The sequence below is a fragment of the Bacillus sp. FJAT-49711 genome (assembly GCF_018343715.1).
In the GTDB taxonomy this organism is placed as follows: domain Bacteria; phylum Bacillota; class Bacilli; order Bacillales; family Bacillaceae_C; genus Lederbergia.
In genome coordinates this window covers 24,299-81,969 of record NZ_JAGYPL010000005.1, presented here as the reverse complement: position 1 = coordinate 81,969, position 57,671 = coordinate 24,299, and the positions used below count along the sequence as shown (strand labels likewise).

At 37.4% G+C, this 57,671-nt stretch carries 63 protein-coding genes and 1 riboswitch (1 of these 64 cut by a window edge); of the genes, 49 read left to right on the top strand and 14 right to left on the bottom strand.

All coding sequences use genetic code 11. The features are described 5' to 3' along the window. Together KHA96_RS20505 and KHA96_RS20500 are read left to right on the top strand one after the other, a co-directional pair. On the top strand, positions 1 to 337 hold the 3' portion of the coding sequence (locus KHA96_RS20505) for an ABC transporter ATP-binding protein (RefSeq protein WP_213131209.1). It extends 512 nt beyond the left edge of the window; the window shows 337 of its 849 coding nt (coding positions 513–849); its start codon lies beyond the left edge, outside the window; its stop codon occupies positions 335 to 337. Further along, positions 334 to 1,041, top strand: coding sequence for an ABC transporter permease (locus KHA96_RS20500; protein ID WP_213131208.1), 708 nt, complete (start codon positions 334 to 336; stop codon positions 1,039 to 1,041). The genes KHA96_RS20505 and KHA96_RS20500 overlap by 4 nt, the downstream gene beginning before the upstream one ends. A gap of 97 nt (positions 1,042 to 1,138) precedes the next feature. Here the strand turns inward: KHA96_RS20500 and serC are convergent, their stop codons facing one another. Beyond that, a complete protein-coding gene (serC, locus tag KHA96_RS20495) occupies positions 1,139 to 2,233 on the bottom strand; it encodes a 3-phosphoserine/phosphohydroxythreonine transaminase (protein ID WP_213131207.1) in 1,095 nt (364 codons plus the stop codon). Positions 2,234 to 2,430: 197 nt separating this feature from the next. On the opposite strand from serC, the gene KHA96_RS20490 reads away from it, so the two are divergent. Further along, entirely contained in the window at positions 2,431 to 3,114 is a 684-nt protein-coding gene (locus KHA96_RS20490; RefSeq protein ID WP_213131206.1) for a DNA alkylation repair protein, read from the top strand. On the opposite strand, the gene KHA96_RS20485 is transcribed toward KHA96_RS20490, so the two are convergent. Continuing rightward, positions 3,101 to 3,376 carry a YqhV family protein gene (locus KHA96_RS20485; RefSeq protein ID WP_213131205.1) on the bottom strand — a complete coding sequence of 92 codons (276 nt, stop codon included), beginning with the start codon at positions 3,374 to 3,376 and terminating at the stop codon, positions 3,101 to 3,103. The two genes, KHA96_RS20490 and KHA96_RS20485, sit on opposite strands and share 14 nt — an antisense overlap. 151 nt (positions 3,377 to 3,527) lie before the next feature. On the opposite strand from KHA96_RS20485, the gene KHA96_RS20480 reads away from it, so the two are divergent. Beyond that, positions 3,528 to 4,145, top strand: a complete 618-nt coding sequence (locus KHA96_RS20480) for a YitT family protein (protein WP_213131204.1) — start codon at positions 3,528 to 3,530, stop codon at positions 4,143 to 4,145. Between the two features lie 235 nt (positions 4,146 to 4,380). Here KHA96_RS20480 and cysC read toward each other — a convergent pair whose 3' ends face one another. Genes cysC through KHA96_RS20460 form a run of 4 tightly spaced genes read right to left on the bottom strand, consistent with a single transcriptional unit; the run spans position 4,381 to position 7,648 of the window. Continuing rightward, entirely contained in the window at positions 4,381 to 4,989 is a 609-nt protein-coding gene (gene cysC, locus KHA96_RS20475) for an adenylyl-sulfate kinase (protein WP_213131203.1), read from the bottom strand. 10 nt (positions 4,990 to 4,999) lie between these two features. Further along, a complete protein-coding gene (sat, locus tag KHA96_RS20470; RefSeq protein ID WP_481748258.1) occupies positions 5,000 to 6,145 on the bottom strand; it encodes a sulfate adenylyltransferase in 1,146 nt (381 codons plus the stop codon). Positions 6,146 to 6,162: 17 nt separating this feature from the next. Next, a complete protein-coding gene (locus KHA96_RS20465) occupies positions 6,163 to 6,864 on the bottom strand; it encodes a phosphoadenylyl-sulfate reductase (RefSeq protein ID WP_481748259.1) in 702 nt (233 codons plus the stop codon). Position 6,865: 1 nt separating this feature from the next. Then, positions 6,866 to 7,648 carry a phosphosulfolactate synthase gene (locus KHA96_RS20460; RefSeq protein WP_213131200.1) on the bottom strand — a complete coding sequence of 261 codons (783 nt, stop codon included), beginning with the start codon at positions 7,646 to 7,648 and terminating at the stop codon, positions 6,866 to 6,868. Positions 7,649 to 7,807: 159 nt separating this feature from the next. Between KHA96_RS20460 and KHA96_RS20455 the strand changes: the two genes are divergently transcribed. The 4 genes from KHA96_RS20455 (at position 7,808) to KHA96_RS20440 (ending at position 11,078) form a co-directional block, all read left to right on the top strand. Then, positions 7,808 to 9,052, top strand: a complete 1,245-nt coding sequence (locus KHA96_RS20455) for an MFS transporter (protein ID WP_213131199.1) — start codon at positions 7,808 to 7,810, stop codon at positions 9,050 to 9,052. A 15-nt stretch (positions 9,053 to 9,067) separates the two neighbouring features. Beyond that, the gene (locus KHA96_RS20450) at positions 9,068 to 9,355 is read left to right on the top strand and encodes a hypothetical protein (protein WP_213131198.1); all 288 of its coding nucleotides are present in this window, start codon (positions 9,068 to 9,070) and stop codon (positions 9,353 to 9,355) included. 482 nt (positions 9,356 to 9,837) lie between these two features. Further along, complete coding sequence (locus KHA96_RS20445; RefSeq protein WP_213131197.1) at positions 9,838 to 10,599, top strand: sulfite exporter TauE/SafE family protein; 762 nt, start codon at positions 9,838 to 9,840, stop codon at positions 10,597 to 10,599. A gap of 44 nt (positions 10,600 to 10,643) precedes the next feature. Further along, entirely contained in the window at positions 10,644 to 11,078 is a 435-nt protein-coding gene (locus tag KHA96_RS20440) for a hypothetical protein (RefSeq protein ID WP_213131196.1), read from the top strand. Between the two features lie 128 nt (positions 11,079 to 11,206). On the opposite strand, the gene KHA96_RS20435 is transcribed toward KHA96_RS20440, so the two are convergent. Together KHA96_RS20435 and KHA96_RS20430 are read right to left on the bottom strand one after the other, a co-directional pair. Further along, positions 11,207 to 11,989 carry a DUF2935 domain-containing protein gene (locus tag KHA96_RS20435; protein WP_349305818.1) on the bottom strand — a complete coding sequence of 261 codons (783 nt, stop codon included), beginning with the start codon at positions 11,987 to 11,989 and terminating at the stop codon, positions 11,207 to 11,209. Between the two features lie 112 nt (positions 11,990 to 12,101). Beyond that, positions 12,102 to 12,722 (bottom strand): protein kinase family protein, encoded by a 621-nt coding sequence (locus KHA96_RS20430; protein WP_213131194.1) that lies wholly within the window; start codon positions 12,720 to 12,722, stop codon positions 12,102 to 12,104. A gap of 93 nt (positions 12,723 to 12,815) precedes the next feature. Between KHA96_RS20430 and KHA96_RS20425 the strand changes: the two genes are divergently transcribed. The 4 genes from KHA96_RS20425 (at position 12,816) to KHA96_RS20410 (ending at position 16,372) form a co-directional block, all read left to right on the top strand. After that, positions 12,816 to 12,986, top strand: coding sequence for a hypothetical protein (locus tag KHA96_RS20425; protein ID WP_213131193.1), 171 nt, complete (start codon positions 12,816 to 12,818; stop codon positions 12,984 to 12,986). Between the two features lie 340 nt (positions 12,987 to 13,326). Then, a riboswitch (SAM riboswitch) is annotated at positions 13,327 to 13,429 on the top strand. Between the two features lie 160 nt (positions 13,430 to 13,589). Beyond that, positions 13,590 to 14,312, top strand: a complete 723-nt coding sequence (locus tag KHA96_RS20420) for a cysteine hydrolase family protein (protein WP_213131192.1) — start codon at positions 13,590 to 13,592, stop codon at positions 14,310 to 14,312. A 36-nt stretch (positions 14,313 to 14,348) separates the two neighbouring features. Continuing rightward, positions 14,349 to 14,975: an AmiS/UreI family transporter gene (locus KHA96_RS20415; protein ID WP_213131191.1), complete on the top strand. Its 627-nt coding sequence runs from the start codon at positions 14,349 to 14,351 to the stop codon at positions 14,973 to 14,975. 362 nt (positions 14,976 to 15,337) lie between these two features. Beyond that, positions 15,338 to 16,372, top strand: coding sequence for a family 16 glycosylhydrolase (locus KHA96_RS20410; RefSeq protein WP_213131190.1), 1,035 nt, complete (start codon positions 15,338 to 15,340; stop codon positions 16,370 to 16,372). A 217-nt stretch (positions 16,373 to 16,589) separates the two neighbouring features. On the opposite strand, the gene KHA96_RS20405 is transcribed toward KHA96_RS20410, so the two are convergent. Beyond that, positions 16,590 to 18,329, bottom strand: a complete 1,740-nt coding sequence (locus KHA96_RS20405) for an ABC transporter ATP-binding protein (protein ID WP_213131189.1) — start codon at positions 18,327 to 18,329, stop codon at positions 16,590 to 16,592. Positions 18,330 to 18,511: 182 nt separating this feature from the next. Between KHA96_RS20405 and KHA96_RS20400 the strand changes: the two genes are divergently transcribed. From KHA96_RS20400 to KHA96_RS20340, 13 genes are all read left to right on the top strand, one after another. Then, complete coding sequence (locus KHA96_RS20400) at positions 18,512 to 19,957, top strand: ABC transporter permease (RefSeq protein WP_213131296.1); 1,446 nt, start codon at positions 18,512 to 18,514, stop codon at positions 19,955 to 19,957. A 13-nt stretch (positions 19,958 to 19,970) separates the two neighbouring features. Further along, on the top strand, positions 19,971 to 21,479 hold the full coding sequence (locus KHA96_RS20395) for an ABC transporter permease (protein ID WP_213131188.1): 1,509 nt from the start codon (positions 19,971 to 19,973) through the stop codon (positions 21,477 to 21,479). Between the two features lie 1,326 nt (positions 21,480 to 22,805). Continuing rightward, positions 22,806 to 24,626, top strand: coding sequence for an ABC transporter substrate-binding protein (locus KHA96_RS20390; RefSeq protein WP_213131187.1), 1,821 nt, complete (start codon positions 22,806 to 22,808; stop codon positions 24,624 to 24,626). Between the two features lie 116 nt (positions 24,627 to 24,742). After that, a complete protein-coding gene (locus KHA96_RS20385; protein ID WP_213131186.1) occupies positions 24,743 to 25,759 on the top strand; it encodes an AI-2E family transporter in 1,017 nt (338 codons plus the stop codon). A 2-nt stretch (positions 25,760 to 25,761) separates the two neighbouring features. Further along, positions 25,762 to 26,130 (top strand): CidA/LrgA family protein, encoded by a 369-nt coding sequence (locus tag KHA96_RS20380; RefSeq protein WP_349305817.1) that lies wholly within the window; start codon positions 25,762 to 25,764, stop codon positions 26,128 to 26,130. Further along, a complete protein-coding gene (locus KHA96_RS20375) occupies positions 26,123 to 26,812 on the top strand; it encodes an LrgB family protein (protein WP_213131185.1) in 690 nt (229 codons plus the stop codon). Before KHA96_RS20380 ends, KHA96_RS20375 begins: the two co-directional genes overlap by 8 nt. Positions 26,813 to 27,355: 543 nt before the next feature. Continuing rightward, positions 27,356 to 27,694 (top strand): DMT family transporter, encoded by a 339-nt coding sequence (locus KHA96_RS20370; protein WP_213131184.1) that lies wholly within the window; start codon positions 27,356 to 27,358, stop codon positions 27,692 to 27,694. A gap of 1 nt (position 27,695) precedes the next feature. Next, a complete protein-coding gene (locus KHA96_RS20365; protein ID WP_213131183.1) occupies positions 27,696 to 28,010 on the top strand; it encodes a DMT family transporter in 315 nt (104 codons plus the stop codon). A 77-nt stretch (positions 28,011 to 28,087) separates the two neighbouring features. Next, complete coding sequence (locus tag KHA96_RS20360; RefSeq protein ID WP_213131182.1) at positions 28,088 to 28,768, top strand: PspA/IM30 family protein; 681 nt, start codon at positions 28,088 to 28,090, stop codon at positions 28,766 to 28,768. Positions 28,769 to 28,836: 68 nt separating this feature from the next. After that, entirely contained in the window at positions 28,837 to 29,865 is a 1,029-nt protein-coding gene (locus KHA96_RS20355; RefSeq protein ID WP_213131181.1) for a TFIIB-type zinc ribbon-containing protein, read from the top strand. After that, on the top strand, positions 29,859 to 30,632 hold the full coding sequence (locus KHA96_RS20350; protein ID WP_213131180.1) for a TPM domain-containing protein: 774 nt from the start codon (positions 29,859 to 29,861) through the stop codon (positions 30,630 to 30,632). Before KHA96_RS20355 ends, KHA96_RS20350 begins: the two co-directional genes overlap by 7 nt. Before the next feature lie 28 nt (positions 30,633 to 30,660). Beyond that, positions 30,661 to 31,629, top strand: a complete 969-nt coding sequence (locus KHA96_RS20345; protein WP_213131179.1) for an SPFH domain-containing protein — start codon at positions 30,661 to 30,663, stop codon at positions 31,627 to 31,629. 137 nt (positions 31,630 to 31,766) lie between these two features. Then, positions 31,767 to 32,111, top strand: a complete 345-nt coding sequence (locus tag KHA96_RS20340) for a hypothetical protein (RefSeq protein WP_213131178.1) — start codon at positions 31,767 to 31,769, stop codon at positions 32,109 to 32,111. Positions 32,112 to 32,147: 36 nt separating this feature from the next. Here KHA96_RS20340 and KHA96_RS20335 read toward each other — a convergent pair whose 3' ends face one another. Both KHA96_RS20335 and blaOXA read right to left on the bottom strand, forming a co-directional pair. Continuing rightward, positions 32,148 to 32,534, bottom strand: a complete 387-nt coding sequence (locus KHA96_RS20335; RefSeq protein ID WP_213131177.1) for a hypothetical protein — start codon at positions 32,532 to 32,534, stop codon at positions 32,148 to 32,150. A 16-nt stretch (positions 32,535 to 32,550) separates the two neighbouring features. Further along, positions 32,551 to 33,357, bottom strand: coding sequence for a class D beta-lactamase (gene blaOXA / locus KHA96_RS20330; protein WP_213131176.1), 807 nt, complete (start codon positions 33,355 to 33,357; stop codon positions 32,551 to 32,553). Between the two features lie 161 nt (positions 33,358 to 33,518). Between blaOXA and KHA96_RS20325 the strand changes: the two genes are divergently transcribed. Together KHA96_RS20325 and KHA96_RS20320 are read left to right on the top strand one after the other, a co-directional pair. Further along, positions 33,519 to 34,847, top strand: a complete 1,329-nt coding sequence (locus tag KHA96_RS20325; protein WP_249315828.1) for an aminotransferase-like domain-containing protein — start codon at positions 33,519 to 33,521, stop codon at positions 34,845 to 34,847. A gap of 90 nt (positions 34,848 to 34,937) precedes the next feature. Continuing rightward, a complete protein-coding gene (locus KHA96_RS20320; RefSeq protein WP_213131174.1) occupies positions 34,938 to 35,318 on the top strand; it encodes a GNAT family N-acetyltransferase in 381 nt (126 codons plus the stop codon). A gap of 90 nt (positions 35,319 to 35,408) precedes the next feature. On the opposite strand, the gene KHA96_RS20315 is transcribed toward KHA96_RS20320, so the two are convergent. Continuing rightward, a complete protein-coding gene (locus tag KHA96_RS20315; protein ID WP_213131173.1) occupies positions 35,409 to 35,825 on the bottom strand; it encodes a hypothetical protein in 417 nt (138 codons plus the stop codon). Positions 35,826 to 36,049: 224 nt separating this feature from the next. On the opposite strand from KHA96_RS20315, the gene KHA96_RS20310 reads away from it, so the two are divergent. The 6 genes from KHA96_RS20310 to KHA96_RS20285 all read left to right on the top strand — a co-directional run bounded on the left by KHA96_RS20310 (position 36,050) and on the right by KHA96_RS20285 (position 42,319). After that, entirely contained in the window at positions 36,050 to 36,868 is an 819-nt protein-coding gene (locus KHA96_RS20310) for a histidinol-phosphatase (RefSeq protein WP_213131172.1), read from the top strand. 22 nt (positions 36,869 to 36,890) lie between these two features. Further along, a complete protein-coding gene (locus KHA96_RS20305; protein ID WP_249315818.1) occupies positions 36,891 to 37,754 on the top strand; it encodes an aldose epimerase family protein in 864 nt (287 codons plus the stop codon). An 81-nt stretch (positions 37,755 to 37,835) separates the two neighbouring features. Further along, entirely contained in the window at positions 37,836 to 39,107 is a 1,272-nt protein-coding gene (locus KHA96_RS20300) for an alkaline phosphatase (protein WP_213131170.1), read from the top strand. A 27-nt stretch (positions 39,108 to 39,134) separates the two neighbouring features. Next, the gene (locus KHA96_RS20295; protein WP_213131169.1) at positions 39,135 to 40,055 is read left to right on the top strand and encodes an alpha/beta hydrolase; all 921 of its coding nucleotides are present in this window, start codon (positions 39,135 to 39,137) and stop codon (positions 40,053 to 40,055) included. 117 nt (positions 40,056 to 40,172) lie between these two features. Continuing rightward, a complete protein-coding gene (locus tag KHA96_RS20290) occupies positions 40,173 to 42,128 on the top strand; it encodes an aconitate hydratase (protein ID WP_213131168.1) in 1,956 nt (651 codons plus the stop codon). 14 nt (positions 42,129 to 42,142) lie between these two features. After that, positions 42,143 to 42,319, top strand: coding sequence for a hypothetical protein (locus KHA96_RS20285; protein ID WP_213131167.1), 177 nt, complete (start codon positions 42,143 to 42,145; stop codon positions 42,317 to 42,319). A gap of 39 nt (positions 42,320 to 42,358) precedes the next feature. Here the strand turns inward: KHA96_RS20285 and KHA96_RS20280 are convergent, their stop codons facing one another. Continuing rightward, a complete protein-coding gene (locus KHA96_RS20280; RefSeq protein ID WP_213131166.1) occupies positions 42,359 to 42,958 on the bottom strand; it encodes a DUF421 domain-containing protein in 600 nt (199 codons plus the stop codon). Positions 42,959 to 43,083: 125 nt separating this feature from the next. On the opposite strand from KHA96_RS20280, the gene KHA96_RS20275 reads away from it, so the two are divergent. Continuing rightward, positions 43,084 to 43,227, top strand: coding sequence for a hypothetical protein (locus KHA96_RS20275; protein ID WP_213131165.1), 144 nt, complete (start codon positions 43,084 to 43,086; stop codon positions 43,225 to 43,227). Between the two features lie 20 nt (positions 43,228 to 43,247). Further along, positions 43,248 to 43,826, top strand: coding sequence for a uracil-DNA glycosylase (locus KHA96_RS20270; RefSeq protein WP_213131164.1), 579 nt, complete (start codon positions 43,248 to 43,250; stop codon positions 43,824 to 43,826). Between the two features lie 181 nt (positions 43,827 to 44,007). Here KHA96_RS20270 and KHA96_RS20265 read toward each other — a convergent pair whose 3' ends face one another. Next, positions 44,008 to 44,124, bottom strand: a complete 117-nt coding sequence (locus KHA96_RS20265) for a YjcZ family sporulation protein (protein ID WP_213131163.1) — start codon at positions 44,122 to 44,124, stop codon at positions 44,008 to 44,010. 172 nt (positions 44,125 to 44,296) lie between these two features. Between KHA96_RS20265 and KHA96_RS20260 the strand changes: the two genes are divergently transcribed. The 14 genes from KHA96_RS20260 (at position 44,297) to KHA96_RS20195 (ending at position 57,522) form a co-directional block, all read left to right on the top strand. Then, positions 44,297 to 45,136 carry a glycoside hydrolase domain-containing protein gene (locus KHA96_RS20260; protein WP_213131162.1) on the top strand — a complete coding sequence of 280 codons (840 nt, stop codon included), beginning with the start codon at positions 44,297 to 44,299 and terminating at the stop codon, positions 45,134 to 45,136. 331 nt (positions 45,137 to 45,467) lie between these two features. Next, positions 45,468 to 46,217, top strand: coding sequence for a hypothetical protein (locus KHA96_RS20255; protein WP_213131161.1), 750 nt, complete (start codon positions 45,468 to 45,470; stop codon positions 46,215 to 46,217). A gap of 35 nt (positions 46,218 to 46,252) precedes the next feature. After that, positions 46,253 to 47,113: a Flp pilus assembly protein CpaB gene (cpaB, locus tag KHA96_RS20250; RefSeq protein ID WP_213131160.1), complete on the top strand. Its 861-nt coding sequence runs from the start codon at positions 46,253 to 46,255 to the stop codon at positions 47,111 to 47,113. Between the two features lie 37 nt (positions 47,114 to 47,150). Further along, positions 47,151 to 48,278 (top strand): CpaE/TadZ family protein, encoded by a 1,128-nt coding sequence (locus tag KHA96_RS20245; RefSeq protein WP_213131159.1) that lies wholly within the window; start codon positions 47,151 to 47,153, stop codon positions 48,276 to 48,278. Between the two features lie 7 nt (positions 48,279 to 48,285). Next, on the top strand, positions 48,286 to 49,617 hold the full coding sequence (locus KHA96_RS20240) for a TadA family conjugal transfer-associated ATPase (RefSeq protein ID WP_213131158.1): 1,332 nt from the start codon (positions 48,286 to 48,288) through the stop codon (positions 49,615 to 49,617). Further along, entirely contained in the window at positions 49,614 to 50,546 is a 933-nt protein-coding gene (locus KHA96_RS23420) for a type II secretion system F family protein (RefSeq protein WP_213131157.1), read from the top strand. Before KHA96_RS20240 ends, KHA96_RS23420 begins: the two co-directional genes overlap by 4 nt. Before the next feature lie 4 nt (positions 50,547 to 50,550). Further along, positions 50,551 to 51,486 (top strand): type II secretion system F family protein, encoded by a 936-nt coding sequence (locus KHA96_RS20230; protein WP_213131156.1) that lies wholly within the window; start codon positions 50,551 to 50,553, stop codon positions 51,484 to 51,486. Positions 51,487 to 52,073: 587 nt separating this feature from the next. After that, positions 52,074 to 52,286, top strand: coding sequence for a hypothetical protein (locus tag KHA96_RS20225; RefSeq protein WP_213131155.1), 213 nt, complete (start codon positions 52,074 to 52,076; stop codon positions 52,284 to 52,286). A 20-nt stretch (positions 52,287 to 52,306) separates the two neighbouring features. After that, entirely contained in the window at positions 52,307 to 52,690 is a 384-nt protein-coding gene (locus KHA96_RS20220) for a TadE/TadG family type IV pilus assembly protein (protein WP_213131154.1), read from the top strand. After that, positions 52,690 to 53,466, top strand: a complete 777-nt coding sequence (locus tag KHA96_RS20215; protein WP_213131153.1) for a pilus assembly protein TadG-related protein — start codon at positions 52,690 to 52,692, stop codon at positions 53,464 to 53,466. Before KHA96_RS20220 ends, KHA96_RS20215 begins: the two co-directional genes overlap by 1 nt. A gap of 23 nt (positions 53,467 to 53,489) precedes the next feature. Further along, positions 53,490 to 54,872, top strand: a complete 1,383-nt coding sequence (locus KHA96_RS20210) for a vWA domain-containing protein (protein ID WP_213131152.1) — start codon at positions 53,490 to 53,492, stop codon at positions 54,870 to 54,872. A gap of 37 nt (positions 54,873 to 54,909) precedes the next feature. Beyond that, complete coding sequence (locus tag KHA96_RS20205; protein WP_213131151.1) at positions 54,910 to 56,274, top strand: hypothetical protein; 1,365 nt, start codon at positions 54,910 to 54,912, stop codon at positions 56,272 to 56,274. Positions 56,275 to 56,300: 26 nt separating this feature from the next. Continuing rightward, the gene (locus tag KHA96_RS20200) at positions 56,301 to 56,582 is read left to right on the top strand and encodes a hypothetical protein (RefSeq protein ID WP_213131150.1); all 282 of its coding nucleotides are present in this window, start codon (positions 56,301 to 56,303) and stop codon (positions 56,580 to 56,582) included. Positions 56,583 to 56,601: 19 nt separating this feature from the next. After that, positions 56,602 to 57,522 carry a hypothetical protein gene (locus KHA96_RS20195; RefSeq protein WP_213131149.1) on the top strand — a complete coding sequence of 307 codons (921 nt, stop codon included), beginning with the start codon at positions 56,602 to 56,604 and terminating at the stop codon, positions 57,520 to 57,522. Positions 57,523 to 57,671: the final 149 nt, after the last annotated feature.

Here is a 57,671-nt window from a genome sequence, read left to right as displayed (position 1 = left end):
TTATGAAGGCTTGAGATTGCTAAATGCTAAAGGAACAACCATCTTTTTGACAACACATGATATGTATGAGGCGGATACGCTATGTGATCGTGTTGCTTTTTTAAATAAAGGTAAAATCCAACTTTTGGATACACCAGACAATTTAAAGAAAGCACACTCAGATTCTACTATTACAGTTGAATTGACAAATGCTGAAAAAGTTATTATTCCGGCAGGTGCTGAAGGCGCAGAACAACTTTTTCATTTTATGAATGAAAATCAAATAGCGGCCATCCATTCAAACGAGCCAACATTAGGAGATATATTCGTACAAGTGACAGGGAGGAAATTAACATGACATTTTCATTTAAGCGAGTAAATGCTATTTTACAAAAGGATTATAAAGATTTTTCACGAAATTTTGCTGTTTCGATTGTAATTATTATTCCACCTATTACTGCAGCAATCTATGGACGAATGGGTATAGAAAGCATTGATTCCTTTTATATGCTTATTAATATGGCGTTTTCGATGGTCGCAGCTTTTGTACAATGCTGTTTGATTGCGGAGGAAAAAGAGAAAAACACATTGCGAGGCTTAATGCTATCGCCGGCAAGTACTAGTGAGATTTTAACTGGCAAAAGCTTGTTGTCATTTATCCTAACTATAGGCGTAATAATATTTACAGTTATTTTGGCTGAATATCGTCCTCAAAATATTGGATTAGTCACTATTGCTATAATCTTATCATCTTTTTTTTATATAGGATTAGGTACGCTTCTTGGTCTCTTTTCCAAATCTGTAATGGAAGCATCTGTTATAGTTTTGCCAGTCATTATCATATTTTCGATTGGTTCATTTATCACTGGACTAGCTAGTCAATATCCGATTTTAAAGCTAGCAAACTACTTGCCAAATATTCAGCTTATTGAGTTGGCAAAGCAAGTGGAAATAGGAGCAGGATTCGGAGATGTTATGCCAAACTTAGGGATCATTCTTGTATGGGTAATGCTAATTGTGGTTTTAACTACGATTACTTACAGAAAACGAATGGTTAACTGACCGGACATGGATCATTATGTCATTTGCAGTGATTAATATTATTTAAGCATAAAAAGGGAAGCTGCTTGTTCAAACCATTAAGCAGCTTCCCTTTTTATTAATTATTTTTATGAAATTCAATCATAAACTCTCTTAAAGCCATGCAAGCTTCAACTGGTACGGCATTATATGCTGAGGCACGGCAGCCTCCTACAGTACGATAACCATTCACTCCTACAAACCCTGCTTGTTTAGCTTCTGTCAAAAATTTCTTTTCTAAATGTTCATCAGCCAGTTTGAATGTAATATTCATAAGTGACCTGCTTTCTGACTCAGCATGCCCAACATAAAACCCATTGCTCTCATCAATCGCGTCGTAAATAAGCTTTGCTTTTTCCTCATTTTGTTTTGCTAATATTTCTAATCCACCTTTTTCTTCTATCCATCCAAGTACTTCGCCAAGCATATAAATACCAAACGTTGGAGGTGTATTAAACAATGAGTTGCTTTTCGAATGAGTGCTATATTTTAAAATTGTCGGGACATTCTGATTCGCTTTTTCAATCATGTCTTTGCGAATAATAACAACCGTTACGCCTGATGGTCCAAGATTTTTTTGTGCTCCCGCATAAATCATGGCAAATTTACTTACATCTACAGGTTTAGACATTATATCGCTGGACATATCCGCAATCAGTGGAACATTCCCTGTATCGGGGAAGTCCTTCCATTGTGTACCATAAATGGTATTGTTAGAAGTTAGATGAATATAAGCATCATCTTTATGATATTTAAGGTTACTCTTATTAGGGATGAAACGATGATTACTCTCTTTACTACTTGCTGCCTCGTAAGGATCGCCAAATGATTTTGCCTCGGCAAATGCTTTTTCTGACCAAACTCCCGTATTCACATATGCGGCTTTTTGATTTTCTTGTAAAAAGTTCATTGGAATCATGGAAAATTGAAGACTTGCTCCACCTTGTAAGAAAAGCACTTCGTAATTTTCAGGAATGGAAAATAGATTTTTCAATCGAGAAATTGCTTGAGTATGTACTTCTTCATATGTAGTGCTTCGATGGCTTAGTTCCATTACGGACATGCCAGTCCCACGGAAATTAAGTAATTCTTTTTGAGCTTTTTCGAGAACTGCAGCAGGAAGTGCCGATGGTCCAGCGTTAAAGTTATATACAGATTGAATTGCTTTGTTCAAAATACTCACTCCAATTTTATATTTTCATTATTGCCGCTAAGTAGATTAAACGGAATAAACATGAAGGAATTGCGATAATTTGCCTTCTTTTTAATATAACTAATCATAATGAATAATTGGTGTAATTTAAAGTACTATTTTGTACAATTAAAGATATTCTGCATGAATGCGGTTTTATCTTATAGGAGGTGTATTTATTGGATAAGTCAATTGAACTTTTGACTGAAATATTTGAAAAGCATCAAAATCGTGAAAATGCGATACTAATGGCAAAATATATGAAGGATCTATTTCCGTTTCTGGGGATTCGTTCTCCAGACAGAAAGACCATTACTTCAGACTGGTTTAAAAGTATTAGCTTAAGTCCTAACGAATCATTGTTCCCTTTTATTAAAGAATTATGGATAAAGCCAGAAAGAGAATACCAGTATGTAGCAATAGATTATCTTATTAAAAAGAAAAAATATCTATTAGAAACAGATATTGATTTATTGGAGTATGTAATTGTAACGAAAGCTTGGTGGGATACGGTTGATTTGATTTCCAGTCATTTGGTAGGAGCGCTTTTTTTAAAACATCCCCATTTAATAAAAAAACATGGAGAAAAATGGCTCCTGTCAGGGAATATGTGGCTGCAGCGAACAATGCTGTTGTTTCAACTTAAATATAAAAATCAGACGGATGAACAGTTATTATTTTCGATTATAAAACGCACTTCTCATATTAATGAATTTTTTATCCAAAAAGCAATTGGATGGTCATTAAGGGAGTATTCAAAAACATCCCCAGATGCGGTTGCTCAATTTACAGAAACAAATGAATTATCAAATTTAGCTAAAAGAGAAGGGTTAAAGTATATAAAATCCGTCAACCACTCTTAACACCATAAATAATATAAGCAACACCAAGGAATATCCAGACAAATTTTCCAAATGCAATTTTATCGGCAAGCCCTACTAAACCAATCATGGTTGTAATGATAAGTATGGTTGGCCCGATTAATGCTAGTGAACTATTGACGATTAACGCCTTTTCTATATCATTAAACTTAATCATCAAAAATGCGGCGAAAATTTCTATGCTGCCTGATAATATGCGTAGTAGCGCCATCCCAATAACGGCTTTTTCCAGCAAACTAATCATACTTAACCTCCTGAGGATATACTCGTTCCATTATATGTATTACTTGTCCACATCATCACAGTTAAAAATTCGATTCACGAAAAATGTTTCTACATAATCATTTTTTCTCCTCATAAAATGGACAAGAGAGGGCTGTCCGCGAGGTGAAACGATGAGAAAATTACTAGCGTCTTATATACTTTTATTAGTCGGGGCATTTGTACAAGGGATGGCTATGTCCTTTTTTTTATTTCCCCATTCAATTCCCTCAGGTGGGGCGGCTGGTTTGGCTATTCTCGTTAATCACTGGTTTGGGTTGCCTCTCGGGATATCGTTATGGCTGGCGAATGCCGTTTTTTTAATTTTTGCTTATCAATATTTCGGCTCCTCTTGGACCTTTCGTACCATTATCGCTGTGGCAACAACCTCAACGACTGTCACCATTCTTGCGTCGCAGCTTCCTCTCCCACATATACATATCATTTTAGATATTTTAGCCGGCAGCTTTTTTTTCGGAATAGGAGTCGGAATCTTGATTCGTGTTGGCTCATCAAGCGGAGGGATGGTCATTCCAGCTTTAATGATTGCGTCATATAAAAATTGGAGCCCTGGAAAAGTGATGATGGGGATCAACTTACTAATTTTTCTACTAACTTCACTTGTGATCGATTATAAAATTGTTGTTTACGCTGTAATTTGCCAGTTTTTCTCTACGAATATAATTGATTATATTTATGAATTTAAACTGCAAAAACTCGCTTTATTAACCCCAAATTGGAGAAAAAAATAAAAAAAGGGTGTAAGAAAAGCGCAAGCGCCTGTTCATCGACATAAAGGCCCACGGGATGTGGGTCCGTCGACGTCGCCACAGGACGTGGCGGCTTTTAGTCGACGTTCCTTTTTGTCCTGTGACTGAGATAAAGGAAACAGGTTGAGTCCGTTAGGACGAATCGATGTTGACTTATCGGAGGGAAGAGGATAGGAAGTTTTCTAGTCGATAGGCGCTATAACTAGACAGCTTAAAATCAGAATCTCTGCAATATTTCTTTATCATATAAATAAGATAAAATCATATATACGGACTCATCTAATATCATTTTATCTGTTTCAATTACGATCTCGGGATTAATTGGGACTTCATAAGGAGAACTGATACCTGTAAAATCTGGAATTTCACCAATTCTGGCTTTTTTATATAAACCTTTAGGGTCGCGGTCTTCGCAAACATGTAATGGGCAATTCATAAAAACTTCAATAAATTCCCCTTCATTAAACATATTTCGAACGAGTTGACGATCCTCGATAAATGGGGAAATAAATGCGGAAGAAACGATTTGACCGCTATCTACAAATAGCTTTGCCACTTCACCGATTCTACGAATATTTTCTTTCCGATCCTCCACCTTAAAGCTCAGGTCGCTATTTAATCCATGGCGAATATTATCTCCATCTAATACATAACTTTTAATTCCATGGCGAAATAATTCAACATCCAAGGCATTCGCCAAAGACGATTTGCCTGATCCAGATAAGCCAGTAAACCAAAGTACACAGCTTTTATGACCGTTCAAAAGATGACGATCCACTTTCGTGACTAATGTATCGTGCCATGTGATATGAGTGCTTTTTCCCATGTCATCACCTTCAATGCAAAATATAAGCTTCTTTTAATCCTTCAATCAGCACTTCAACTACCTCTGGACGGCTAAATTCCTTTGGCGGATGTTCTCCATTTTTTAACATTTCTCTTACTTTTGTGCCGGATAAAATGACATGGTGTTCTGAATCATGCGGACATGTTTTATTTGATGCCATGTTTTCGCACTTTTTACAGTAAAAGCTATGTTCGAAAAATAATGGCTTTATTCCTAATTCATCTTCATTAAAATGACTAAATATTTTTTGCGAGTCATATGTTCCATAATAATTTCCAACTCCCGCATGATCTCTCCCTACTATAAAATGAGTACAGCCAAAATTTTTTCTTACAAATGCATGAAAAATGGCTTCTCTAGGACCGGCATAGCGCATTGCAGCCGGAAAGACGGAAAAAAATACTCGATGCTTAGGGTAATAGTTTTCAAGTAAAATTTGATAGCTTTTCATTCGAATCTCACTTGGAATATCGTCTGATTTCGTTTCTCCAACAAGAGGATTTAAGAAAAGTCCATCTACCGTTTCTAATGCAGACTTTTGAATGTATTCATGAGCACGATGAACAGGATTTCTCGTTTGGAAGCCAACTATCGTCTTCCAGCCTAACTCATTAAATTTCTTTCTTGTCTCGATAGGGTCTAAATGGTATAAATCAAAATTTATTTTTTCAGGTTTTCTAATAAGAGTAATAGGGCCAGAAATATACCAGTCCGGTCTTTTGTATAATTTATTTACACCAGGATGTTTAGGGTCGGTCGTTCGATAAACTAGTTCAGCTTCCATATATTTATCGGGCTTAAATTTTTCATCTACCTCCAATACTCCATAAATCATATCATTGTGAAGAAGATTGATCGTCTCTCCTTCTTTGATTTCAGCTGCCTTCCATCCGTCAACTGCCAGTGTAATGGGGAGTGACCATGGAATGCCATTTTCCAGCCGCATATTTTGAAGCACGGAATGATAATCAGCTTTTCCCATAAATCCTTCAAGCGGGCTGTACGCACCATTCGCTATTAATTCCAAATCACTAAGTTCCAATTGATCAAGCTCGACAAAGTTTAGAGAATGGTCCGCAATAAAAGAGAGATTCATTCTATTAACCATTTTTCCCCCGTGTGGCAATATACTCAATTCTAATTTCCTCCTTTTTAAGTCAGATGGAGTCCGCATTCTAATTTCGCAGTACCTGCCCACCGTCCTGATCGCAGATTGTTATTATTAAGAACTGCCGATGTACATGGCTGACAGCCAATACTTGGATACCCCTGATCATGAAGGGGATTGTATGGTAAATTATTTAAATCGATATATGATAAAATATCTCCCCAAGTCCAATGAATGAGGGGACATATTTTTATTTTTGAAAACTTATTGTCTTTATTAATAAATTGGGTGTTGATTCTAGTCGGAGATTGATCTCGTCTCAAACCTGAGATCCAGGCTTTTACACCTTTCAGAGCTTCTTGTAAAGGCAGGACCTTCCTAATATTGCAGCACTGATTTGGATGAAGTTCCCATAACTTTTCACCAAACATTGCTGCTTGCTCCTGCAACGAAATTTTAGGTTTAACCATTTCGATATTTAAAGATGGGTATCGGCTTTTCACTTTTTCTATCAATTCATATGTTTCGGGAAAATGAAGCCCGGTATCGAGAAAAATAATTTTCGCATTGGGATTTACTTTGCTAATTAAATCAATTAATACAATTCCTTCAGCTCCAAAGCTGCATGCATACGAAATTTGCTCCCCATATTCCTGGAAGGACCATTTTAAAATATCCATATAATCTGGGTGGTCACGTAAAATGATATTAATTTTTTCTTCATCCCAATTTTCGAAACTTACGATGTCAGACATATTCTGCACCCCGTATCGCAGGATCTTGTTCTCCCATAAAAAAAGTTTCACATCTTAAACCTAAACGTTGGGCTTCTAAAACTAACACATCACTCAATTTTACATTTCCCAAATTAACATTAGGTCCAATTTCATTAATAAAATACATTTGCTGTTTTGGTGTCGGTGCTTCGAAAATGATTTTTTGTTGATCAATATCCTGCAAAATATCCGCAATTAAGTTTGTTTTAATATTGCCATTTTTATCATAGATCCCGGCGGTTCCAGAATCTCTTCCTTCCGTTATCACATACTTACAACCTGCATTGAGTAAAAGTTCAATTTCTTCCTTCCATTCGGATATTGGTATTTGATTGTTAATATCCTTTGAACCAACCTCCGCAATGACATGAAAATCATCGACAAGGCGAGATATAAGATTTAGACGTTCTTGAATAGGAATATCCAATGTTCCAGTAGAAATCTCAATATAATCAATTCCAAGTTGTTTTAAGTAGTTTAAATACTCGGAAATTTTATTTTGAAAATAACATTTTTCAAAGAAAGTGCCTCCACAATAAGGTTTAATTTGGAATTCCTTATATAAATCAATTTTTTTCTTTACATTTGGGGTTATATACGCTGAGCCAATCCCAATTTTTGCCACGTCAATAAACGGACTATAATCCATTAGAATACTTTTCAGTTCATCATAAGGCGTGCCTAAATCGATGATAGATGTTAAGCCGTACTTCCTTGGTTTTGACGTCCTCTCGGGTAATTGTAAAAAGTCCATAGGAAAAGTGCCTCCTCTATTTTTCTAGGTTAGCCTATTCGGAAATTGGGCGAATGTGTAAAGAATGGGCTTTTACCATGGAAAATAGGCGATTGCCCTGCATAAAAAAAGAGGACCATTCAAACAATAAAAAGACATTTGCAGCAGGGGAGGACCGTTATGCCAAAGAAAAAACCTAAAGGTGGGACGATTCTTGCAATCAGCTCCATCCCGCTCATTCTTGTTTTAGGGAATTCCATGCTAATTCCGATTTTGCCGAAAATGAAATCAGAATTAGATGTATCCCAATTTAAAATTAGCTTGATTATTTCTGTATTTTCGATTGCTGCAGCAGCATCCATTCCCATCTTAGGATATTTATCAGATCGATTTTCGCGAAAAGCGATCATCATCCCTGCACTTATTTTGTATGGAAGTGGTGGGATATTGGCAGGAGCTGCGGCCGCTTGGTTTTCAAATGCATATACGTGGGTTCTAGCTGGAAGGATCATGCAAGGAATTGGTGCTGCTGGAACCGCCCCGATCGCGATGGCTTTAACAGGAGATTTATTTAAAGGGGGAGAACAAAGTAAAGTATTAGGATTGGTGGAAGCATCAAACGGAGTTGGGAAGGTCATTAGTCCAATTATCGGCTCTTTGTTAGCTCTCATTATTTGGTATGCTCCTTTTTTTGCCTTTCCTATTTTCTGCCTTTTTTCAATATTATTGACCATATTTCTTGTAAAGGAAAAGAAAAAAGATAAAGAACCGCCTCCTCTTGGCAGTTATGTTAAAGGATTAGTTTCTGTATTTAAAACGGAAGGCCGCTGGTTATTGGTCGCTTATTTAACGGGTGCTACTTGTTTATTTGCGCTATTTGGAATTTTATTTTATATTTCCGATATTTTGGAAAAGGATCATCAAATAGATGGAGTGTTAAAAGGGGGTATTCTAGCTATTCCTTTATTGTTCATGACGACAACATCATATATTACAGGGAGCAAAATTGGAAAAAACATGAAGTTGATGAAAAACTTAATTGTCCTAGGATTATTATTAATGACACTTTCGTTTTCATTGCTCGTTTTCTTTAAAAGTTTGGTTCCTTTTTTTTCAGTCCTTGTCATAAGCAGCATTGGAACTGGACTTGTTCTTCCGTGTATTAATAGCTTTATTACGGGATCGGTTCCTTCGGATAGAAGGGGATTTGTTACATCTTTATATGGTTCAGTCCGATTTTTGGGGGTTGCTATCGGTCCGCCTATTTATACTACTTTAATGGAATGGTCGCGAACAGGAATGTTTTTGTCTACAGCCGGTTTAACATTGTTTGTAGCGTTTCTCTGTCTCGTCTTAATTCGAGTAGGAAAGAAAGAATCGACACAAGAAAACGATACATTATTTGAAAAATTGGAGTTTACGTAAAGGGAGGGAAATGACATGGAAATTTACTTCTCACCAGAGGTAATGACGCCACACTATCAAGTCTTGAATGTCGTAGATTCAAAAAATAAAGCGGTCGGGAATTTGGCTATTTTATTTGATGAAAAAAAACTGTATGTTTACGGGATATTGGAGGAGGAAGGAGTGGGGGCCGATTTTAAAGATCTAGTCACTCCTTACGTAAAGGGATTGGCAAAAGCAAATCCAGACGCGGATATTTTATCTTGCTTGTATGTAGGATGTAAGAAGATTAAATTGAATGAGGATGAGCAGGAGAAGAAATAAAGACTCTATGGAGTTCTTCCAGGAATCTGTGTGTACGACTTGTTAAGGATTAGAAGGAATTATTGATTTCTCGAATTTTATTGTAAATTGGGCATTAATTTCCGATGAATATTGTGATTTTCTGATTCATCGGGAATCCGTTCATAATTCCCACTGAAACTTGATGATTTTCCGATTTCAGTGGGAATCCAATCTTAATTTCCTCTATAAATTAGTTGGTTCTCCGATTTCGTTAGGAATCAGTTTTTATTCCCACTGAAACTTATTCATTTTCATATTTAATCGTGAATTCAACAAAAATTCCTTATAAATATCAAATTTCTTTGAGAGTTCCATCACTTGATTCAAATATATATAGAAACCAAAAGATTAAATCCAACCACGGCTTATTCTTTTTATTTTTTTCTGGTCACGGTGCAATGATTTCAATCATAAATTGGGATAAAAGTCTAGTCAGATGAAAAAGGTTTGAGGTGTGCCTAATGAGTATTGGCATTATTGCAATGGGGCTGTTTGTTGGTTTTTTAGTTGGATTAACAGGAGTCGGAGGAGCTGCCCTTCTAACTCCAATATTGATTTTATTGGGAATAAATCCTTCTATCGCAGTCGGAACTGATCTTGCCTATAATTCGGTTACAAAATTATTTGGCTCTTTTCAGCATTGGCGGCAAAAGACCATTAATTTCCAATTAGTCAAATATCTTGCGATTGGAAGCGTTCCAAGTGCTGTATGTGCAGTTAGTGTTCTTCATTTATATGACTCTTTTTTTCATAATCAGGAAGAATTGATTAAACATGCTTTAGGCTATGCATTAATTTTAGTAGCCATTACGACCCTAATCAAAACATTTTACAAAAAGATGTATGAATCAAAGCTTCAGCTAAAACCGTTGTATGAAAAAAGAACGATTACAATCATCATCGGTATTGTGCTTGGCTTTATCGTTGGATTAACCTCAATTGGCTCTGGATCTATGTTTGCCATTGCTATGTTGTTTCTTTATAAAATGAAACCGTCGGAGTTAGTTGGAACGGACATCGCCCATGCATTCCTTTTAGTTACTGCGGCAGGTTTCATGCATGCGGGAATAGGAAATGTTGATTATTTGTTAATGATTAATCTTTTAGCGGGTTCCATACCTGGAGTCATTTTAGGAAGTACTTTTTCATCAAAACTTCCAGCAAAACCATTACGAGCCATCATAGCAATCATGATTTTAATTAGTGGTTATAAGCTTATTTAAGTATGTTGGTGGGGATAAAAATGTTCAAGAGTCTAATAATGACGTTGGCCCTTTTACTCATTCCTTTAGCTATTTTAGGAATAATACAGGTCAGTTTAGAAAATATTTATGAATATTTCTCAAGGGAAGAAATCAGTAGTATGACAGAAGAAGATAATTATTTCGTAAATAAATATAAGGATCAAAAAAAGACAATGAAAAGTCCACAATGTCCTTCCAATAATCTTGATCATTTTTCTCCAAAAGGGCATCCAGAAAGTACCATTCAAGATCCTTTAGCCAATCTTGTCATAAGGAGTATTCATTCTTCCTTTTCAATAATCAATCATAAAAGCTACCTGATTTTTATCTGTTATATTCGTGGCCAAATAGACGAATTTGGAAACAAGGCGTATGAGAAAAACAATTGGCTACAGACGATAGGAATAGTTCAGAAAAAATGTACTCATTCTGTTAAATGCCTTTTGTCTAATACTTGATTTGGGAAAGGGAAGTCTAAAAAATAGGAAAGAAGAAGCCACTAATTCAGAGCTTTAGATGGATGATTTAAAATCCTAAGCTTGAAATAAAGAGCTTCATCAAAACATTGCTTTTTATCTCAGTTTTATCATGTTATTCTTTCTTCTTCTAAATTTCTCCAAAGGTGATGGGCTTCCCTAGCAATATGCTCTAACAAATCTGGAGGAGAGGTTGTAACGGCCGCGCATTTTTTGATTAAATCATCCAACTCTAATTTGAATGATTCCAAGCTTTTAGCCTCTTTAATAATCATTTGCTTGAATTGCGTCAAAACTGGCAATGTTTCATTGCGCGGTTTGCGTATCATTGTTTTTAGTGCAGTTGCCTGCATTAATAGCCGCTCAAATTTTTGCATCATCATTGTTACCTGAAAGTTTAGGTCATAATTAGATATATCTAAATAATGGCGTATATAACCTAGATGATCTGCCATTTGCCTTAACCAAAAGACGCTTTCATGTATGATTGCATCCGATGGAGAAACTTGAAAGCCACTTTGCATTAATTTATAGACTTTTTGAGACTCTTCGGCTTCCCGTACCATATGATCAAGAAGCGATACAGGAGTTGAAATAATAACCTCACAGTGTAAGGATTTATCCATTGTATAGGCGATTAGACTGTGAAATTCACTTGAAGCATGCTGGGCTTCAAGGAGCAATGTTCCAAGATCCCCTTGTCTAGCCTCCGCCTTCTTCCATATTGCACCCAAGCGCTGAATATTATTTTGGTTTGCACGGGCAAGTTCTATTTCATAATGACTTATTTCTCTATCGAAAAATCGGCCATGATCATAATCGTTACGCAACCAAAAAGCGATCATCCCATAGGCATCCCTTTCATAGTTATCCGTATACCCCAAATTACCCACTCCTCCCCAGTAATTACTTACCACAGTGGGCTACAAATGCATTATCCACCAATAAAAATGTATTCATTCATTATGTCCATTATGCAAGACCAGGGTGGCGCAGTCCTAAAAATCATTTCATTTTTATAGGGACAAAACTTCTTTTATTAGCGATTTTATAAAAAGTGGCTATCCCATTTAAAATGGAGGCAGGGATCTTCTTTGGAAAAAATCGTTTTGTATAAAGACGATAAAAAGCATTTTTTAAATCCAACCATTGTGTGTCTGTTTCAATTTGTTTAAAACGAGCAACGTCAATCATTTTTACTTTTCCATTATTGATCATGATGTTTCGTAAATGAATATCAGAAGGGTTTAATCCTTCTTTTCTAGCAAGCTGAATGGCTATATCAACCTCTTTAATATTGTTTTCTGAAATGGGAATCCCACGGGTGAGACACTCGAATAATGTGTAACCATCAACATAATCAATTACAAGATAATGGGTTCCGGATTCATATAGTTGAGGGAAGTAATCAATATGTTGGATGCTTTGGTAAACATCGGCTTCCACTTTGGCCAAGTGTCGATAACTTGGAAAAAACACTTTTAATGCGAGTTGGGTATTTTTTATTTTAAATACAAATGCGCTGCGTCCAATGCCAATTAATGATAAAGAAGCGTCAAATTGAATGAGCTTATGATTGTTTGGATCGATTACAACACTTTCAGCAAGTTCTCTATACTTATTCAAAATCTCAACTCCCTTATAAGAAAAGCGCAAGGCGCCAGGTTAGCCCCGACAAGCAAATGTTCTGAGGCAAAAAAGTGTGTATTTTGACTTTTATTGCCGCTGGTTTATGACCTCGAGGGGCTGCCGAATGCAGCTAGACAAGACGAGCTAGTGAAATTGGCACTTCAAATTTCACCTAGTGTTGACCCATCGCAGGAAGAAGCTGAAAGTTTGCTAGTCGTTGGGCGCCTGAAGCTAGACAATGAAAGACTTATTGTAAATTAGGATCGACAAAATTTTATGCTTTCTTTACCCTAATAAAAAAACACTATTACCAATTTCGGTAATAGTGTCTTATAAAATAAATAAAAGACCTTACCGAAAAATGGTAAGGTCTCGCAAACAACAAGCGTTGCCAATAAAGCCGAGGAAAGATTCCCGTATTGACGACTTTATTGTATAGCTACTCCCCTTAGGATAGGATATTATATTGTGTTCATTATAAATAACAATGATAGGCGAGTCAAATGGAAAAAATACATACCCATACTTTAGAATCATTTCCAAAAATTAGGTTGACAATACAAAGTTCATCATGTAAGATTCAAGATAATTTCATATGTAATTCTTATTAAGAGAGGTTGAGGGACTGGCCCGATGACACCTCGGCAACAGGCTTTTTTAAGTACTGTGCCAATTCCAGCAAGCGAGAGCTTGAAAGATAAGAAGAGACAAACGGACGGAATAAAAACCTCTTCTTTATCGAAGAGGTTTATTTTTTTGTTCTAAACCAAGTAACTGGATAGGTTTAGTGCGTCTCTTAAGGAAGGGGGATCATACAAGAATATTGGCAGTGAATGAGTATTATTAAAAAATGGAGGAATGGATATGTCAACAGTAGAAACTTTTGAAAAGAAAATCGGCGGGATTCATGCTATCCCGGACCTTGCCCCACAATGGAAAAAACTTGATTTAGCAGAGATTTTAACGAGGAGAGCAGCGTTTGTATCCGTTAGTCAAAATAAATCTTTATACGAATCATGGGGAGCACAAGGCCACGAGGATCATCGCGCGAGAGGGAGTTTGCCAGCAACCGTAAAAGTAGTGGAAGCTGCAAGGAATGCACATAATTTTGTCTCATTTAATTGGGTTGGATACAGTGTTTTTCGTGAAGATTATCCAAAGTCCATTTTTGATAAAGTTCAATATGAAACTTGGATAGAAAAGTTAAATTTCACTGAAGAACTAAAAGTGAAGGATAATGAACTAGTTGACGAGCTTCAAGCGTTAGTGAGACCTGGTGATTTACAATTTAATGAGCTTGCTTTGCAAACAGCATTTGTCGGAACTCAATTGCCATTGGAGCTCGCACGAAAACAAGTAGAAGTCATTGTGTTTACAGGAATACACCTTGATTGGTGCATTGAAGGAAATGCCCGTTCAGCAAGGGATCATGGATATCTCCCAATTATCATAGGTGATGCTACGGGTTGTGCAAAACCTGAACAGGAAGCAGCAGCGATGGAAAGAATCAATAACTACTTTGCTCCAGTTATTTCTGCAGACACATTTGTCAATTTAATAAGTCAACAGACAGAAAGCGCATCGTAATCATGAGCTAAAAATGCAGAGGCGGGAGGAAAGGAAATGCAAAATGTCGGCTTATTGTATTGTGGTGCTGTGTTATTCATTAATGCATTGATGCTATTAGGAAAAGTAGATAGTAAAAGTGCTGGAGTATTTAATTTGTTTCTTGGAGCCATCCAAGTGATTACCCCTTTTTATGTAATATTTACAGCTGGATCGGATTCTTGGGTGATCTTTAATGCATCAGGAGTCTTCCTATTTAGCCTAACATATCTTTATGTAGGGATAACGAACTTAAAGGAATGGGATAGTGCGGGTGTCGGTTGGTTTTCATTATGGGTGGCGTTTATGGCTGTAGGCTACGGGATTATGAGTTTTGTCCATTTCCATGATCCGAAGTTTGGTATCATTTGGTTTATGTGGGCATTCCTATGGACGCTGTTCTTTCTGCTGCTTGCCCTAAAAAAAGATATTGCTATTTTCACTGGCTGGGTAACATTGATTCAGGCACTTATTACCACAACGATTCCTGGATTTTTAATGCTAATCAATGTTTGGGATTCCATTGGAGTCGAAATAATGTGGATCGTTGCAACACTTTTCGTAATTATTACGGGGTCCCTATACTATCAAAAAGTATCGATTCGGAGTAAGAATGTAGTTAAAGTGACGAAGTATTCAACATAAAACTTCATGATCACAAGGAAATAGGTTCCCGGTTTCAAATACAAAGGGGACTTATTTCTTTTTGCAGATCACAATCTATATTGAAGAAGCCAAGGAAATCGATTAGGGATATGATTGGATGAAGAAAGATCAGTGAGAGATCATTTGGTAGTTTAGTAGTATTGACCATTTGCTGGAACAAATTTAATCTTTTTATAAGACGTTAATATGATCAACATGAAATAACTGACAGAAATAGGTAAATTGATTATTTTATATCCTCAAAATGAAGGCGGTTTAATGCGTGGGGGTGATGCATTTACAATTTATTGTTTTTTTGTGTTCACAGTAATAATGGGGATCTTTTGAAAGGAGGTAATGATATGCTGAAGACGATGATAAAAGGAGTGTCTATTATTTTAATGATCGCCGCATTTTATCCACTTAATTCTAACGTTTCCTCGGCAAATCAGCCGAATGAAGGATTTGAAGATCATTTTGATTTTTTTAATCCTGAGTTATGGTATCGATCTGATGGATGGGCAAATGGAGCCGACTTTGGCGTTGGGTGGCTAAACGATCATGTAGAGTTTTCTGAAGGGAAAATGGCGCTTCGATTAGATGATGCTCCAAATAACAATGATAAACCTTATACCTCTGGTGAATTTTATACTTTGGAAAAATACGGATATGGACGAATAGAGGGACGAATAAAAGTCGCTAAAGGTGTCGGTCTTGTCACTTCTTTATTCACATATTCTCCAAACGCCGATGAAATTGATATTGAAATACTTGGAAAAGATACTACCAAGTTAGAGACTAACTTTTTTATAGGCGGCGTAAGAGGAAAGAATGCTCATGCTATCATTGATCTTGGATTCGATGCCTCGGAAGACTTTCATGACTATGCTATAGAGTGGTCTGCAAATTATATTAAGTGGTTTGTTGATGGGGAATTGGTTCGTACTGTAGAGGGGGATGAGATCGAATTACCATCGGAACCTTCCTCTATTATGGCGAATTTATGGTCTGGTGCTGGTGCCGCGGCCAGAACGTGGACGGGAGAGTTTGTTTATCCTGGCAGCCCGGTACGCGCTTATTACGATTATATTAAGTTCACTCCTGAAAAAGATGATAGCACTGAACCACATGCTGTGAGCCTAGAGTATATGAAGGAACTACTAGACAACTATATTGCTGCAGGAGAAGTAAGTGGTCCACTTGCCAACCAATTAATGAACAATTTAAAACAGGCTCAGCACCATAATGAAAAAGAACATCAAAAACAAGCAATCAAGTCAATGGGAGATTTTATTAAGCACATAAATAATAAAGGAATGCAAAAACATATCACCTTGAATGCTCAAAAGAATCTTCATGAAAGTGCTGAAGCTTTGATTCAGTTATGGTCAGATTAAAATAAAAAGAGGAAACCCTTTATCCAATGAGGGTTTCCTATGTTTTCTATCTGTTTTTAGTACTGTTAAATTCGAATAAACTAAAAGAGGTGGCAGTTGTTCGAACACATATGATTAACTGCAATAGACGTCCCAATTTAAGGTGAGACTTATGGGGTAACAGGTCCTTATTCCAAAACTCAAAGGGGAAAGCTTCCTTTTTCGGAATGAAAACATCTTAATTTCTCGATATTGCTACCCAATGACCTTGCGACACCTCTACTAGCTCAGAATTCTGCAACCCATATTTATCTTCATCCGTTTGTTCCGTCATCAATACTCTTTTTTTCTGTGATTCTACTTTTGGATCTGGAATCGGAATGGCTGCCAACAGCGACTTTGTGTATTCGTGCTGCGGATTACTATACAATTCTTCGCTTTCCGCAAGTTCTACAATTTTTCCAGCATACATAACGGCAACGCGGTCGCTTATATGCTTCACCATTGATAGGTCATGGGCAATGAATAAATAAGTTAAACCAAGTTGTTGCTGAAGGTCTTCCAGTAAATTCACGACTTGTGATTGAATCGAAACGTCGAGTGCCGATAGGGGCTCGTCACAGACGATAAATTTTGGCTCCACTGCAAGTGCCCTTGCTATTCCAATTCTTTGACGCTGTCCGCCAGAAAATTCATGTGGATAGCGATCGGCATGGAAAGGTTCGAGCCCAACCATATCGAGCAGTTTTTCTACTTTTTTTCTTCTTTCTGCACTGCTTCCACTTAATTGATGGATATCTAACGCTTGTCCAATAATATCAAGTACCTTAAATCGCGGATTAAGTGAAGAATACGGGTCTTGGAAAATCATTTGCATATGGCGACGCATCGTTTTCATTTCATTTTTTGACAGACGATTGACAGCCATTCCTTTGAATAAGATTTCTCCGTCCGTTGGTTCATGTAGCCTTAAAATAGCTCGGCCCGTCGTTGATTTTCCTGAACCAGATTCGCCAACAAGTCCAAGTGTCTCGCCAGGTTTTATATGGAAGTTAATATTATCGACCGCTTTTAACACATTTCCTTTACCCATATCGAAATATTGTTTTAAGGATCTGACATCAAGTAAAGGCATCCCTTTATCCATCGTGCCTAAAATCAGCGGAGTTTTTTTCGGTTTTTTCTTCTCGTCTAATCGAGGTAATGCATTTAATAGTCTGATTGTATAAGGATGCTTCGGGCTTTCAAATATTTCATCTGTTGTACCCGTTTCAACTACTTCTCCGTCTTTCATGACGACTACTCGGTCGCACATTCCAGCAACGACCCCGAGGTCATGTGTAATTAAAATAATAGATGTCCCGAATTTTTCCTGAATATCTTTCATAACGTTTAAAATCTGCGCTTGAATGGTCACGTCAAGAGCAGTTGTTGGTTCATCAGCAATCAACAATGTCGGGCGACAAGCTAGAGCAATCGCAATCATAACTCTTTGGCGCATCCCACCAGAAAATTCATGTGGATATTGGTTATAGCGTGCTTCGCTGTTGCGTATTCCTACGAGCTTCAATATTTCAATGGCTTGTTCCTTAGCTTCCTTTTTTGATAGTTTCTGATGTTTGATTAAGCTTTCAGCAATCTGTTTACCAATTCGTATGGTAGGATTTAAGGAAGTCATAGGGTCTTGGAAAATCATTCCGATATCTCGCCCTCTGATTGCTTCCATTTCCTTTTCAGTCTTAAAACCGAGATTTTCTCCAAGAAAGGTAATTTCGCCAGCTTTCATATATGAAGGAGGTGAAGGGAGGAGGCGCATGATACTTCTAGCAGTAACACTTTTTCCGCTACCCGATTCTCCTACAATCCCAAGTGTTTCGCCTTTTTTTACTTCAAAATTTATACCGCGAACAGCTTCAAATTCGCCGTCCCGGGTATGAAAAGATACACGTAAATCTTTTACTTTTAAAATAGGCTCCAATTTTTCCACCGCCAAAAAAATCTAATGATTGACTTTCAAATAAAGCTAAAATAAACTATACTATACCGGTCGGATTAATGCAATTATACTTTTATATACTAAAAGTGTGTTAATTTAATAGCCTGACATAAAAAGAAAACGTCATTATATATGGGGGGAGGGAATCATTATTGAAAGGGGTCATGGAAACAAATAAGAAAATCCAAAAAGGTGAAAGTGTGCAAGCTCTATTAAGCCGGACATATATGAAAATGCAATTGCGTCCTTCTTATAAATACTTGCTTTGGATACTAGGTTTGCCTGTTCATATATTTGTGTTTTTCTACTATTTATATAAAAGAAAAAATGATTCCTATTTTGTAATTTTAGAAGAAACAAAGAAATCTTTGCTCACCTCAGGATATAAGGAAGAGTTAAGGCGAGATTTTCAAAATCAGCTTCTACGGAAACAAGAGTTTTTTAACGAAAAAATATCCCAGCGTGAGATTGATCAGAAAGCGGAAAAGTGGGCAGAAGAAAAATTTCAGAAGACATTGCTTGAAAAAACAAAAGAGGACCTTGATAAACAAGGGGAGAAAAGATTGACGTTTGAAACTATATTTCAAACTCTTATCTATAACCCGCTTTTTTTAATTGTTTCATTTATACCTGGTTTACCAATGTATATCCTTATTCTGTTGTATAGTAATGCCTTTCTAAAATACATTTTTGAACGATTGATTATGAGTATATTCGTTATTCTCGGCGTAGCCATACTCGTATTTTCGATTTTATATCTATCTCCATTTGATCCTGCGGCAAATATTATTGGTGAATCTGCTACGAAGGAACAAATTGCGAATTTCAACCGATTATATGGACTGGATCAATCTTATTTTGTCCAATTATGGGACGCGCTTAAAGGAATTGCTACATTTGATCTTGGAAAGTCCTTTACCGGAAATGAACATGTGGCAACGAGTATCGCGAATAAATTTCCTATTACGTTTAAATTGACGATTTTTTCATTAATCATGGCGATTGTAATCGCGATTCCTATTGGAATCGTATCAGCAACTAAGCCCAATTCTTTTTTCGATTATTCATTTATGTTTATTGCTCTTATTGGATTATCGATTCCGAGTTTTTGGCAAGGGCTTATATTTATCTTGAATTTTTCAATAAAGTTGCAATGGTTCCCGGCAACGTACAGCCCACAAAACTGGCTCTCAATTATTATGCCAGTTGTTGTGCTTGGTACGGGATTGACGGCTTCTGTTGCGAGGATGACGCGTTCCTCTATGCTTGAAGTCATTAATGAAGATTATATTATTACGGCCAAGTCGAAAGGTTTGAGTCAGCGTCATGTTTTATGGAAACACGCAATTGGAAATGCGATGATTCCTATCATTACAGTGATTGGTCTTCTTTTCGGCGGGATGCTTGGTGGGGCAGCGGTTACGGAAAAGGTGTTCAATATAAGCGGGATTGGGAGCTACATCGTAGACAAACAATTTATTCCTGATATTCCGAGCATTATGGGCGGAGTTGTTTATATTGCCATAACGATTTCGTTAGTAAATGTCTTAATTGATATTCTATATGCATTTTTCGACCCGCGTATCCGTTCGAAAATGAAACAATATTAAAGCAGGTGTAGTGATGGCCAATATCGTGAAAGAAATAAGCAGTTTTCATAAAAAACATGCTATAAAACTATCAACAGAATACACACAAGCAAATTTCACATGGATTTCTTCCTTGGCACTTACGGTTATCCTTTTTATTAATAGTTTTGATTTTACTGCAAAAACGATTAAACCTATAATGTTCAGTGTTTTTCTCGTATATCTTTTATTTACCTTATTTCAAATTTTGATTACGCTCCTCATCAAAAAGGATTTGAATAAAGAGGGTTATATAAAAAAGTCAACGAGAAGATTAGGATTTATTCAACTGTTCAGTATACTAACCGGAAATCTGTTTGTCGTTGCTTTTGCATTCAATCTAATAAAAGAAAAGAAAACACCGGAATATACCTTCGCCTATTACATGTTGGTCAACCAGATATTTATCATAGCTCTTTCAGCTCTTAATCTGTTTAAACCATATGTAACGGATACATTTCCACTGGCGATGCTCATATTGCTTTTAATAAGTGCATTTTATTTAGTGGTACTCCTATTCGTTGCAAAGCAAACGGAAAGAGTTTCGAAATGGATGAATGTTATTGCAATTGCGCTAGTGGCGACTTCGTTAACGGGGAATTTATTTGCGTTATTGCTCGGAGTTAATTTGTTGATTCAAAAGGGCAACAGTGATAAGCCAAGTATTGGCAAGTGGAATGTAATCTGGGAGAAAATTACGCGAAATACGACTGCTATGTTGGGAATGTTTTTTATCGTTTTCGTCTTTTCGGTATCCGTATGCAGCCTTTTCACTTTTGATTATGACATGGCCACTGAAAATAATTATGAGGTGCTACTGCAAACTCCAAGTCTAGCATATCCGCTTGGAACTGATAATTTTGGAAGGGACTTATTTTCACGAATCGTATTTGGAGCAAGAATTTCGCTCATTGTTGGATGTATTTCTACGATTATCCCAGCAGTTATCGGTGGAATACTAGGAGCGATAGCAGGTTATTATAGCCCACGCACAGATAATGTCATTATGCGTTTGCTAGATGTTTTATATGCGATCCCGGGAATTCTGCTAGCGATTGCGATTATCGCCGCATTTGGGGCTAACACGATGAATTTGATTTTGGCGCTAAGTGTCGGGTCGATTCCTACTTACGCGAGAACAATGCGGGCGAATGTATTGATGGTATCTAATTTCGAATATGTCGATTCAGCCAGAGCGTTAGGCTCAAGCGATTTTTCAATTATTTTTAAACAAATTGTTCCTAACTCACTTGCGCCTATGATAGTGAAAGCTACCCTTACGATCGGCTCTGCCGTCATCGCAACAAGTAGCTTAAGCTTTCTCGGTCTTGGAGTAGAGCCCCATATCCCTGAATGGGGAAATATTTTAAAACTTGGCAGTACGTATCTTGAGTCTCATTCTTATCTTGCTATTTTCCCTGGGCTAGCAATCATCATGCTCGTATTGTCGTTTAACTTTTTGGGTGATGCGTTAAGAGATGCTTTAGATCCGAAACTTGATTAATTTTTGTTTAGTTTCAGCGCTTATAAGTCGCTTTTACACTAAGTACAATCTCGGAATTTCCAAAAGCCTATTGGGAATTGGGATTAATTGAAGATGTGGTATGTCTATTTTCAAAGGTTTTTCAAAAATAGACATACCAATGCAGCGTCACATATGTATTTTTTAAAAAGGTTGTTTGTAAACATTGCTGCCTACCAAGATAGTGCTTGGTTGATTTCCGCTACAGTTGCTCGCTTTCCGCGGGGCGGGCGGTGAGCCTCCTCGGCGTAAACGCCTGTGGGGTCTCACCTGTCCCGCAGATCCCGCGACGGACAGGACGTCCTAGTGTCGGCGTTGGCCACAGGACGTGGCCGTCTTTAGCCGACCAGGAGTCTCGCACTTTCGCTTCAATCAACCTTTAATGGATTTTGTTTTAAAAGCAGTAAACCCTTGGATAAGATCCTTTAAAAAATTTAGCCATTGAACAGGGAATTTGACTGTTAAGGAACAACAGTTCATCTTTTTGATGAAAATACCAAGCATCAATATGCTGACACATCATAATGGCATATGACCGGATGTACCATATTTTAGTAGACCGATGCCGACCAGATTCCAAATGATAATTCATTTCTTCTAGTTTATTTGATCGTTCTACTGGTGTTCTTTCTTTATAAACGGGTTTCCATTTTTCAGGCGTTTTGGGGGTATTAGTAAAAGCCGAAGATTATCTTTCCCCAATGATATGGAATATTCTTCCGTATAAAGATTGTGATTGGAAAAACTCAAACAGTTGATCCCTTGGCAGCTTCTTTTTCCTGATGCTACAGCGAAAAAAACGATCGACTAATTTTCTTACAATTTCCGGGCTGGATAGGTATACTTTTTCACCATTTTTGGGCTTCTTTTTGTTCTTTATTTGACGTTTTGGTTTGATTTAGGGTTTAACATTGGCGTTTTCCCTTTCCCATAAACGGCATTTTGGAACATGGTATGATCACTGACCTTACCATGAGCAAAAGAATATCTTAGTTGAATTGAAGTGGAAGGCGGCGACTCCTGGGGGAACAGCGTGATAGATGAGACCCCGCTGGGCGCGAAGCGACCGAGTAGGCTCACCGCACGCCCCCCGGAAAGCGTCCGCCTGGAACGGAAATCAACGGTAGCTAGCTCTTACGTTGTATGTAAATTATTATCTCGTTCAATATAGAACGGGTAATTTTACTAATAAAAGTGAAATATCCCCCTATTAAATAGGAAGGGAAATAAAAAAACGGTACTAGAAAAACTTGTACTATCTAACTCGGTGTATGCCGAAAGTCTATTTAAATATTAGGAGGAAAGAAAATGAAAAAAGCCATATTGCCATTATTATTAGCGTTTATCCTCGTATTGGCTGGATGTGTCAATACGAAATCAAATGTTAAAAATGAATCAAAGTCGAATGAAGGTAATAAAACAGCAAATACATCAAAACCAACAATTGAAATTCTTGGAATGAGCACTAGTGAAGATGATATGAACATCGTTCGCGATCAGCTAATTAAAAATGGTTTTGAAGTAAAATTAAATATCCAACCAGACTATGGTAGCTTTACTACGCAAAAAGATGCAGGAAACTATGACTTAGCGGTTTCTAGTTGGACAACGGTAACAGGAAATCCTGATTATGCAGTTCGTTCGCTTTTCAAAACTGGTGGAGATTATAGCATTATGTCAGATGAAGAAGTAGATAAGTTAATTGATCAAGCAGCTACAGAAACACCAGATCAATTTGCTGATACGTATAAGAAATTTGAAGATCGTCTTGTTTTTGATAAAGCTTATATTGTACCCCTATATAATTCTTTTAAAGCACAAGGTGTTAATAAGGATATTGTGAACGCTGATACTGTCCGTCTTGCAAAATCTCGCGCAGTTGCGTGGGAAACAATTGATTTTACCGATAAATCGAAAAGAGAAACGGATCCATTAATCGTTCAACAAGCAATAGGAACATTAACATCCCTTGACCCAATTAAAGGGAATGATGGTTCAATCAATACACTGAATACAAATATGTATGTTCGTCTTGTTAATTTAACGGATGATGATGTCGTAACTTCTGACGGTTCACTTTCACTAAATCACAGCATTGCAGATGGAAACTCAGATTACTATTTCTTATTAAGAGATGATATTAATTTTGCAAAAATTACAGATAAAAAAGCTGTTGACTCTGGTGAACGTGTAGGTGCGGACGATGTTATTTTCTCATTGAATCGTGCTAAAGATAAAGACTCTGTACCAGATCATCGTACTTACAGCTTGCATGAGCATATTAAAGATGCTGAAGTTGTAACAGACCTAAGCGAGCTTGATTCCGTGAAGCAATCAGGTGGAAACGGAACAATCCGAGAAGCACTTGAAGATGGATTAGATGTGAAAATTAAAGAACTAGTTGCGGATAAAAATGATGCGAATAATAAAGATGGAAAATACCAAGTTGTCAAAGTAACGACAACAGAGCCATTCCCACAAGTATTGAACTATATGGCGCACCAATCTGCAGGGATTGTATCGAAAAAACAAGTCGAAAGCATTAATACGTATGATATAGCTTCATTTGACCCAGCGAAGGATATTCCTTATGGTGATCAAAATACAGTGACAGAGGGTGATCAATACAATAATCATTTATATGCAAGCGGCCCATATATTTTATCGTATAAAAATGATTATGAAGCGATTTTTTACGAAAACCCTGCCTATATGAAAGGCACGGATTTTGAACCAAGAATTTCTCAAGTAACGGTTCGATTCATTGAAAATCCTGATAGTGCATTATCTGCTCTTCGAAATGGTGAGATCCACTTATTCAATGGTGTTCCTGAAACTAAATATGACCTCGTTGAAGGAGATAGCAAGCTTCACCTGCAAAAAAATAAGAGCAATGCCGTTTCTTACTTACTCGTTAATACATCTAATCGAGAAGTAGCGAACAGTGAAGATTTAAGAAAAGCGATTCTTTACTCTATTAATCAAGAAGAATTTATTAACTTCTATCAAGGAAATAAAATGAAAGCTTCTTCGACAGTTAGTCCACTTGTCGAAACAGGAAATGAGCTAAAAGCGGATTCAGCGAAAGCGAAAGAATACTTGGCGAAATATCAAGATGGTAAAAAATAACTTTTTTTCTACTCCAATCTGCATTGGAGTAGATTTTTTATTTTCGGAACTCTTGTAATCGTAGGCTTTTATGTTGATAATAAAAATTAGAAATCAAATAAGGGGAAATGAAACGGATGAACATTGCAGAGTTCTTTCAAAAAAAAGGTGTTAAACGATTCATCATTTTCGGATTAATCGTATTAATCTTGTATTTTGTGAGGAGTATGATTAATTTAATTTTACTTACATTCATCTTTGCATTTTTAATGGACCGACTAGTGGAATTTACGGCAAAGCGTATTCCAATTAACCGAAAAATACTTGCTGTATTGCTCTATACGCTTATTGTCGGGTTATTAACGTGGGGCCTTGTGAAATATTTACCAATTATTACGATGGAAATTAGCCAGTTGGTGAGAAGGATAACGGCATTTTATGCAGAGGGTCCACATGATAATGTCGTAATTAATTATATTGAATCATTTATTTCAAATAATCAAATAACAGCCTATTTAGAAAATGGTTTTACATTTTTAGTAAAATCATTTACCGATATTAGTAAAACAAGTATTCAAGTGTTGATTGCGTTGCTTTTGAGTTTGTTTTTCTTGCTGGAAAAACCTCGATTAAAAGAATTTACAGCTAAATTTAAAGAAAGTAAAATTGCTCCATTTTATTATGAAATTGAATTTTTTGCACAAAAGTTTTCACGTACGTTTGGTAAAGTCATTGAAGCGCAATTTATTATTGCCATTGTGAATTGTGCATTAACAGTTATTTCTTTGATGATTTTAGGCTTTCCGCAAATATTTGGTTTGGGCATTATGATCTTCTTCTTAGGCCTCATTCCGGTAGCTGGCGTCATCATATCGTTAGTTCCGCTTTGTCTGATTGCCTATACAATTGGAGGATTTATAAAAGTATTTTACGTTGTTGTGGCCATTATGATTATTCACGCTATAGAAGCGTATATTTTAAATCCGAAATTAATGTCCTCTAAGACGGATTTACCCGTATTTTACACATTTATCGTTTTGATTTTTTCCCAAAACTTCTTTGGTGTCTGGGGACTTATTATCGGAATTCCAGTGTTTGTTTTCTTACTGGATGTGCTCGGTGTAACAAATAAAGAACCGCAATTGGAGAGTTGACAGTGAAGATAGTAAAAACGATTTTACAGATTGCGCTTCTATATTTTATCTTTTTGCTTGGAAGCTGGATTCAAAAGACGTTGAATCTCTTCATTCCCGGAAGTATTATAGGCATGCTCATTTTATATTTGTTGCTCTCGACAGGTTTTTTTAAGCAGGAATGGATCGAAAAAGGATCCGTCCTGCTCATTAAATATTTGCCTTTGCTTTTTCTTCCCGTAACCGTAGGAATTATTAGTTTTCCACAATTATTTAATGTACAAGGAATTCTTTTAATTTTGATTATATTGTTTAGCACCGCTTTAGTGATGGTCAGTACAGGGATTCTGAGTCAGCAATTGCTTCGAAAAAGGCGGTATGAAAATGAATGATAGTTTAATAGGATTGCTCGCCATTTCGGCTACGTTAATTGTGTTTTTTACCGCTAGAAAGCTGAATCAAAAATTCCCCCATCCTTTCACACTACCCGTTTTAACTTCTACTATTATTCTTGTAATTGGTTTATTGATATTACGTATCCCATATGAAACGTATTTTATTGGTGGAAGATGGATTGAAGCGTTTCTTGGACCAGCCGTTGTGGCATTGGCTTACCCACTTTATCAACATAGAAAAATACTGGTAGATTATACTTTTCCTATATTAATTGGCACTTTGCTCGGATCTTTTTTAGGAGTGGCGAGTGGACTGCTGTTTGGAAAATGGATGGGTTTGGATCGCCTTCTTTTGCTTTCACTTTTACCAAAATCCGTAACTTCGCCGATTGCTATGGACGTTGCAGCTAGCATTGGAGGCTCTCCAACTTTAGCAGCCGTACTTGTGATGGTGGCAGGAATAGGAGGGGCCGTCATGGGCCATTCCTTATTTAGATGGGTCGGGATCGACCATCATCTTGCTAGAGGACTTGGAATGGGCAGTGCTTCCCACGCAATCGGCACAGCACGATCTATGGAAAGTGATTTAAGGGAAGGGGCAGCTAGCACGGTAGCCATGGTATTGAGCGCTATTTTTACATCAGTGCTTACCCCGATTATAGTAGCGGTGTTTTTGTGAATAGGAGAAGTTTTGGCCATGGATTAGGTTACTTGTATAGAGCGAATAATCTTCAGCTTTCATTCGAATCCATTTGAATTTGGATGGAAACAGGAAGCTTAAGAGAAATTCATCTCGAATCGAATATCATCTAGACTTAAATTGCAATATTGATGCCCTAAGTGATCAGAAAAAGTGTGGTGAAGGTAACCAATCGCGTTATTAGTGCCTTAAGTGGTCAGCAAAAATGAGTTGAAGGTAATCAATCGTGTTATTGGTGCCCTAAGTGTTCAGAAGGAATGAGGTGAAGGGAATCAATCGCGTTATTGGTGCTCTAAGTGATTAGAAAAAATGAGTTGAAGGTAGCCAATCACAGTAAGGGCATCGTTAGCTTTCCAATAAGTGATTTTAATAATCTTTGTCTTAAAATCTAAAACGATTACTACAAAATTCCATGTTCACCCCTCTTTCTTTCATAAGGGAAGGCTTTGAGCCTCATAAAAAACATAGTACCTTGGAATATGTTAAAATAAAGCCAATTCATTTATTGGAGGAATCGTTTAATTGAGTTGGATGTATGTTCTCTTTGCTACAATCGTAGAAGTTTTTTGGGTTGTTGGCCTCAGGTATTCAACGACGACCTTAGAATGGATCGGCACTATTGTCATGATTGTATGTAGTTTCTTTTTTATCATTAAGGCTTGTGGAAAATTGCCCGCTGGAACGGTTTACGCTGTTTTTACTGGATCAGGTGCGGCTTTAATTGTTCTAGTAGATATTATTTTCTTTCATGCTGAATTTTCCATTTACCAGTTTCTTTTCATAGGATTAATTATTATCGGGGTTATTGGAATTAAAATGACAACAGAGGATTCACCTTCAAAAAAAGTAGGTGAACAGTAGGATGGCATGGATTTATTTAGTTATTGCCAGCTTCGGAGAAATCTTCGGGGTCATGAGCATCAATCTTTTTCTACAAAGAAAATCAATTGGCAGACTTTTTCTTATCATTACGACATTCGGACTTGGTTTTGTTTTTCTGTCTTTAGCAATGAGAGATATTCCACTAGGGACTGCGTACGCAGTTTGGACTGGCTTAGGGGCAGCAGGTGCCGTCATCATGGGAATATTATTTTTCAATGAATCCGCTGGCTGGAAGCGAATTCTTTTTCTCATTTGCATCATTTCAGGTGCTGTAGGCTTAAAACTGCTTGGTTAACTTTTTATAAAAAAATGAAACTTTTTTCGAGTAGAAGGGGTATATAGATTAAAGTCAAAATATTCGAGGAGGGCATTATGGGAATTTTATCTAGATTTAAAGACATTATGGCGAGTAATATTAATGCATTATTAGACAAGGCTGAAAATCCGGAGAAAATGATTGATCAATACATGCGGAACCTCAGCAGTGATTTAGGAAAAGTAAAAGCAGAAACCGCTTCGGTGATGGCGGAGGAACAAAGGTCGAAAAGGGCACTCGATGAGTGTAAAGCAGATGTTGAGAAAATGCAAAATTATGCCATAAAAGCAGTAGAAGCTGGAAATGACGAGGATGCTAGAAAGTTTTTAGAAAGAAAAGCACAATTGGTTTCCAAACAATCTGAATTACAGGAAGCTTATAATTTGGCAGCTAATAATGCCTTTAAAATGAGGCAAATGCACGATAAGCTTGTAGAAGATATCGGAGAACTCGAGTCGCGCAGGTCCATGCTTAAAGGTAAAATGGCTGTTGCCAAAACTCAAGAAAGATTAAATAAAATTGGATCTTCTGTAGCAGGTGCAGGTCACTCGATTTCTGCATTTGAAAGAATGGAGGAAAAAGTAAATAAAGCCCTCGATGAAGCAACTGCTATGGCTGAATTAAATACAAGTCCTAAAGATGACATAAAGGACTTAGCCGCAAAATATGATAGTGGTGATACAGGCGTTGAGGATGAGTTGGCAGCACTAAAAGCAACATTAAAAAATAAAGAATAAAATGATAGTCCTTAAACGAAAGCTGTAGCTTAGGCTACAGCTTTCGTAGATGAAAGAGGTGAAAAAATATGATTCTGCAGTACAAATGTCCGAACTGCGGAGATGATATGACGTTTGATAGCGAGACGGGGACGCTTTTATGTCATAGTTGTGGAAGAACGGAAAATATTGAAAACTTCGATGAGGATTTTATCAAGTCCACATTTTCAGACGATGAGGCGAAAGAATACCATTGTAAAAACTGTGGCGCAGTCATCATCACTGATGCTGATACAACAGCCACTTCTTGTAGTTTTTGCGGTGCAGCTGTTGTGCTTGCGGATCGGCTCTCTGGCATTTTGGCACCTGGAAAAGTAATTCCCTTTAAAATTAGTAAGGAAGAAGCGATTAATGCTTTTAAGGCTTGGTGTAAAAATGGACGTCTTACTCCAAAAGGATTTATGAATGCGGATCGAATAAAGAATATTACCGGTATGTATGTTCCTTTTTGGATGTATGATTTAAACAGCAAGGTAAAGGTAAATGCTACGGGGACAAAGGTTCGTACGTATACTCGGGGAGATTATATTTACACAGAAACACAATATTTCGATGTTTATCGTGATATTAATCTTGATTACGTAAAAGTTCCCGTCGATGCATCGGAAAAAATGGTTGATGGAATGATGGATAAACTAGAGCCTTATCATTATACTGATTTAAAAGATTTTAAAACCCCTTATTTAGCTGGATACATAGCCGAAAAGTACAATTACGATGATAAGGAATTATTGCCGAGGGTAAAGTCAAAAATACAAAGATTTATAGACTCATATATTAGTTCTACGATTTCTGGTTATTCGACGGTCTCATATAAAAATAAACAAATAGATACTAAAAAAATAAAGAGTATTTATACGCTATTTCCTGTATGGATGGTCTATTATGACTATGATAAAGCGGAACACACTTTTGCGATGAATGGCCAAACAGGGAAGGTAGTTGGAAAACCTCCAATTAGCATAGCGAAAGTAGGAATGTGGTTTGGCGGAATTGCGGGCTCAACCTTTATTGCACTAAAACTCATTTCCCTTTCTTTAGGTGGTGGTTTATGGTGAAAAAGTACTTTTTAATATTCGCCTTCCTATTCGTTTTATTGCCATTTTCCACAAATGCTCATGCAGCAGAACAGAAAATCTATGACAATGCTGGACTATTAAATGGCGATCAAATTCAAAGGCTTGAGGCGTTGGCCAATGAATATGGGGCGAAGAGAAATACGGATTTTATTATATTGACGAAAAAAGATGCTGATGGAATAGACATCGAAAAGTATATGGGAGATTTTTATGATGAAAAAGCTCCCGGCTATGATCAACCACATGGGAATACCGTCATTCTTGCAATTGATATGGAAGAGCGGGATATTGTTCTAGCAGGATTTAAAAAAGCTGAAAAATATTTAGACAGTAATCGTTTAGATTCGATACGTGGTAAGATCACTCCAGATTTATCGAGCGGAAACTATGAACATGCATTTGAAACTTTTATTAAAACTTCTTATAAATATATGGGATTTCGCCCTGGCGTGGATCCGGATAATATATTTTTCAATATATGGTTTCAAATCATTTGTTCACTTGGATTAGCGGGAATAATAGTTGGAATAATGGCTTACAATTCAGGTGGCAGAATTACGATAAATAGTAGTACGTATGAAGATCAGAATAAATCTAGGGTATTGGATAGAAGTGATGTTTATATTAGAACTACGACTACAAAAAGAAGAAAACCATCGAATAATAATAGCAGTGGGGGCGGCGGAAGTGGCGGAGGATTTACAGGCGGCGGCCACTCCTATAGCAGCAGTCGGGGGAAATTTTAAAAAATATATGGAAAGGATTTGGTGATGCATGTCATTATTTAAAAACCAATTTGCAAATGTTGTTGAATGGGAAGAATTCAGAGATGATATGATTTTCTGGAAATGGAGCAACCGGGAAATTAAAAAAGGCAGTAGACTGATTATTCGTCCGGGACAAGATGCCATTTTTATTAATAATGGAAAGATCGAAGGGATTTTCACGGATGAAGGGGATTATAATATTGAATCGCAAATCATTCCTTTTTTATCGACATTAAAAGGATTTAAATTTGGTTTCAACAGTGGCATGCGCGTGGAAGTTTTATTCGTGAACACGAAGGAATTTACTGTTAAATGGGGTACGAAAAACGCTATTAACATTCCAACGCCGATGCTTCCTGGAGGTATGCCAATCCGCGCTAATGGAACGTTTAATTTTAAAGTGAATGATTATGTAGCTTTAATTGATAAAATTGCCGGGGTGAAAAATAGTTATCTCGTTGAAGACATCAAAATTAGGATTGTTTCGATTCTCGATCAACTATTGATGAAGTGGATCAGTAGAGAAGGAAAGGACATGTTCAATCTTCAAGCAAATTCTTTTGAAATAGCAAAAGGAATTCAGGAAGATCTCGATATGCAACTCATTGATAGTGGAATGACGATTAAGGGATTCAATATTATGAGCTTCAATTATCCTGAGAAAATTCAAGAGATGATTACAAAAACAGCTTCCCACGGGATGATTGGCGATATTCAAAAATATCAACAAGTTGAGATGACTGATGGGATCGCATCTGGAAAAGTAAAAGGCGGCGGTGCTGCTGCAGATATGGCAGGCATGATGATGGGCATGAATGTCGCCAATGAAATGATGAAAAACGTGAATCAAAATCAGAATCAATCTTCTCAAGGAAATAATTCAAGTGGAAACAAAATACCGAATTTCTGTCCAAACTGTGGGCAAAAAACGAGCGGCGGCAACTACTGTTCTAATTGTGGGCAGAAATTAGCATAGTAACTTAATTTCTTTTTCATCAATTGTTGATAACATGTAAATCTATCGTTATCTTATTGAAAAGATCATTCGCTAAAATGTAATATAGTGACTATTTTGTCTAGCGAAAAAAGCGTTGATGAAAAAGGAGTTTGACGATGGAAGCTCATGTGAAAAAATCCTTGGAAGAATGGAAAGAAGAAATAGGCGACATTTTAGTGGAAATTGATAAGGAATATGAGGATACAAAAAGAGAGCTGCAAATATATTCTTATAAATTCAGCATCACGAAACAAGTCATTCAATCCACTGTAAATGAAGAAATCATACGAAACATCCGCCATTTGTATCACTCTCCTTTCGAAGAACGATTCAAAGAATTAAAAGAGGGAATTAGAGACTTAGAGGAGAAAAAGAAAGTTTTCCAGATGTTTATTGATAAGATTGATAAAGTAAAGGGAAGACAAGATCCAACAAGTGCTGTATTACAACAAAATGGATAGCGAATAAGGGCGTCTTTCTTCAGACGCCCTTATGTTTTAATTTTGTTTATTTTCCTTCCAAGTTTGAATTGTTAAGAGACTAGATAAGATGACTAAAAGAAACAATCCAAACTCTGGTCCAATGCCAATAGCGCCAATGCTTCGGACAAAAAAACCAATAGAAACAATCGAACAAATTGCGAAAAAATATGGAGTGACTTTCATTCTTTTCTTAACAGAACATATAATTGCTAAGGTTCCAAATATTATAGGGAAGCTTAATGCGATTATATTCTGTATGGGTAGTTGTTCAGTGTGTCCCGAATTCAGTGCATTTCCTAATGAATTCGATAGTAAAAATAGAATCATACTATAAAACGTTATTGCTATAAAGATGATCCCTATACAAATTCCAGCATACCTTACAAAACGACTGTAATGCATACAATTCCTCCAAACATTATTTGGAACGATTACGGATAATTTTCAGTTCCTGTAAACAATCGCGTGTAATATTCTTTGCAACCGTCCCACTGCCTTCCACATTTGTTGCAAAAACCCATGTGTCCTTTGAAGTTTCAATATATCCAACGTACCAGCCTAAACCTAGGTCTGATAGTCTCGTGCCTGTTTTTCCATGGATGACATACTCATCTTGATCATCGTTAATCATCATTCTTTTCACGGTTTTCAATACTTGTTTATCAAAAGGCAATTTCTCTTTGACGAGCTTTTCAATAAAAGTTACTTGCTCACGGGCTGAAATTTTCAGGCTGCTATCTAACCAAAAGGTATCGATCCCTCCGGAAATATCCCGATTTCCATAGTTCATTTTATCGACATTGCTTTGCATCTGTCTGACTCCGATATCCCTTGCCATATCTTGATAAAACCAGATTGCCGATTGCCTCATAGCAGAAGCTAATGAATGATCGGTATTCCACTCTTCAAATTCCCTGACGACACCATCCCATCTTTTCACTTCGTATTCGTCTTTTACAGCTTTCATTGTCAGTCCAATGATGGCATTCGGTACTTTGAAAGTAGATTCAGGAGTAAATCTTTTCTTGCTTCTTTTTTCATTCACAACATATGTTTTTCCTGTTTTTACATTTTTAATGATCGTCGTTCCTTTGACTCCATTGAATACTTTTTCTAAATTGTTTTCTTTGCTGTTCGTCGGGGCGGCATTTGTCACAGTATTCATAGAAAATACCGCTGCTAGTGAGAACATTACTAAAATAGCAAAAATCTTTAAAACTCTCATCTTCGTCCTCCTCAAATTTTGCATTTATTGGATTTTTTGTAAAACTTTGAAGCAATGTAAAGTATACTTGTGAGGAAGTCATTTTTAAAGAAATGGTTTTATACACTGTACCCGTACAGATGTGGAGGAGGAGTCCAACATTGCCTATATATGAGGAAATTATGAAGGAGATCGATCAGCGAGTAACTAAAGGAATTTTAAAGCCTGGGAGTAAATTGCCTTCCATTCGACAGTTATCTAATGAGTTCTCATGCAGCCGGAATACTGTTATAAAAGCATATGAGCAGTTGGAAAAGAAACATCTTATTTATGCGGTGCCTAAAAGTGGCTATTATATTGTAGATCGTTATCAACCTAGTAAAAAGAAATCTATAAAACCAATTATCATTGATTTTTTTTCAGCGGGGCCGGATAAAAAAATCATGCCATTTCGTGATTTTCAACATTGTATGAATCAAGCGATTGACATATATAAAGAAGAGATGTTCTCCTATTCTGAAATTCAAGGAATGAAGTCATTAAGGGAACAGTTAGCGAAGCATTTGCAAGATCTTCAAGTCTTTACTTCAGCTGAAAGAATATGTGTTGTCACTGGTTCTCAACAAGCGTTAAACCTTTTTGTCTCGCTTCCATTTCCAAATGGGAAAAATAATATTTGTCTCGAGCAGCCAACGCACCATGCTTTCATTGAGTCCATTCAAGTACATAACCCTACTGTTTACGGAATCAAGGTCACAAATAAAGGTATAGATCTTGAACAATTGGAATATTTGTTTAAAGAAAAGGACATTAAATTTTTTTATATCGTTTCAAGGTTTCATAATCCAACAGGATATAGTTATACAAATTCGGAAAAAAAGAAGATCGTTGAATTATCTCAAAAATACGATGTTTATATTGTGGAAGACGATTATATGGGGGACTTGGATATTAATTCAAAACGAGATCCAATGTTTGCATTTGACCCTACAGGCAGGGTCATTTATACAAAGAGCTTTTCGAAAGTGCTCCTCCCAGGATTACGTCTAGGAATAACCGTCATTCCTGAAACAATGATAGAGACCTTTTTACGTGCAAAATATGCGGATGATTTGCATACTCCATTACTTACACAAGGCGCACTGGAGATTTATATGAAAAGCGGAATGTATGATGCTCATATTAAGAAGATGCGGACGATTTATCATAAAAAAGGAAAGGTGTTGCAAGAAGCTTTTTCGGAGCATTTACCTGACAATACGTATTCTTGCTCCCATTCGGGGTTTTACTCTACTGTTGAGATTCCGTCACATGTAAAGTCGAAAAAGCTTGTAGAAGAATTAGGGAAGGAAAATGTCCTTGTACAAGATGCCAGTATTATGTATTTACCGCAATATAAAAAAGAAAACGTGATACGCTTAAGTGTTTCTCAAGTAGAAGAAAAGTATATTAATATGGGCATTGGAAAAATTGCAAAGGCTATTAAAGAAATCAGGCAAACAGTTAGATAATGAGGTGTAAAAATAGGAAAGCTTAATGCTTCTTATATAAATGCTCCATATGAAATCAGCATAATTAATCTAGAAAGGAGTCAATTATGGATGATTCGGGAAGCTGAGATATCTGATAAAGAACAAATATGTGAACTTTACAGAATGTTAGTACCAAAAAAAAGAGACCGTAATAATTTTTTGCTTGTATACGATAAAGAGGGAGAAATATTGGGGACTCTCACACTAAACATATGTTTACAGGCCTTACATGGCATGGGACCATATGGAATAGTTGAGAATATAGTTGTCCATGAGAAACATCGAAGTAAGAAGATCGGACAAAAGCTTATGCAATATGTTGAGGATTTTTGTAAATTGAAAGATTGTCATAAGATTATGCTTTTAAGTAGTTCGAAGCGTCAAAGGGCTTACCAGTTTTGGGCGGGATATAACGGATCTGTAAGTAAGGGATTCAAAAAATATTTATAATTGTTATTAATCAACGATTAGGACATTATCGTTGCCAATTAGTAAAAGTAAAATGAAAGGTCCCTACAATTTGGCAGGAACCTAATCCATTTAATAAAAATCAATTCTTATCTTTTTTTCATAAACATGAATGGTACAATTTTTTGAAAGCATTTGTTTCATCGTCGCCAATTCCTGTTCATTTAAAGCGAGATCCAAAATTCCTTTTTCGCTTTGTACATAGTCTTGGTCTTGAATCTTATTAAATTTTAGACGCAACAAGTTTTTAAGCCCGTTTATAGTCATGAACTTTATCGAGTATCCATTTTTAATGATAGATTCAAAATCTTTTTCGTTCGTGTTTGCTAGTTTTACTAGCTCTGTAAAGTCGAAGGTTTCATCCATTTTTCTCCAAGGACTTATATCGTTTTTATTAATTTGTTTGAGTATTTGATCGCCCGTAACGCCATTCGCTCTTAGTGTTTCCAACATAAAGGCGGTTGGTAATGAAATCTTTATCGTTTCCAAATTGTATTCCTCCGTTAACTATATAAAAATGTATATGAATATATTGTAATATAGTAATCAACTACGAACAATTAATTATTCTGATATGTTTAATGTGATTTTCTTTTAAAGGCGCTCCAGAGAAAGGTAGTATTATTAATAATTAAATGCTTTTAATCGGCAATTTGCTTTTATTTGCAGTATGATAATATAGAAGAAACAATTATTTGAATTGGAGGAATTATATGAACTCCCATCTTACATTTGATTTTCATACCCATCATGATCGCTGTGGGCATGCCCGTGCCAATATACGGGATTATATCGAAGCAGCTATCGAAAAGGGACTGGATATGATCGGCATTTCCGACCACTCTCCTTATTTTGCGAGCGAAAAGGACCAACTCCATCCAGGAATTGCGATGGCGATAAGTACATTTCCTGAATATGTGAAGGAAGTTTTACAGCTAAAAGAGGAATATAAAGGGAAAATCGATGTCCTTCTAGGAGTGGAATCTGATTTTTTTCCAGAATATATTGACTTATATAGCAAATATTATGATCAGTATCCTTTCGATTATATTATTGGGTCCGTTCATTTTGTAAACGGAGTGAGTATTTTCAAAAAGTCTCGTTGGGAAGGGTTGACAGAAAAAGAACGAGTTCGTACAAAGGAAGAGTATTATGAACTAATTCAACAGTCGGCAAGTTGTGGAGTGTTTCAAATTTTAGGCCATATAGACGCGATGAAGGGATTTTATCCAGACTTTTCTTCGATTGAAACAGATGTAGTGGATCGTACTTTAAAAATAATAGCAGAACATGATGTCGCGATTGAAATTAACACCTCTGGAAAAACAAAAGATTGTGGCGGCTGGTATCCAGCTGATGAAATTCTTGAACGAGCGCTGTATCATCAAGTGAAAGTTACATTTGGCTCCGATGCTCATGATCCTGAACGGGTCGGGGATGATTTTGACTTAGTTAGAGCAAAATTAAAAGAAATAGGATTTAAAGAGTGGGCTTATTTTCGCGAAAAGAAAAGATACCTTACTTCTTTATGATGATCAGAAAGGTTGTTTGAGAATGTACGAGATTGCGAAGGAAAAAGATGAACAATATACGATTTATCATTTAAAAGATAAAGAAACTGGATCTTGGTTGAAAGTAGCTCCTGAAAGGGGCGGGATCATTACATCTTTCGGAGTAAAAGGTGTAGAAACATTATTTTTAAATAAAAAAACGTTCTATGATGAAGAAGCAAATGTCCGTGGTGGAATTCCAATTCTATTTCCGATATCAGGTCAATTACATGACGGAGAGTATGAGTGGGAAGGTACTGTGTACAAAATGAAAAACCATGGGTTCGCAAGAAATCTTCCGTGGGAAGTTATTGATACTAATACAGAGGGTCAGGCTTCCATTACATTGCGTTTAACAAGCAGTGAGGCAACTAAAAATGCGTATCCATTTGAATTTGAAGTTATTTATACATATATTTTAAAGAACAACAAGCTGCAAATTTTGCAAGAGTATGTGAATCGATCTGATAAAGAAATGCCAATTTATGCGGGATTTCACCCATATTTTATAACTTCCAATAAAAAACTTGAGTATGAAACGGATGCGAAAACTTATCGTGATGATAATGATTTTGAAATCAAAGATGTATCAGATGGACTCGATTTAACTAGTAAAATAGAATCCTTCGTATTATTGGATGCCGAGAAAAAAGAAATTGCCTTTACATTACCTGAAATCGATAAACATATTACGCTGAAATACGGTGAAGAATTCAAATATGTATATTTATGGACGGAGCAAGAGCAGGGTTTTATATGTGTGGAACCATGGATGGCGCAAACAGATGAAATGAATCGGAAAGAAGAATTGTACTTCGTGGGAAAAGGCGAATCATTAAAAACATATTTAAATGTGAGTGTGCAGTAGATCAGTTTGGTCTACTGCTTTTTGTATAAAAAAACCTCCTATACAAAACATAAAATGTTGATAAAAGAGGAGGGTGTATGAATGAAACTACGATTTTTACATAATTGGTTTATTGCCTTACTTATTATTTTTATAAGTATTCCTACATTACAAGTCCAAGCTGAGAGCAATGCAGAAGTAAAGAATATCATTTTTATGATCCCGGATGGCTTTTCAACATCGTATGCGACTAATTATCGATTGTATAAAGGAAAGGAACTCGCCATGGATTCGATGTTGGTCGGGATGCATCGAACATATTCCGCCAATTCACCTGTAACGGATTCTGCTGCGGCCGCAACGGCGATGGCGACCGGATTCAAGACGAATAACGGGATGATTAGTGTTTCTCCAGATGGAAAAAAGCTTAAAACAATATTGGAGGCTGCAAAAGTGTCTGGTAAAGGGACAGGACTTGTTGCGACTTCAACAATAACTTATGCAACTCCAGCTGCTTTCGCTGCCCATGTTTCTTCCCGGAAAGAAGAGGCCGAAATAGCAAAGCAATATTTAGATAATGAGGTGGATGTCCTCCTTGGAGGAGGAAAAACATATTTTACATCATTATTGGAAAAAGGGAAAAAGAAAGGATATGAAATTGTTACGAATAAAACAGAGTTAAGCAATGTGAAAATGCCGGAAAAATTACTTGGGCTTTTCGCGATTGAAGGGATGGTTCCTGAACTGGACCGCCACTTAACTAAAGAACCAAGTCTTGAAGAAATGACGAAAGCTGCATTAAGAATTTTAAATCAAAACGAAGCGGGATTTTTCTTAATGGTGGAAGGCAGCCAAATTGACTGGGCGGGGCATGACAATGATGCCGCGTGGGCGATGAAGGATATAGAAGCATTTGAAAAAGCGGTGTCAGTTGCGGTAGATTTTGCGAAAAAGGATAAAAATACACTCGTTATTATAGCGGGTGATCATGATAATGGCGGCATGTCCGTTGGAGCATATGACAAGTATGATGCAAAATTGGATGTGCTTCGGAAGGTAAAATCTTCTGGTCGTTATATGGAAATGCAATTGGACAAAAATCGCAGTAATGCAAAAGAAATAATGAAAAAACATGCAGGAATTGATTTGACAAAAGAAGAAGTAAAGACAATAGAACAAGCTGATAAACCGTTAAAGGCTATTAATAAGATCGTATCTGAACGAGCACTTATTGGTTGGACGACTTCACAGCATACCGGCGTAGACATTCCTGTGTATGCATTTGGCCCAAGATCGGAATTATTTAGAGGCTTGCATAATAATACGGATTTGCCAAAGATAATGGCGAAGGTGATGGATGTGAACCTTCCATAGTAAATATAGAGAGTTAGGGGGAGCATAATGAAAACTTCTATCGATTGGTTCAAGATGGATGATGAAGTTGAAATTTATGTGAAAAAGTGGATAGATGCGGATGTTGAACCAGTTGCTATACTACAACTAGCCCACGGGATGGCAGAATATATAGACAGGTATGATGAATTTGCGGAATACTTAGTTCAGAATGGTATCTTTGTTTTTGGCAATGACCATCGGGGTCACGGAGAAACAGGAGAAAAGACAGGCATGCTCGGTTTTTTTGCTGAAAAAAATGGGTTCGATCGTGTCGTGGATGATCTTTATTATCTCAACGAATCAATTCAAAAAGAGTACCCTCATACCCCCGTTTTTTTGATGGGCCATAGTATGGGGTCGTTTTTAGTTCGAAGATATATACAAAAGTATTCTTCCACTGTTCATGGTGTAATTCTTTCCGGAACTGCCGGAAGCCCAGGGATAGCGGGAAAATTAGGAAAGATCGTTGCAAAATGGGAGGGTCGTGTAAAAGGCCATAAAACCCCAAGCCCATTTCTTGATCGCCTTTCTTTTGGCTCTTTCAATAAAAGTATACAAAACCCTAAAACTGATTTTGATTGGCTTTCGCGTGACGTTAATGAGGTTGAAAAATATATGAATGATCCACGTTGTGGGTTCGTTTGCAGTTCGGGTTTTTTCTATGATCTTTTTGAGGGACTGGAAAAAATTCATGATCCAAAGCTAAATCAATCCATTCCGAAAGAATTGCCGATGTTATTTTTTAGTGGTGATAAAGATCCTGTCGGAGGCAAAAAAGTATTAGAGGTTATCAAGCATTATAAAGAAATGGGTCTATTGAACATTGAATTTACCCTTTTTAAAGATGGCAGGCATGAAATGTTAAATGAAATCAATAAAGATGAGGTCTATCAGCTCACTGGGAAGTGGATCAAAAATCATGTATAAAAACGAAGCATTGTTCCTTAGTCGAACAATGCTTTTTAATTGAATACATTTCTTATGAAAGAACAATCCTATTATGAAGTACTGTAAAAATGAGTGTATTTCTTAGGAGGTAGCTGAATGCCATTAAATATAACGCAAAAATTAATTCAGTCGCATCTTTTATCGGGGGAAATGATTCCGGGATCTGAAATTGGCTTAAAAATTGATCAAACATTAACCCAAGATGCGACGGGGACGATGGTGATGTTGGAGCTTGAGGCAATGGGACTAGAACGGGCTAAAACAGAAGCATCTGCCCAATACGTCGATCATAATCTAATCCAAGTTGACAGCAAGAACCCTGATGATCATCTGTTTTTACAAAGTGCAACGAGACGATTTGGCCTGTATTATAGCCGCCCCGGAAATGGAGTGAGCCACCCGGTACATATGCAGCGTCTAGCTAAGCCCGGTAAAACATTGCTCGGATCTGACAGCCATACTTGTGCAAACGGATGTATGGGCATGCTCGCGATGGGAGCTGGTGGACTTGATGTAGCTTTAGCGATTGCAGGAGAACCTTTTTATGTGAAAATGCCTCAAGTATGGGGAATCAAGCTTACTGGGACGCTTCCTGATTGGGTAAGTGCAAAAGACGTCATCTTGGAACTCCTTCGTAGGTACGACGTAAAAGGTGGAGTTGGAAAAGTTATTGAATATTACGGTCAAGGCGTTGAAACATTAAGTGCGATGGATCGCCACGTAATCGCCAATATGGGTGCAGAGCTTGGGGCAACCGGTACTGTTTTCCCTTCTGATCAAGAAATTAAACGATTTTTAAAAGAGCAAGGGCGAGAAGATGATTGGATTGAATTAGTGGCTGATGCTGAGACGAAATATGATTTAACAGAGGAAATTAATCTTTCTGAGCTCGAGCCGCTCATCGCGAAACCTTCAAGTCCGGGCAATGTCGTATCGGTCAAAGAGGTTGCCGGTACTCCAATCTACCAGTCATATATTGGATCTTCAGCTAATCCAGGTTTTCGTGATTTCGCCATCGCCGCAGAAATTGTAAAGGGAAAACATATAGCCGGGGGGATTTCATTTGATATTAATCCGACTTCTCGACAAATGCTCACCGATTTAGTGAAGGAGAGTCATATCGCAAGCATGCTCCAATCAGGAGCAAGATTACATCAAGCGGGTTGTAATGGCTGTATCGGTATGGGACAAGCACCTGCTACAGGTCGAAACAGCCTGCGGACGACGCCTCGAAACTTCCCAGGACGATCAGGGACGAGGGAGGATAGTGTTTTTTTATGTAGTCCTGAAACGGCAGCAGTCTCCGCACTTGCTGGGAAAATTACAGATCCACGAACAATGGATTTCCCTTATCCAAAAGTACAGGAACCGAGGAATCCTACAGTAGATGTGAATTTACTGGAACCACCTTTGCCTTATGAAGAAGCTAAGAACGTGCAGCTAATAAAAGGGCCAAATATTGCTTCCATTCCTTCCATGGATGAGCTCCATGATCATATGAAAATCCCGATACTTTTAAAAATGGGAGATAATATTTCAACAGATGAAATTTTAGCAGGCGGAGCACGCGTTTTGCCATTCAGGAGCAATCTTCCTGAAATCAGTAAGTTTGCTTTTGAAATTATTGATCGAACGTATTATACAAGGGGAAGGGAGACAGTCGAGTTCGGTGGTCATGCAGTAGTTGGAGGATATAACTATGGCCAAGGATCAAGTCGGGAACATGCCGCACTTGCCCCAAGATATTTAGGGTTGAGGGTAGCACTTGCTAAAGATTTCGCGCGGATCCACTGGCAAAATCTCGTTAATTTTGGAGTATTGCCTTTGACTTTTATCAATCCTGCGGACTATGACAGCTTGAATCAAGGTGATACCTTGGAACTTAAAAACGTCAGAACCACGATTAAACAAGGAAATGAATTTGCAATAAATGTAAAAGAGCGGGACAAGATTATAATGGTGAAACATACTTTATCAGAAAGACAAGTAGACGTAATGTTGGCGGGCGGAATGATTAATTGGGTTAAAAGTCGTCAAAAAATAGCTGAATGAGTGGAGGCAGTAATATGGTTGATCGAGAATTGACATGCAGGGCCTGCGAAGGTACAGGCATGCTATCTGATGATGAAGGCTGGCAATATAATTGCAGTGTATGTAGAGGAGCAGGGGTTGTTGAGGCAGATGGCGGATTACAATCTGCCAAACTAATGTCAGTGGATGAGAATAATCGATTATTAGATTAACGCAAAAAGAAGAAGTGATCATTCACTTTTTCTTTTTGCTTATTGCAAATAATTTGGAGGAGGTTCTTTAGGATCATTTTTCGTGATTTCCGTAAAAATGTTAGTGTCCGAATCATTGTTAATAATTGAACTGCTCATTCGACCTGTTTGTATAAGTTGTATGAGATTGATAATGTCTTCTTTCGTAGCCGGATGTTTTTCAGGCTTTAACGTGTATCCTAATTTTCCATTCACTTCAACAGTCACTGTTTCTAAGTCATTCATTGAAGAGATTCCGAGTTGCCGAAGCCGTTCCTCTAATTTATCGACCGTTAATCTTAATCTTTTCAGGTTTTTTTCATTTAGCTGACCTTTTTCAATAACAAGTACAGATTTCCCAGAGATAATCGTTTCAAGCAGGTCAGATTTTACTTGGATCCATTCTGTTATGACGAGAGCCAACATGAAAATAGCGCCGACTACAATAGTAGTCCATATACTTTTACTCGTTACAGGTTGAATAAGCATTGTTCCGAAAGCAATCATAATAATAGCTTCAGGCATCGTCATTTGAGAAATTGTTTTTCGTCCACTAAGTCTCAAATATAATGTCCCAATTGCAAATATTAATATTACCTTCCAGACCAAATCCATATCCATGATTAAAAACCTCTTTTAATTAAGTTTCATAATCCACATACATGTATTATGTGATAAGGAATAAAATACATACATCTGGATAAGATATGTTGGAATTTTGATTGGGCAGGAGGAATGATGTTTATATGGAAAACTGGGATATGAAATTTGTAAGGGATAATGAAAAAATGAAAACGAGAGAAAAAGAAGACGCGAATAGGGATAAAAAGCAAGAGGCAATTAAGTCTGAAAAACTTCGTTATAAAAATGCAGATGAAATATATGAGTAAACTTTCATGGAGTTCTGAGAATGGCTGATTTTTGCCCTGTAAGATGGCCTGAAATACCGACACCTGAAAATGAAATGAGTTGTCAGGATTGTGGTCTTTATCAGCAAGGATCACGCATGGTGTGGGGAGAAGGAAATCCAAATGCCTCGATAATGATCATTCTAGATAATCCAGGAGCACGCGAGGATAAAGAAGGGAATCCGATCATTTGTGGGACGAGGCAAACATTGCAAAAAGCTGCACACGAGGTTGGTTTACAAATGACAGATTTGTACGTGACATATATTTTAAAAAGACGGCCAGTTCGAAAATATGAAAAAGAGCAGACAAGAGAAATTTGTATGCAACACTTAGAACAGCAGATTTTATCTGCTAAACCGACTTTTATTTTTTGTATGGGGAATGTGGCTGTTCAATCTTTTTTTAAAACAGCGAATGCTGAGGTAAAGAACCTTCGAGGCAAGTGGCATAAAATTCAAGATTACGAAACGGCAGTGGCCTATCATCCACTCGCAGTCAGGCGTCGGCCAAATTTATGGCCTTCTTTTTTGATGGATTGGGAAATGGTATACGAACAATACAAACAATTACGATCATGATTGATAAAAAAGTAAGCCTTTCTTCTACAAAATGGTAGAAGAAAGGCCTTTTTTATTGTCTAGTTTAAGGAGCCCAACGACTAGCTAAACTTCAGCTTCTTCCTACAATAAGTCAACATCAGCTCGTATTGTCTAGCTCTAGGCGCCTTACGCTTTTCTTATATGTTAATGGATATGACTCTTAATAGAATCCTCCGCCATATCCACCAACAAATGATGCACCGATGATAATTAAAAGAATAAACAACACGACAACTAATGCAAAACCTCCGTAACCTGCTCCAAAGCCTCCACTCATTAAAAGGCACCTCCTTTAATCTGGATACCTTATTCTATGTGGCGATTGTCTCTATGTGTTAAATGAACAACCGTAAAATGCCCATTTTTATCGTACAGGCATGAATAGGAATTTATAACCATACCATAATTTTTCCCTTGCATACTCTGGAAGGAGTAAGGAGGGAAGGTAAATGAAGAATAAATCGTTTTTCATTTTCACAACCATGTTTATCCTTTTATTGATTCCAATCATCCTATTTTTTTCAAAAGATGATAATCACCATAAATCCGGGGATAAAAATGGACAAGAAAAGCAGCATGAAAAGGAGGATAGCAAAAAAGGAAACAAAGATAAAAAGAACAATGATAATGGCATCAGCTCAGATGATATTATGTGGGGCGTCGATTCTGCCAGCCTTACTACTAAAGAGTTATACGCTTGTGTGAAGGAGCAATTTGGCACACCAAAAGTTTGGGGAAGATATTTAGGAAATATTGAGGATGTGTCAATTGGATTGACTGCCGATGAAGTAAAGTATCTTCATTCAAAAAAAGCTAAAATCCTCATTATTTATAATCATATTACAGAAGCAAAAGGGTATGAAGATGGTAAATCTCACGCAGAAAAAGCGATCTCAATGGCGAAGAAGCTCAAAGTTCCGAAGGGTAAAGCGATTTTTGCAGACATCGAACCATCATTTCCAGTTGACGCTAAATTCATTGAAGGCTGGTTTGATGAAATGAGCAAATCGTCTTATACTCCAGCAATTTACGGTGTCTTTGCCAAAGAACAAGCATTATTTTCGGCATACAATAAAGCCGCTGATAGTCAAAAAGACTTGAAGAAAAAACTGATACTTTGGACAGCACACCCGCAAAAAGGAATCACCTCTGAGAAAAAAGCACCTAAATATGATCCCGAAGCACCTAAACAATCAAACATACTAGCCTGGCAATATGGAATCGACGCCAAAAGCTGCAACATAGATACCAACCTATTTAAAGGCAAAATAATCGAATACGTATGGTAAATTGTTCGGGTGCCAGGCACTTGAACAATTCTGAATTGTCTCTAAGTTGTTTGAGTGCCTGGCACTCAAACAATATTTTAAAAAAATGATTATATCTTCCCTATTTTTTGATTGTAGGAAAATTTTCTTCCATTTTCTGGAGTTGAATGAGATGGTTACCCAAATTTTAATATGTTAAACCACTTCGATAGACCTTGAAAAAATGAGAACTATTGGAGTGTGCTAGTAAAAAATGACTAGGTGCAAATTTTTGTGATTTTTGGGCTAAATTGACCGATTTGTGAACACATGATATTAGTAAAAGAAGGGTGAAAAGTCACATATTTCTAAAATGAATAAGGAGTATTTTATGCTGTTACTTGTTGATGAAGTTTTAAGTCTTAATGAAGAAGATGAAATGGTTAGGGAAGCATCGCTAAAAGGAAAGTATACTCATCTTCAAGACGCAATTCGATTTATAAAGCCGGGAATATCTCCCAAGAAGCTTATCTTTAAAGATCCGACCATGGACGGGGAGCTGGAGTATTTTACCAACCTATTTAAAGATCATGATAAAATTATCTATTTTTATGATGAGCGGTTTGTGTCCGGCGAAATGTTGGACAGACTTCAAAACTGGCTGCTGCCAAATAAGGTTTTATGGCCAATTCCGATTCGGGGCAACAAAGCAGAGTATTTATTTTTAAAAAATGAAATTCAAAAAATAATACATAACGGTGTAAATTACAATGATGTGATGAATCATATTCAGAATATGAAATCAAAAATATCTAGCTGGGTTATCTCGCCTAGTCCAATGAAAGTCATACGTGCGAATAAATATAGTGCGATTTATAAGGAAGGCAAAAAGAAGATCTTTATGCTCACAGAAGTACTTCCAAATAGAAGAATCAAAACACACCAATCAGGGGATTTGGATGGTTTATGGAAATTCCTTATTGAGAAAAAAGATGCGAAAGAAATTTGGGTAGTCGGTAAGGCGATTGAAAAAGATCTTCCTAACGTAAAAAAGCATATACAAACGGAAAGCGCATCGTTACCAGTGGGAATCCCCTACATTCAGGCTGTAACAATTAATTAGAACAAGAATCTTGTATGGATTGATGGAGGAACGCAATGATTAGTGCGAAAAGAAAAGCTTTTATATTTTTAACGATTGCTTTTTTATTGGCAATCTTGACAGGTTGGTTTATTAATAGCCAAGTTTCCGAGGCGAAGGAATTGATGGGACAATCGGTAAAAGTAGCAGTAGCGAAGAAGGATGTATCGGCCTATACAGAAATTACACCGGATATGATTGATTGGCTAAGCATTCCAAAATCAAGTGCTGTCTCTTCATTTTTGACGAGTGAAAAAGAGATGGAAGAACATCTTTTTATCGTAAACATGAAAAAAGGCGATCTCATTACGAGAAATTTAATTCGATCACGAGTGGATATTCCGGAAGGCTATCGAATTGTTTGGTTAAATCCTACGGAAAACGTCATTATGGATCAGGAAATATTTGTTGGCGATAAAGTCGACATTATCGCATCGTATAAATCGGATAATGAAGGGAAAATAGAAACAAAAAGAATCATGAACAATATTGATGTTATTCAAAGTGAATCAGTTCAATTAGAGGATAAAAACCAAACGGGAATGGCCATTAAAGTTTCCTTAACGATTCAGCAGGCGGAGCAGCTGATTCATATGCAAAATACGGCTGACCAAATTCGAGTATTGAGGGTCAATCAGCTCGAATCGAATAATAATGAAATAGATTCCGAGAATAATAACGAGGAAGTCCCTGTACAAGAAGAACCAGTTAATCAAGAAATAAAAGAAAACAAAGAAGTAAAAGAAAAAACAGAAGTAAAAGAAAAAACAGAAGTAAAAGACAATCCACCTGCAAAACCAGCTAATAATGAAAAAGAAAATCCAGCTAAAAAGCCTGCTAAAGAAGAAAAGAAACAAGAAAAGGACGATAAAAAATAATTTTAGGCAGTGAATCAGTGCGAAAAGAGGGTTTTACATGAGAAGTACAAATGCAATGGTCGTCACAGAGGACGAGTCATTATTAACGGATGTAAAAAGAATTTTATATAACTTTGAAGTAATTGAAACGAACGAATGGCAAGGTCCTTATGTAGCAGAAGACGACATTTCGTATTTTCTAATCGACGAATTGATGCTGGATTCTGTTGTTCCTGCTCATATTCCGATGACAAGTGTTTTAATTGGTCTTGTTAGGGATCGTTCCTTTGAAAATGCGAGAAAGTGGATGAAACTTGGAGCGAAAGAGCTAGTCATCATTCCGGATGAACTTGAAAAATTAGTTTCCATATTACAGAAGCCATTTCCAAATTTTATAAGTAATCGTCAGGGAAGTGATTATTACGCCTTTGAAGGTTCTGGCGATGTAAGAGCATTTTACAGTGCAAAAGGTGGGACTGGGAAAACATTAATTGCCGCTATGGTAGCTCAAAATTTACAAATGCAATGTGATCAACGCGTCATTTTAATTGACTTTAATGTGCAGTTTGGCGGTATAGAGGTCGTCTTCGGAATCGAGCCGGAAAGATCATATATGGATTTACTCCCTGTCATAAACGAGCTTTCGATTAACCATATTCAAAATGTTGCGGTAAGAGAAGAAAATACTGGCATCCATGTTTTATTAAGTCCAGCCAATCCTGAGCAAATTGAAACAGCATCTGAAGAAATGATTACAAGAATTATTAGGACATGCAGAAATCATTTTGATCAAGTTATCTTAGATTTGCCGTCTACTTTTAATTCGACTACTTTTACAGCCCTGAATGAGGCAACGCATATTTATTACGTACTGAATCCAGACAGCTTATCGGTTCGTGGATTAAAACATACAATCAATCATTTTCACCGCTATCAAATCGGTAATAAAAACAATGTATCTATCATAATTAACCGAAATAATAGTAAAGCTGAGCTGACGGAAAAAAACATCGGAACATTAATTGATTTGCCGATCATTGGCAGTATTCGTGCTGACTTTTATGGAGTCCAGCCTTTAATCAATATGGGGCGGCCCTTTTATTTTAAAAAACACGATAAAGGCGTATCAAAAACCGCACAAGATGTGAGGAAAATGGTTAAAAAGTTGGTTGTAAAAGGAGTGTGATCTAACAATGCAGTGGTTCGAAAAAGTTAAAGAATATCCATTACATTCACAAGATGAATGGAATGTGATGGACATGGAGTTGGAAAGACGAGCTCGGCATTATAAAAACCGTTTAATAAAAGAATCGGACCTTGAAACGATCACCACTCTTCCACCAAAAGAAATGCGGCAAACAATCGAACGATTAGTGTATCGAATGATTGAAGAAGAAAGGGCCATTATCCCAAGGCAGGAAATGGAAGCCCTCGTAAAGCAGATCATTAATGAGTCTGTTGGGTATGGGCCGTTAGAGGCTTTATTAAAAGAAGATAGTATTACGGAGATTATGGTAAATGGACCAAGGGATATTTACATAGAGCAGGAAGGAAAATTAATTAAGACGGATGTAAGGTTCAAGGACGACCAGCATATTCGCCATATTATCGATCGAATTATTGCGCCAATTGGCAGGAGAATTGATGAAAGCTCTCCGATGGTGGATGCCCGCTTGCATGATGGGAGTAGGGTCAATGCCGTTATACCTCCGATAAGTTTAAATGGACCAATTCTCTCGATTCGTAAATTTAATAAAAATCCTTTTTCTCATAATGATTTAATCAATTTTGGAACCTTTACTGAAGAGATAAGTGAATTCTTGCAAGCAGCTGTACAGGCAAAATGCAATATTTTAGTTTCTGGAGGAACGGGCAGCGGGAAGACGACACTGTTAAATGTTTTATCAAGTTCGATTCCGTTCGGTGAACGTGTCGTCATTATTGAGGACATGGCCGAATTGAAATTCGAACATGATAATTTAGTGCGGATGGAGGCACGTCCCAACAATATGGAAGGGAAGGGTGAAATCAACATTCGTATGCTTGTACGGAATGCCTTAAGGATGAGGCCAGACAGAATTATCGTTGGGGAAGTTAGGGGCTCAGAAGCAATTGATATGCTTCAAGCGATGAATACGGGACATGAGGGGTCGCTTACGACCGTCCATGCCAATTCACCGAAAGACGCACTCGGGCGCCTAGAAGCGATGGTCATCATGTCGGGACTTGCCCTTACTGTTGATGTTGTTCGCCAATATTTTGTCGGTGCACTTGATTTAATTGTCCAAAGTGAAAGACTGCCCGATGGAAAAAGAAAGCTCGTCAGTATTGCAGAAATAAATGAGAAAAATGGTGGCATTGAAGTGAACGACATTTTTAAGTTTGAACGGCATGGCGTTGACGACAAAGGAAGAGTTTTAGGCTCTTTCGTCTCTACAGGTTATGTCCCTAAAGTATATACCCGAATGAAACAGCACGGGATTGAGATTCCTTCAACACTTTTTAAGGAAGGGGTGTTGTTGTGAATGCAATTGTATTAACAGGAAGTGCTACTTTCTTTTCGCTCTTTATTTCAATTTATTATTTTCTAAACTATAAAAATGTAAATAAAGCAAATAAGAAAATGGAGAAATGGTTTGATACTGAGCTAAATCAAGAAAGAAAGAGCTCGATTATCTTAATTGGTGATAAATATGATCGATCGGAATTAGCGGAAGATTTAAAAAAGAAGTTAGTTCAGGCAGACATTCAATTAAAGCCATCTGAATATGCAGGTATTTGCATCCTTCTTTTTGGAGCGTTTCTGTTTGCAGGTCACTTTTTATTCAAGCTTATTTTTATCATAAATATCACATTAGCATACTTAATCATTTGGTTTGGCTCTAAGCTTTTTCTGAAGTCCAGGCAAAATCAATTGACGGAAAAGCTGAATCGACAATTGCCGGAAGTTTGCCGCATGATGAGCAATACGATGAAGGCAGGACTTACGATACCACAAGGGATTGAAATGGTCGGCGAGGAATTAAAGGCGCCGATTGGACCAGAGTTTAAAGGGATGGTTCAGCAGCTTCGGCTAGGGACAAATTTTGAAGATGTAATGAATCAGCTCAGGGAAAGATTTGCTAGTAAAGAATTAAACATCTTTGTCAGCACCGTTGTCATTCAACATCGCGTTGGCGGAAATTTAGCGGAAGTGCTAAGCATTATGGCAGATACACTTGAGGAAAGAGCAAGGGTGAATAAGGAAGTCGATACCGTCACTGCGGAAGCGAAGTTTATCGCGCTTATTCTTCCAATCATGCCATTAATGATGGCTTTGATGATGAATTTATTCATTGAAGGCTTTTTAAATCCGCTCTTTACAAAATGGGGACTTGTCCTATTAACAATTTTTATAGGGATGCAGCTTCTTGCGTTCCTTGTCATTCGAAAAATAACAACGATAAGGGTGTAGCTCTATGAGTCCTTATTTTGAGATACTCGTCCAATTGCTAACAGTCATTGTTTTAATATTTATTCTTATTGGCTTTGTCTTTATATGGCTTTATATTGTGAAAAAAGAGAAATTACTCGTTCATTTGCAAAAATCGAAATTGATGAAAAGTCGTAGGAAATTCGCAGAAATCATTTGGAAGCCACTCATTAAAGCGGCGGAATATGTGGGCCCGACGGCACAACAGTATAAATTAATGTTCGATTTTGAAAAAGATGAACAAATGCTTGTCAGAGCCGGAAATCCAATGGGGTTGACTCAAAAAGGCTTGCACGGATTAAGGTTTGTACTCGGAATGGGATTACTGTCTTTTTCCATTATCTATTCATTTTTAGGCATGCCATTTGCCCTTTTTTCATTACTGCTATTACCGATAATTGGGTTTGCGTTTCCGTCACTTTGGATCATGTATTTGGCAAAAGAAAGGCAGGAAATCATTAGTACAATGATGCCCGACTTCCTAGATACCGTAAGCATTACCTTGCAAGCAGGAGTATCATTGGATGCCGCATTACGCCAAGTGACAAACCAAATGGAAGGTCCGCTGAGCGAGGAATTCCAACGATTTAATAGAGAAATAGATTTAGGGGTTCCAAGGCGCCAAGCCTTCCAGCACATACTGGACCGCAACACATCAAAAGAATTGGAAATGCTCGTCAATTCTTTAGTGCAAGGGTCGGACCTAGGCGTTCCCGTCTCTACGACATTCCGCGTCCAAGCAGAAAATTTACGTGCTATGCGCGGATACCGGGCAAAGGAAAAAGCGGCAAAAGCAAGCCCGCAAGTAACACTCGTCACCACCTTCTTAGTAGCACCAGCCGTATTTTTATTAATCATCGGATTACTATTTTTGAACATGTTATACAATCCGGAAGCGTTTGGTCTAGACGTGTGGTTTTAAGATAAATAAGTTCTATTTTTTATTGAGTGAGGGCAATTCTCGTTCGGGAGGTTCTATCCCGTTCGGGGAGGTTCCATTTCCGTTCGAGGAAGTTCTATTCCCGTTCAGGGAGGTTTAATTCCCGTTCAGGGAGGTTTAATTCCCGTTCGGGGAGGTTCCATTCCCGTTCAGGGAGGTTTTATTCCCGTTCAGGGAGGTTTAATTCCCGTTCAGGGAGGTTTAATTCCCGTTCAGGGAGGTTCTATTCCCGTTCAGGGAGGTTTAATTCCCGTTCGGGGAGGTTTAATTCCCGTTCAGGGAGGTTCTATTCCCGTTCGGAAGGTTTAATTCCCGTTCGGGGAGGTTTAATTCCCGTTCGGGGAGGTTTAATTCCCGTTCGGGGAGGTTTAATTCCCGTTTAGGGAGGTTCTATTTCCGTTCGGGGAAGTTCTATTCCCGTTCGGGAGGTTCTATTCCCGTTCAGGGAGGTTTAATTCCCGTTCAGAGACTGCTATTCCCTTTTATCCAGAATCTATCCTTTATGAGGCAGATTCATTAACATTTGTGAAACAATTTTAAATATATATATCAATTTAGGAGGAATCATCATGTTAACAAGATTATATGTATCAACGAAAATGAAGTGGGATCAATATGTGAAAAACGAAAAAGGAGCACAAGCGCTTGAGTGGATCGCGCTTGGAATGCTGGTGCTTGCAATCATGGGGGCCATTGCCGCTACGATGAAAGGCGATTCGAGTATGGGTACAGCTGTTAAAAATCAACTAGTGAAAATGATTAATAGTTTGAGTGGTGATTGATTGGATTGGATGTGTTACACATGAAACGAGTATTTCGACATGCCAAAAATGAAAAAGGATCACAGTTAATAGAATTTGTGGCTGTGTTTCCTATGATTGTGATGGCGCTATTGTTTATATGGCAAGTCGCTTTAGTAGCCTATACAGTCGTCGTTGCAGAATCGGCAGCAAGAGACGGCGCTAGGGTAGCGGCGGTTGGCGGTGATTATGGATCCGCCGTCAACCGTGCGGCCCATGGGATTAAAGTGAGCAGCAGCGTATCGGAGGGTTCAAGTTCTTATGGGAAGGAAGTAACCGTAACTGTAAAGGCAAAGGTACCGACTATTAAAATTCCCTTTATTGGAAAGTTTGACCATGAACTTAAAGCTAGTGCTTCCATGCCAAAAGAAGAGGTGGATGACTAATGATAAGCCGCTACGTGCGTAACGAAAAAGGAAATACCCTTCTCGTTATCATTGGGTTGTTAGTAGGGGCTATTTTCATTAGTTTCATCTTTTTTGATTTTTTCACTACGTATGCAAGTAAACGTGTCAGTCAAACGAGTGCAGATGCCGCGGTTCTGGCAGCCGCCAATGAAATAAAAGAAGTGTATGATGAAAAGTTAAAGTCTGAAATAGAAATCCGGATGGACCGTTTGCGTGAGGTAGCAAATGAATTTGTTCAAGAAAAAATTGATGAAATCATGGAGGACAACACAGAGGAAGATGAAGAAGGCAATCCGGTACCTCCACCATCATTAACAGAAAGAGAATTAGACGCTATTTGGAATTGGGTTATGGATAAAATGCAAATTCCTAATGAGTTGAGAAAAGCCGTCAGGTATTCATATGAAGAAGTAGATGCGAATGTGGCTTTAAGGTATTTTTTCAAAAACGTTTGGTATAAAGAATGGTTTAGTAGAGAAGTGAAGGAAATAAATGAAGTGGCATGCGAAGCGATAACAAGATCAGAGCCGCAATGGATGGATGCCGCTAAATATTTTGCAATAAAAAACGGTGCGGAAGAAGACATAGAAATTATTTTTAAAGGAAAAGAATTTAAAGTGATGGCACGAGTAAAAAAATCAGCATCGTTCATTACAGTTAAAGATCAATCTTTCGGTTCAGGTGAACAAGATGTGTATGCCGAAGCTGAAGCAAGCATCAAAACTCCAAAAGGGATTGACATTAAATGTAAATAACTGCTTTAGGAGGTTAATAGATTTTGCAAAAAAAGTTATTTATTTTCGTACTTGTATTTCTAGCTTTAACTTTGAGTGCTTGCTCTTCCAAAGACAATTCAACTGAAGCAAAGGAAAATCAAAACGAATCTACAGAACAAGCAAACAAAGCGGCAGATAATGGCGAAGCAGAAGAAGCGAAAGAAGATGAGGCAGGAAAGGTAATCGAGGCACCAAACCTTCCCGAAGATGCACAATCCTTATTGTCTTACACACCGGGTATGTTCTCTGGAACTTTTTATGATGATGATGAAACCGCCATTGAAGAAGAGTTGTCAAAACTCCCTGCTTTAAAAGAAGAAGATGGTGAAGAAGAGGTAAAAAAATATTGGGCAAAACTTATTTCACTTTTTGCTGAAGATTATCCCGATCCGAATGAAGTAGTTGAAAACTGGAAGAAAGAAGACTTTGGAAACCCTGAAATTGGCGATCCGAGATATGAATTTAAAGAACAATATAATGTCGAGATCATCTTGGATGCCAGTGGCAGTATGGCAGAAACCATTGATGGAAAATCGATGATGGAGTGGGCAAAGGAATCGATTCGGACATTTTCTGCAAATCTTCCGAAAGAGGCGAATGTTGCATTACGTGTATACGGCCATAAAGGAACAGGATCTGATTCTGATAAAAAACTCTCCTGCTCAAGCAGCGAGCTTCTATACGAAATGCAGTCATACGATGACGCGAAATTAAATGAAGCCTTGAATCAATTTCAACCGAGTGGATGGACGCCAATCGCGGAATCATTAATACAGGCAAAAAAAGATTTTGCAAAATTTAATGGCGATAAAAATACAAATATTATTTATTTAGTAAGTGATGGGGTTGAAACTTGTGATGGAGATCCTGTAAAAGCTGCTAATGAGCTTGCTGCATCATCTGTTGCGCCAATCCTGAATGTAATTGGTTTTAATGTCGACAGCGAAGGTCAAACTGAGCTGAAAAAAATAGCAGAAGCTGCGGATGGAACGTATTCTACTGTTCGAAATGTTGAACAACTTCAAGCAGAATTTGATCGTTCACAAGAAATGGCGACGAAATGGCTTGATTGGAAGATAAATGCGGAATCACAAAATATTGATACGGTTCTAGCAAGAGAAGAAACCATTTTTGAATATAAAAACGAGTTTGCGGATAAAAGTTCATTGGAAATCCGCAATTTAGACAAGGCAATTCTTTTCCTTTATAAAAATGATCAAATTTCTACAGATCAAAGGGAAATATTTAAAACATTGCGCCATGCTCGTTATGATTTAACAAATAAAACTGAAAATGAGCTATATAATGACCTTCTGAAATTGGCACAAGAAAGCTACAAGGAAATCGAAAAAGAAATCAATGAAAAATATAAGCAGGGAAGTTGAATAAAAATCGTAAAGCCTTGTAAAAGGAGGTTTCCGGATGCAGAAATGGGCCAGTCGTATGTTAAAAAGTCTCATGCTTATTTCTCTCTTATTTTCAGTTCCCGTTACAACAATGGCCGCTAGTAATGTTGGGGACATAGAGTATGAGAATAATAGTTTAACACCTACTGAGCAGCAAGCATGGGGCAATAATGGTGGTATTTCCCTTAATCCAATAGATTGGAATTGGAAAAAAATCGGTGACTTTTTTAAAGATATTCTTGATAAAACGATAGAAGGTGCAAAAATAGGTTGGCATGCCTTTACTAAGTTTTTATCTGATGTTGGGGAAATGATTGCATCGGCTTGGGATGCATTGCCTGATTGGGTGAAGGATTTAATTGTTACTATTGGGATTATTTTAGCTGCTATTGCTATTATTGCTTTATTAGTAGTGGGAGGAGTTATAACAATCGCAGTAGCTATTGTAGCGGCAATTGCAGCCATCATTGCAGGAATTGTCTATTTTGCCTTGTATGGCGGCACAGATGCATTTAATCCGTTGCATGCAGCCGGTTGGATTTTCGGAGCGGCAATTGCAGGAGGATTACTCGCTTTTGCAGTGGAAACAGGGGCGATGGCTGCGTTCCTTACATGGTCCGGAAATATATTGAGAGTTGGAATTGGCAAAGTAGGTCTTGCCTTAAGCACAGGTTGGCGCTTTGTCATGACTAGAGCACTAGTACCAGCTTTTCAAGCGACCGTGAATGCTATGCGGGGAATAAGTATATGGCTGAGATTTCAAGCGGCTAAGGGTTTATTAATCACAAATCTTTATCGCTTCGCCCACGGTGGTTGGATGGGACTAGCAAAACATATTTTTGGTATAGGTCTAAAAGGAGCAGGTGTATCAGTTGCTTTTGACTTAATAACGGGAAATTGGGATCCGAAGTCAATCGGAATCAATGCCGTATTTGGATTTTTCACAGCCTTATTGGGTGTTGGTTTATGGACGAGAGTGAGAGAGGCAGCCAAATGGGAAAGAATCGGGTGGCTCGCATACAGTGGTGGAATTGGAGCCTTTTTGGAAGGCGCAAAGCAGCTTGTTACAGGTAATGGATTAAACTGGGGTAACATCGGTATCAGTACTTTAGTTTGGGGTTCGTTGATTCCAATGAATTTATGGTTAAATAAGGCTGGTATTTCAGGAATTTTAGTGGATTTGGCAAAGAAATTCCCAACGAAGTTTTTTACTGATACGTATAAAGATGTTATATACTGGAATAATCCAGATACTCACCCTGAAAACCGTTTGAAAAATATGTGGAACAGCTACGTAGATGCATGTAATAATTTTAAACATGATGTTTCTACCGGTTTTAAAAATTTGTATGAACGGTTATTTTGGTGGAAAACCTTTTAAGCTAGGTTCTGTTAGGAGTGGTATTCATGAGTGATCGAAGTTGGAGTTTTATCGGGTACTTTTTTACCGTGACGATTATTGTCGGAGGGCTTGGTTTAGCATTTTATGCTGATAAAAATAATCTTGAGCCCTTTTTTGGAAGTACGGCTGTTAAGTATGCGGTCATTATTTATTGTTTGATTGGAGTATTCTTTATTGTTTATAGTGAGGTACGAAAAAGGGTTCAAACAGTGAGTATTAAAACGATCGGGACTACGATCGTAGCCATAATAGTTATATTTGCCTTCTTAGCGCTTACGCGTTTGTAAAAGAAAGGAATGATTGTTTTTGAGTTCAAAAGTTAAACCGCCTTCCGAAATGACTCCCGTTGCAGATACAGAGAAACAATGGGCCGATCCTTTTGTCGGCCCGTTTGAGGTGGGATTCATAAGCCCGATAATCGTTTATAACAATCATTCGTACCGGTTATTTGGTGTATATAGTGGTCGTGAGGATAATATGGCGGCATTGCATTTTCACAAGTTTCATATTTTTGGTGAAGACGGAAAAGTGGTTGATAATGAGGAGATTGCTCATTATTGTCTTCAAGTGTATCTCACCTTTTACACGTTAATGGTTAGCGAGAATGAATTAAAGTCTGCATTGCTATATCAAAAAGAGGATGATTTACAGCCGGATTTAGCAAATCTTAAGGAAACAATGGAAGAAGGCTATTTGAATGAACATGGGAAGCTTTCCAAATTATTCGGTGATGTAGATGAAATGCTTGCTTATATAAGTGAAGTGAATGAGCCAGAGGAGAAAATGCATGAATATGCTAAAGAAATAACTGAGCTAATGGATGAAATTCGAGATACGTGTAAAGTGGAAAATGAGACATTTGCACAGTTATTATTCTCAACATTACAGTTCAAAAAACATGCGCGGCAAAAAGGAATCCTTCTCATGCAAAATCAAGATAAACTACGCATGGTGAGGACGTTGCTGCAAACTGAAGTCACCAATAAATATCTCGACGTCTTCCAAAAAAATACAGCAAACAAAATCATAAACAAAATCAGCAGCGAAATAGATTACCAACAAGTCGTCTACACTTCCCACGACAAACTTTTCGTCACACCTAAAAACTACATCAAAAAACTGCAAGAAATCCCTGATGACTACATAAGACTACAAGCAGAACAATTTCTAAGAAAAAAATGGCTCGTCCGGAAGAAGCCCTCGTTCCTAAGCAAACTTAAAAAATAATTGTGCGAGTGCCCACTAGTGTTGCACGTTTGTAAAAAAATGTAAGGTCAGACTAAATATTAATTTTCCACCTTGCGGTAAAATAAAAAAACTCCTAATGTAGATAGGGAAAGACGACCTCATCAGTTCCCTACACTACAAAAGGAGCA

Coding starts and splice junctions, on each gene's coding strand:
- KHA96_RS20225 (WP_213131155.1), top strand. CDS start 52,074: ATGTTAACAAGATTATATGTATCAACGAAAATGAAGTGGGATCAATAT.
- KHA96_RS20270 (WP_213131164.1), top strand. CDS start 43,248: ATGGCTGATTTTTGCCCTGTAAGATGGCCTGAAATACCGACACCTGAA.
- KHA96_RS20280 (WP_213131166.1), bottom strand. CDS start 42,958: ATGGATATGGATTTGGTCTGGAAGGTAATATTAATATTTGCAATTGGG.
- KHA96_RS20410 (WP_213131190.1), top strand. CDS start 15,338: ATGCTGAAGACGATGATAAAAGGAGTGTCTATTATTTTAATGATCGCC.
- KHA96_RS20200 (WP_213131150.1), top strand. CDS start 56,301: ATGAGTGATCGAAGTTGGAGTTTTATCGGGTACTTTTTTACCGTGACG.
- KHA96_RS20290 (WP_213131168.1), top strand. CDS start 40,173: ATGCCATTAAATATAACGCAAAAATTAATTCAGTCGCATCTTTTATCG.
- cpaB (WP_213131160.1), top strand. CDS start 46,253: ATGATTAGTGCGAAAAGAAAAGCTTTTATATTTTTAACGATTGCTTTT.
- KHA96_RS20455 (WP_213131199.1), top strand. CDS start 7,808: ATGCCAAAGAAAAAACCTAAAGGTGGGACGATTCTTGCAATCAGCTCC.
- KHA96_RS20295 (WP_213131169.1), top strand. CDS start 39,135: ATGAAAACTTCTATCGATTGGTTCAAGATGGATGATGAAGTTGAAATT.
- KHA96_RS20310 (WP_213131172.1), top strand. CDS start 36,050: ATGAACTCCCATCTTACATTTGATTTTCATACCCATCATGATCGCTGT.
- KHA96_RS20415 (WP_213131191.1), top strand. CDS start 14,349: ATGCAAAATGTCGGCTTATTGTATTGTGGTGCTGTGTTATTCATTAAT.
- KHA96_RS20260 (WP_213131162.1), top strand. CDS start 44,297: ATGAAGAATAAATCGTTTTTCATTTTCACAACCATGTTTATCCTTTTA.
- KHA96_RS20255 (WP_213131161.1), top strand. CDS start 45,468: ATGAATAAGGAGTATTTTATGCTGTTACTTGTTGATGAAGTTTTAAGT.
- KHA96_RS20460 (WP_213131200.1), bottom strand. CDS start 7,648: ATGGACTTTTTACAATTACCCGAGAGGACGTCAAAACCAAGGAAGTAC.
- KHA96_RS20220 (WP_213131154.1), top strand. CDS start 52,307: ATGAAACGAGTATTTCGACATGCCAAAAATGAAAAAGGATCACAGTTA.
- KHA96_RS20365 (WP_213131183.1), top strand. CDS start 27,696: ATGGCATGGATTTATTTAGTTATTGCCAGCTTCGGAGAAATCTTCGGG.
- KHA96_RS20400 (WP_213131296.1), top strand. CDS start 18,512: ATGGAAACAAATAAGAAAATCCAAAAAGGTGAAAGTGTGCAAGCTCTA.
- KHA96_RS20445 (WP_213131197.1), top strand. CDS start 9,838: ATGAGTATTGGCATTATTGCAATGGGGCTGTTTGTTGGTTTTTTAGTT.
- blaOXA (WP_213131176.1), bottom strand. CDS start 33,357: ATGAGAGTTTTAAAGATTTTTGCTATTTTAGTAATGTTCTCACTAGCA.
- KHA96_RS20355 (WP_213131181.1), top strand. CDS start 28,837: ATGATTCTGCAGTACAAATGTCCGAACTGCGGAGATGATATGACGTTT.
- KHA96_RS20230 (WP_213131156.1), top strand. CDS start 50,551: ATGAGTCCTTATTTTGAGATACTCGTCCAATTGCTAACAGTCATTGTT.
- KHA96_RS20500 (WP_213131208.1), top strand. CDS start 334: ATGACATTTTCATTTAAGCGAGTAAATGCTATTTTACAAAAGGATTAT.
- KHA96_RS20265 (WP_213131163.1), bottom strand. CDS start 44,124: ATGAGTGGAGGCTTTGGAGCAGGTTACGGAGGTTTTGCATTAGTTGTC.
- KHA96_RS20335 (WP_213131177.1), bottom strand. CDS start 32,534: ATGCATTACAGTCGTTTTGTAAGGTATGCTGGAATTTGTATAGGGATC.
- KHA96_RS20300 (WP_213131170.1), top strand. CDS start 37,836: ATGAAACTACGATTTTTACATAATTGGTTTATTGCCTTACTTATTATT.
- KHA96_RS20285 (WP_213131167.1), top strand. CDS start 42,143: ATGGTTGATCGAGAATTGACATGCAGGGCCTGCGAAGGTACAGGCATG.
- KHA96_RS20340 (WP_213131178.1), top strand. CDS start 31,767: ATGGAAGCTCATGTGAAAAAATCCTTGGAAGAATGGAAAGAAGAAATA.
- KHA96_RS20485 (WP_213131205.1), bottom strand. CDS start 3,376: ATGATTAGTTTGCTGGAAAAAGCCGTTATTGGGATGGCGCTACTACGC.
- cysC (WP_213131203.1), bottom strand. CDS start 4,989: ATGGGAAAAAGCACTCATATCACATGGCACGATACATTAGTCACGAAA.
- KHA96_RS20305 (WP_249315818.1), top strand. CDS start 36,891: ATGTACGAGATTGCGAAGGAAAAAGATGAACAATATACGATTTATCAT.
- KHA96_RS20275 (WP_213131165.1), top strand. CDS start 43,084: ATGGAAAACTGGGATATGAAATTTGTAAGGGATAATGAAAAAATGAAA.
- KHA96_RS20390 (WP_213131187.1), top strand. CDS start 22,806: ATGAAAAAAGCCATATTGCCATTATTATTAGCGTTTATCCTCGTATTG.
- KHA96_RS20245 (WP_213131159.1), top strand. CDS start 47,151: ATGAGAAGTACAAATGCAATGGTCGTCACAGAGGACGAGTCATTATTA.
- KHA96_RS20375 (WP_213131185.1), top strand. CDS start 26,123: ATGAATGATAGTTTAATAGGATTGCTCGCCATTTCGGCTACGTTAATT.
- KHA96_RS20240 (WP_213131158.1), top strand. CDS start 48,286: ATGCAGTGGTTCGAAAAAGTTAAAGAATATCCATTACATTCACAAGAT.
- KHA96_RS20325 (WP_249315828.1), top strand. CDS start 33,519: ATGAAGGAGATCGATCAGCGAGTAACTAAAGGAATTTTAAAGCCTGGG.
- KHA96_RS20450 (WP_213131198.1), top strand. CDS start 9,068: ATGGAAATTTACTTCTCACCAGAGGTAATGACGCCACACTATCAAGTC.
- KHA96_RS20320 (WP_213131174.1), top strand. CDS start 34,938: ATGATTCGGGAAGCTGAGATATCTGATAAAGAACAAATATGTGAACTT.
- KHA96_RS20420 (WP_213131192.1), top strand. CDS start 13,590: ATGTCAACAGTAGAAACTTTTGAAAAGAAAATCGGCGGGATTCATGCT.
- KHA96_RS20350 (WP_213131180.1), top strand. CDS start 29,859: ATGGTGAAAAAGTACTTTTTAATATTCGCCTTCCTATTCGTTTTATTG.
- KHA96_RS20345 (WP_213131179.1), top strand. CDS start 30,661: ATGTCATTATTTAAAAACCAATTTGCAAATGTTGTTGAATGGGAAGAA.
- KHA96_RS20215 (WP_213131153.1), top strand. CDS start 52,690: ATGATAAGCCGCTACGTGCGTAACGAAAAAGGAAATACCCTTCTCGTT.
- KHA96_RS20395 (WP_213131188.1), top strand. CDS start 19,971: ATGGCCAATATCGTGAAAGAAATAAGCAGTTTTCATAAAAAACATGCT.
- KHA96_RS20205 (WP_213131151.1), top strand. CDS start 54,910: ATGCAGAAATGGGCCAGTCGTATGTTAAAAAGTCTCATGCTTATTTCT.
- KHA96_RS20360 (WP_213131182.1), top strand. CDS start 28,088: ATGGGAATTTTATCTAGATTTAAAGACATTATGGCGAGTAATATTAAT.
- KHA96_RS20385 (WP_213131186.1), top strand. CDS start 24,743: ATGAACATTGCAGAGTTCTTTCAAAAAAAAGGTGTTAAACGATTCATC.
- KHA96_RS20480 (WP_213131204.1), top strand. CDS start 3,528: ATGAGAAAATTACTAGCGTCTTATATACTTTTATTAGTCGGGGCATTT.